General features: G+C 68.7%; 52 protein-coding genes (2 of these 52 cut by a window edge). 30 read left to right on the top strand and 22 right to left on the bottom strand.

Translation table 11 applies throughout. The features are described from left to right. Positions 1-1,428, top strand: partial view of an ABC transporter substrate-binding protein gene (locus U5798_RS16865; protein WP_322082693.1) — the 3' portion only. The gene continues 168 nt to the left of window position 1, outside the view; the window shows 1,428 of its 1,596 coding nt (coding positions 169-1,596); its start codon lies off the left edge, out of view; the stop codon is at positions 1,426-1,428. 192 nt (positions 1,429-1,620) lie between these two features. Further along, positions 1,621-3,267 (top strand): ABC-F family ATP-binding cassette domain-containing protein, encoded by a 1,647-nt coding sequence (locus tag U5798_RS16870; RefSeq protein ID WP_322082694.1) that lies wholly within the window; start codon positions 1,621-1,623, stop codon positions 3,265-3,267. Between the two features lie 13 nt (positions 3,268-3,280). Here U5798_RS16870 and U5798_RS16875 read toward each other — a convergent pair whose 3' ends face one another. After that, positions 3,281-4,360, bottom strand: coding sequence for an MBL fold metallo-hydrolase (locus tag U5798_RS16875; RefSeq protein ID WP_124452271.1), 1,080 nt, complete (start codon positions 4,358-4,360; stop codon positions 3,281-3,283). A 304-nt stretch (positions 4,361-4,664) separates the two neighbouring features. Here U5798_RS16875 and aceK point away from each other — a divergent pair, with 304 nt between their 5' ends. The 9 genes from aceK (at position 4,665) to bioB (ending at position 14,724) form a co-directional block, all read left to right on the top strand. Further along, positions 4,665-6,482, top strand: coding sequence for a bifunctional isocitrate dehydrogenase kinase/phosphatase (gene aceK / locus U5798_RS16880; protein WP_124452273.1), 1,818 nt, complete (start codon positions 4,665-4,667; stop codon positions 6,480-6,482). A gap of 56 nt (positions 6,483-6,538) precedes the next feature. Then, positions 6,539-7,312 carry a carbonate dehydratase gene (gene can, locus U5798_RS16885; RefSeq protein WP_124452275.1) on the top strand — a complete coding sequence of 258 codons (774 nt, stop codon included), beginning with the start codon at positions 6,539-6,541 and terminating at the stop codon, positions 7,310-7,312. A gap of 91 nt (positions 7,313-7,403) precedes the next feature. Next, entirely contained in the window at positions 7,404-8,081 is a 678-nt protein-coding gene (locus U5798_RS16890) for an SDR family oxidoreductase (RefSeq protein WP_322082695.1), read from the top strand. A 39-nt stretch (positions 8,082-8,120) separates the two neighbouring features. Beyond that, the gene (locus U5798_RS16895) at positions 8,121-8,558 is read left to right on the top strand and encodes a YchJ family protein (protein ID WP_322082696.1); all 438 of its coding nucleotides are present in this window, start codon (positions 8,121-8,123) and stop codon (positions 8,556-8,558) included. Positions 8,559-8,664: 106 nt separating this feature from the next. Further along, positions 8,665-9,930, top strand: a complete 1,266-nt coding sequence (locus U5798_RS16900; protein WP_322082697.1) for a dienelactone hydrolase family protein — start codon at positions 8,665-8,667, stop codon at positions 9,928-9,930. Between the two features lie 461 nt (positions 9,931-10,391). Beyond that, entirely contained in the window at positions 10,392-11,738 is a 1,347-nt protein-coding gene (bioA, locus tag U5798_RS16905; protein WP_322082698.1) for an adenosylmethionine--8-amino-7-oxononanoate transaminase, read from the top strand. Positions 11,739-11,740: 2 nt separating this feature from the next. Then, the gene (gene bioF / locus U5798_RS16910; protein WP_322082727.1) at positions 11,741-12,925 is read left to right on the top strand and encodes an 8-amino-7-oxononanoate synthase; all 1,185 of its coding nucleotides are present in this window, start codon (positions 11,741-11,743) and stop codon (positions 12,923-12,925) included. After that, on the top strand, positions 12,922-13,641 hold the full coding sequence (gene bioD, locus U5798_RS16915) for a dethiobiotin synthase (RefSeq protein ID WP_322082699.1): 720 nt from the start codon (positions 12,922-12,924) through the stop codon (positions 13,639-13,641). The genes bioF and bioD overlap by 4 nt, the downstream gene beginning before the upstream one ends. Positions 13,642-13,704: 63 nt before the next feature. Beyond that, complete coding sequence (bioB, locus tag U5798_RS16920) at positions 13,705-14,724, top strand: biotin synthase BioB (RefSeq protein ID WP_124452287.1); 1,020 nt, start codon at positions 13,705-13,707, stop codon at positions 14,722-14,724. 198 nt (positions 14,725-14,922) lie between these two features. Here the strand turns inward: bioB and U5798_RS16925 are convergent, their stop codons facing one another. The 4 genes from U5798_RS16925 to U5798_RS16940 all read right to left on the bottom strand — a co-directional run bounded on the left by U5798_RS16925 (position 14,923) and on the right by U5798_RS16940 (position 17,958). Next, positions 14,923-15,648, bottom strand: a complete 726-nt coding sequence (locus U5798_RS16925) for a copper homeostasis protein CutC (protein ID WP_124452289.1) — start codon at positions 15,646-15,648, stop codon at positions 14,923-14,925. 82 nt (positions 15,649-15,730) lie between these two features. After that, positions 15,731-16,132, bottom strand: coding sequence for a hypothetical protein (locus tag U5798_RS16930; protein WP_322082700.1), 402 nt, complete (start codon positions 16,130-16,132; stop codon positions 15,731-15,733). Then, the gene (locus U5798_RS16935) at positions 16,129-16,515 is read right to left on the bottom strand and encodes a hypothetical protein (RefSeq protein ID WP_322082701.1); all 387 of its coding nucleotides are present in this window, start codon (positions 16,513-16,515) and stop codon (positions 16,129-16,131) included. Before U5798_RS16935 ends, U5798_RS16930 begins: the two co-directional genes overlap by 4 nt. Positions 16,516-16,671: 156 nt before the next feature. Further along, positions 16,672-17,958: an EAL domain-containing protein gene (locus tag U5798_RS16940; protein WP_124452295.1), complete on the bottom strand. Its 1,287-nt coding sequence runs from the start codon at positions 17,956-17,958 to the stop codon at positions 16,672-16,674. A 296-nt stretch (positions 17,959-18,254) separates the two neighbouring features. On the opposite strand from U5798_RS16940, the gene U5798_RS16945 reads away from it, so the two are divergent. Next, the gene (locus tag U5798_RS16945; RefSeq protein ID WP_322082702.1) at positions 18,255-19,922 is read left to right on the top strand and encodes a Na+/H+ antiporter; all 1,668 of its coding nucleotides are present in this window, start codon (positions 18,255-18,257) and stop codon (positions 19,920-19,922) included. A 91-nt stretch (positions 19,923-20,013) separates the two neighbouring features. On the opposite strand, the gene U5798_RS16950 is transcribed toward U5798_RS16945, so the two are convergent. From U5798_RS16950 to U5798_RS16960, 3 genes are all read right to left on the bottom strand, one after another. Next, entirely contained in the window at positions 20,014-23,586 is a 3,573-nt protein-coding gene (locus U5798_RS16950; protein ID WP_322082703.1) for an indolepyruvate ferredoxin oxidoreductase family protein, read from the bottom strand. 1,042 nt (positions 23,587-24,628) lie between these two features. Then, positions 24,629-24,949: a hypothetical protein gene (locus U5798_RS16955; protein ID WP_124452301.1), complete on the bottom strand. Its 321-nt coding sequence runs from the start codon at positions 24,947-24,949 to the stop codon at positions 24,629-24,631. A gap of 339 nt (positions 24,950-25,288) precedes the next feature. Further along, positions 25,289-25,846, bottom strand: a complete 558-nt coding sequence (locus U5798_RS16960; protein ID WP_322082704.1) for a DapH/DapD/GlmU-related protein — start codon at positions 25,844-25,846, stop codon at positions 25,289-25,291. A gap of 372 nt (positions 25,847-26,218) precedes the next feature. Between U5798_RS16960 and U5798_RS16965 the strand changes: the two genes are divergently transcribed. Further along, the gene (locus U5798_RS16965; protein WP_322082705.1) at positions 26,219-26,833 is read left to right on the top strand and encodes a glutathione S-transferase family protein; all 615 of its coding nucleotides are present in this window, start codon (positions 26,219-26,221) and stop codon (positions 26,831-26,833) included. 23 nt (positions 26,834-26,856) lie between these two features. Here the strand turns inward: U5798_RS16965 and U5798_RS16970 are convergent, their stop codons facing one another. Continuing rightward, entirely contained in the window at positions 26,857-27,825 is a 969-nt protein-coding gene (locus tag U5798_RS16970; protein ID WP_124452307.1) for an ion channel, read from the bottom strand. Between the two features lie 167 nt (positions 27,826-27,992). Next, positions 27,993-29,012, bottom strand: coding sequence for a sulfate ABC transporter substrate-binding protein (locus U5798_RS16975; protein ID WP_124452309.1), 1,020 nt, complete (start codon positions 29,010-29,012; stop codon positions 27,993-27,995). A 451-nt stretch (positions 29,013-29,463) separates the two neighbouring features. Here U5798_RS16975 and dapA point away from each other — a divergent pair, with 451 nt between their 5' ends. Beyond that, entirely contained in the window at positions 29,464-30,357 is an 894-nt protein-coding gene (gene dapA / locus U5798_RS16980) for a 4-hydroxy-tetrahydrodipicolinate synthase (protein ID WP_124452311.1), read from the top strand. Between the two features lie 21 nt (positions 30,358-30,378). Here dapA and U5798_RS16985 read toward each other — a convergent pair whose 3' ends face one another. From U5798_RS16985 to U5798_RS16995, 3 genes are all read right to left on the bottom strand, one after another. Beyond that, on the bottom strand, positions 30,379-30,759 hold the full coding sequence (locus tag U5798_RS16985; RefSeq protein WP_322082706.1) for a type II toxin-antitoxin system VapC family toxin: 381 nt from the start codon (positions 30,757-30,759) through the stop codon (positions 30,379-30,381). Next, positions 30,759-30,986: a type II toxin-antitoxin system Phd/YefM family antitoxin gene (locus U5798_RS16990; RefSeq protein ID WP_226117021.1), complete on the bottom strand. Its 228-nt coding sequence runs from the start codon at positions 30,984-30,986 to the stop codon at positions 30,759-30,761. Before U5798_RS16990 ends, U5798_RS16985 begins: the two co-directional genes overlap by 1 nt. A gap of 96 nt (positions 30,987-31,082) precedes the next feature. Next, positions 31,083-32,123, bottom strand: a complete 1,041-nt coding sequence (locus tag U5798_RS16995; RefSeq protein ID WP_322082707.1) for a LysR substrate-binding domain-containing protein — start codon at positions 32,121-32,123, stop codon at positions 31,083-31,085. A 106-nt stretch (positions 32,124-32,229) separates the two neighbouring features. On the opposite strand from U5798_RS16995, the gene U5798_RS17000 reads away from it, so the two are divergent. Continuing rightward, positions 32,230-33,498: an MFS transporter gene (locus U5798_RS17000; RefSeq protein ID WP_322082708.1), complete on the top strand. Its 1,269-nt coding sequence runs from the start codon at positions 32,230-32,232 to the stop codon at positions 33,496-33,498. A gap of 55 nt (positions 33,499-33,553) precedes the next feature. Here the strand turns inward: U5798_RS17000 and U5798_RS17005 are convergent, their stop codons facing one another. Beyond that, a complete protein-coding gene (locus U5798_RS17005) occupies positions 33,554-34,192 on the bottom strand; it encodes a glutathione S-transferase family protein (RefSeq protein ID WP_322082709.1) in 639 nt (212 codons plus the stop codon). A 111-nt stretch (positions 34,193-34,303) separates the two neighbouring features. Between U5798_RS17005 and U5798_RS17010 the strand changes: the two genes are divergently transcribed. The 3 genes from U5798_RS17010 to U5798_RS17020 all read left to right on the top strand — a co-directional run bounded on the left by U5798_RS17010 (position 34,304) and on the right by U5798_RS17020 (position 37,855). After that, a complete protein-coding gene (locus U5798_RS17010) occupies positions 34,304-35,224 on the top strand; it encodes a LysR substrate-binding domain-containing protein (RefSeq protein WP_124452324.1) in 921 nt (306 codons plus the stop codon). A 171-nt stretch (positions 35,225-35,395) separates the two neighbouring features. Then, on the top strand, positions 35,396-35,689 hold the full coding sequence (locus U5798_RS17015) for a hypothetical protein (RefSeq protein ID WP_322082710.1): 294 nt from the start codon (positions 35,396-35,398) through the stop codon (positions 35,687-35,689). Positions 35,690-35,734: 45 nt separating this feature from the next. Next, positions 35,735-37,855, top strand: a complete 2,121-nt coding sequence (locus U5798_RS17020; protein ID WP_322082711.1) for a phosphocholine-specific phospholipase C — start codon at positions 35,735-35,737, stop codon at positions 37,853-37,855. A gap of 18 nt (positions 37,856-37,873) precedes the next feature. Here U5798_RS17020 and U5798_RS17025 read toward each other — a convergent pair whose 3' ends face one another. Beyond that, the gene (locus tag U5798_RS17025; RefSeq protein ID WP_124452330.1) at positions 37,874-38,497 is read right to left on the bottom strand and encodes an RBBP9/YdeN family alpha/beta hydrolase; all 624 of its coding nucleotides are present in this window, start codon (positions 38,495-38,497) and stop codon (positions 37,874-37,876) included. Positions 38,498-38,822: 325 nt separating this feature from the next. Here U5798_RS17025 and U5798_RS17030 point away from each other — a divergent pair, with 325 nt between their 5' ends. The 4 genes from U5798_RS17030 to U5798_RS17045 are packed head-to-tail and all read left to right on the top strand — an operon-like array spanning position 38,823 to position 41,471. Beyond that, positions 38,823-39,764 carry a glyoxylate/hydroxypyruvate reductase A gene (locus U5798_RS17030; RefSeq protein ID WP_322082712.1) on the top strand — a complete coding sequence of 314 codons (942 nt, stop codon included), beginning with the start codon at positions 38,823-38,825 and terminating at the stop codon, positions 39,762-39,764. Positions 39,765-39,796: 32 nt separating this feature from the next. After that, positions 39,797-40,729: a hydroxymethylglutaryl-CoA lyase gene (locus U5798_RS17035; RefSeq protein ID WP_124452334.1), complete on the top strand. Its 933-nt coding sequence runs from the start codon at positions 39,797-39,799 to the stop codon at positions 40,727-40,729. Between the two features lie 26 nt (positions 40,730-40,755). Next, the gene (locus U5798_RS17040; protein WP_124452336.1) at positions 40,756-41,262 is read left to right on the top strand and encodes a YbaK/EbsC family protein; all 507 of its coding nucleotides are present in this window, start codon (positions 40,756-40,758) and stop codon (positions 41,260-41,262) included. Next, positions 41,259-41,471: a DUF1289 domain-containing protein gene (locus U5798_RS17045; protein WP_124452338.1), complete on the top strand. Its 213-nt coding sequence runs from the start codon at positions 41,259-41,261 to the stop codon at positions 41,469-41,471. The genes U5798_RS17040 and U5798_RS17045 overlap by 4 nt, the downstream gene beginning before the upstream one ends. Positions 41,472-41,714: 243 nt before the next feature. Here the strand turns inward: U5798_RS17045 and U5798_RS17050 are convergent, their stop codons facing one another. Then, complete coding sequence (locus U5798_RS17050) at positions 41,715-42,617, bottom strand: DMT family transporter (protein WP_124452340.1); 903 nt, start codon at positions 42,615-42,617, stop codon at positions 41,715-41,717. A 112-nt stretch (positions 42,618-42,729) separates the two neighbouring features. Here U5798_RS17050 and U5798_RS17055 point away from each other — a divergent pair, with 112 nt between their 5' ends. Beyond that, a complete protein-coding gene (locus U5798_RS17055; RefSeq protein WP_322082713.1) occupies positions 42,730-43,221 on the top strand; it encodes an Lrp/AsnC family transcriptional regulator in 492 nt (163 codons plus the stop codon). 33 nt (positions 43,222-43,254) lie between these two features. On the opposite strand, the gene U5798_RS17060 is transcribed toward U5798_RS17055, so the two are convergent. Continuing rightward, the gene (locus U5798_RS17060) at positions 43,255-44,151 is read right to left on the bottom strand and encodes an alpha/beta fold hydrolase (protein WP_124452344.1); all 897 of its coding nucleotides are present in this window, start codon (positions 44,149-44,151) and stop codon (positions 43,255-43,257) included. Between the two features lie 289 nt (positions 44,152-44,440). On the opposite strand from U5798_RS17060, the gene U5798_RS17065 reads away from it, so the two are divergent. Next, positions 44,441-45,400 carry an NAD(P)H-dependent flavin oxidoreductase gene (locus tag U5798_RS17065; protein ID WP_124452346.1) on the top strand — a complete coding sequence of 320 codons (960 nt, stop codon included), beginning with the start codon at positions 44,441-44,443 and terminating at the stop codon, positions 45,398-45,400. A 114-nt stretch (positions 45,401-45,514) separates the two neighbouring features. Here U5798_RS17065 and U5798_RS17070 read toward each other — a convergent pair whose 3' ends face one another. The 3 genes from U5798_RS17070 to U5798_RS17080 form a co-directional block, all read right to left on the bottom strand. Further along, positions 45,515-46,477 carry a LysR family transcriptional regulator gene (locus tag U5798_RS17070; protein WP_124452348.1) on the bottom strand — a complete coding sequence of 321 codons (963 nt, stop codon included), beginning with the start codon at positions 46,475-46,477 and terminating at the stop codon, positions 45,515-45,517. A gap of 184 nt (positions 46,478-46,661) precedes the next feature. Further along, positions 46,662-47,738: a porin gene (locus U5798_RS17075; RefSeq protein WP_124452350.1), complete on the bottom strand. Its 1,077-nt coding sequence runs from the start codon at positions 47,736-47,738 to the stop codon at positions 46,662-46,664. A gap of 345 nt (positions 47,739-48,083) precedes the next feature. Next, positions 48,084-48,581: a peptide-binding protein gene (locus U5798_RS17080; RefSeq protein ID WP_124452352.1), complete on the bottom strand. Its 498-nt coding sequence runs from the start codon at positions 48,579-48,581 to the stop codon at positions 48,084-48,086. Between the two features lie 346 nt (positions 48,582-48,927). On the opposite strand from U5798_RS17080, the gene U5798_RS17085 reads away from it, so the two are divergent. The 6 genes from U5798_RS17085 (at position 48,928) to U5798_RS17110 (ending at position 55,879) form a co-directional block, all read left to right on the top strand. After that, the gene (locus U5798_RS17085; protein ID WP_322082714.1) at positions 48,928-49,959 is read left to right on the top strand and encodes a bile acid:sodium symporter family protein; all 1,032 of its coding nucleotides are present in this window, start codon (positions 48,928-48,930) and stop codon (positions 49,957-49,959) included. Positions 49,960-50,149: 190 nt separating this feature from the next. Beyond that, a complete protein-coding gene (locus U5798_RS17090) occupies positions 50,150-51,988 on the top strand; it encodes a phosphodiesterase (RefSeq protein WP_322082715.1) in 1,839 nt (612 codons plus the stop codon). A gap of 367 nt (positions 51,989-52,355) precedes the next feature. Next, positions 52,356-53,375: a LacI family DNA-binding transcriptional regulator gene (locus U5798_RS17095; RefSeq protein ID WP_124452358.1), complete on the top strand. Its 1,020-nt coding sequence runs from the start codon at positions 52,356-52,358 to the stop codon at positions 53,373-53,375. After that, complete coding sequence (locus U5798_RS17100) at positions 53,372-54,652, top strand: AGE family epimerase/isomerase (RefSeq protein WP_322082716.1); 1,281 nt, start codon at positions 53,372-53,374, stop codon at positions 54,650-54,652. Before U5798_RS17095 ends, U5798_RS17100 begins: the two co-directional genes overlap by 4 nt. Continuing rightward, positions 54,649-55,557, top strand: coding sequence for a carbohydrate kinase (locus U5798_RS17105; protein WP_322082717.1), 909 nt, complete (start codon positions 54,649-54,651; stop codon positions 55,555-55,557). The genes U5798_RS17100 and U5798_RS17105 overlap by 4 nt, the downstream gene beginning before the upstream one ends. Before the next feature lie 100 nt (positions 55,558-55,657). After that, a complete protein-coding gene (locus U5798_RS17110) occupies positions 55,658-55,879 on the top strand; it encodes a hypothetical protein (protein WP_011353424.1) in 222 nt (73 codons plus the stop codon). Between the two features lie 20 nt (positions 55,880-55,899). Here U5798_RS17110 and U5798_RS17115 read toward each other — a convergent pair whose 3' ends face one another. Both U5798_RS17115 and U5798_RS17120 read right to left on the bottom strand, forming a co-directional pair. Then, a complete protein-coding gene (locus tag U5798_RS17115) occupies positions 55,900-56,094 on the bottom strand; it encodes a DUF2905 domain-containing protein (RefSeq protein ID WP_006477606.1) in 195 nt (64 codons plus the stop codon). 11 nt (positions 56,095-56,105) lie between these two features. Further along, positions 56,106-56,970: the 3' portion of a class I SAM-dependent methyltransferase gene (locus tag U5798_RS17120; RefSeq protein ID WP_322082718.1), read on the bottom strand. It continues 326 nt past the right edge of the window; only the last 865 of its 1,191 coding nucleotides appear in the window; the start codon falls outside the window, past its right edge; its stop codon occupies positions 56,106-56,108.

Raw genomic sequence — 56,970 nt, forward strand, 5'->3', positions numbered from 1 at the left:
AACACGCTCGTGTCCTACGACGAAGCCGCGAAGAAAGTCGTACCCGCGCTCGCGGACAAATGGGAAGCGAGCGCCGACGGCCTCACGTACACGTTCCACCTGCGCCCGAACGTCGCGTTCCAGACCACCGATTATTTCAAGCCGGGCCGCACGCTGAACGCGGACGACGTCGTGTTCACGTTCGCGCGGATGCTCGACGATGCGAACCCGTGGCACAAGGTGGCCGGCGCGAGCGGCTTCCCGCACGCGCAGTCGATGGGCCTCGTGAAGCTCGTGAAGTCGGTCACGAAGGTCGACGACAGCACGGTGAAGTTCGTGCTGAACGAGCCGAACGCGACGTTCGTGCCGATCCTGACGATGGGCTTCGCATCGATCTACTCGGCCGAATACGCGGACCAGCTGCTGAAGGCCGGCAAGCAGGCCGACCTGAACGCGAAGCCGGTCGGCACGGGCCCGTTCGTGCTGAAGAGCTACACGAAGGACGCGCTGATCCGCTACGACGCGAACCCGACGTACTGGGGCACGAAGCCGAAGGTCGACCGGCTGATCTACGCGATCACGCCCGACCCGTCGGTGCGCCTGCAGAAGGTGAAGGCCGGCGAATGCCAGATCGCGCTGTCGCCGAAGCCGCAGGACGTGCTCGCCGCGAAGGGCGAAAGCGCGCTGAAGGTCGTGCAGACGCCTGCGTTCATGACCGCCTTCGTCGCGCTGAACACACAGAAGAAGCCGCTCGACAACGACAAGGTGCGCGAGGCGCTGAACCTCGCGTTCGACCGCACGACCTACCTGAAGGTCGTATTCGACAACACCGCGACGGCCGCGAACAACCCGTATCCGCCGAACACGTGGAGCTATGCGAAGGACGTCGCGCCGTATGCGTACGATCCCGCGAAGGCGAAGCAGCTGCTCGCGCAGGCCGGCTTCCCGAACGGCTTCTCGACGACGATCTGGACGCGCCCGACCGGCAGCGTGCTGAACCCGAACCCGAAGGTCGGCGCGGAACTGCTGCAGGCCGACCTCGCGAAGATCGGCGTGAAGGCCGAGGTGAAAGTGATCGAGTGGGGCGAACTCATCAAGCAGGCGAAGCTCGGCCAGCATGACATGCTGTTCATGGGCTGGGCCGGCGACAACGGCGATCCGGACAACTATCTGTCGCCGCTGTTCAGCTGCAACGCGGTGAAGTCGGGCATCAACTTCGCGCGTTTCTGCGACGCGCAGCTCGACAAGCTGATCGGCGACGGCAAGTCGACGGCCGACCAGGCGAAGCGCGCGAAGCTGTATGAATCGGCGCAGAAGATCATCCACGACCAGGCGCTGTGGATCCCGCTCGGCTACCCGACCGCGGCGGCACTGACGCGCACGACCGTGAACGGTTATCACGTGAGTCCGTTCGGACGCCAGAACTTCACGACGGTCGCCGTGCAATAACCGCGCGTGGCGTGCAAGCGACGGCGTTCGTGCCGCTCGCTTGCGGCCCGCGCGTGGCGCTTGCTACACTGCGCGCCTGTTCCTCATACCGGACGCCAGCCAAAGTGAACAACTAAGCCTTCCCGAAATGTTTTCGCCGCCCGTGCCACGCACGCCGCGCGCGAAGGTCTTCACGCATTTTTGGAGGTGCTCATGGCTGCAGCCACGCCCACCGGCGCGCTCGTCGCGCTTCATCACGTTTCCTTCCGCTTCGACGACGGCGTCACGCTGTTCGATTCGCTCGACCTGTCCATCGATCGCACGCCGACCGGCATCGTCGGCCGCAACGGCATCGGCAAGAGCCTGCTCGCGCAACTGATCGCGGGGCGCCGCGCACCGAGCGCGGGGACGATCGAGCGACATACGCCCGTCGTCTACGTCGCGCAGCAGCATGACGACGACGACGCAGCAGCCAGCCCGCGGACCGTCGCGCAGGTCGCCGCGCTCGACGCACCGCTCGGCGCGCTCGCGCGTCTCGCGCACGGCCGCGCGGAACCGCACGACTTCGACCTGATCGGCGAGCGCTGGGATCTCGCGGAACGGCTACGGACGGCGCTCGACGCGGCCGGGCTGCGCGACGTACAGCCCGACACGCCCGCGCACGCGCTGAGCGGCGGCCAGCTCGCACGTGTCGCGCTGATCGGCGCACTGTTGTCGAGCGCTGGCCTGCTCGTGCTCGACGAACCGACCAATCACCTCGACGCGCCGGGCCGCGCGTGGCTGCACGCGGCGCTCGACGGCTGGCGCGGCGGCGTCGTCATCGTGAGCCACGATCGTGCGCTGCTCGCCGGCGTGCAGCGCATCGTCGAGCTGACGCCGCACGGCGCGCACTCGTACGGCGGCAACTACGCGCTCTACCGCGCGCAGCGCGACGCGCAACGGGATGCCGCGCAAGCGGCGCTCGACCATGCGCGCACCGAGCGCGGACGCGTGCGGCGCAGGCTCGAACAGGAACACGACACGATCCAGCGCCATGCGGCCGCGTCGCTGCGCGACGCGAAGACGGCCAACCTGTCTTCGGGCGCAAAGCAAAGCCGCAAAGGTGCGGCGCGCAGCATCATGGGGGCGGTCCGGCGCCATCAGGGCGACTTCAAGGCGACGCTCGACGAGCGCGTGCAGGAAGCGGCCGCGCGCGTCGAAGCCGACGCACCCGTGCTCGTGTCGCTGCCGGGCACGGAGGTCAGCGCGCGCCGCCACCTGTTCACGCTCGAACGCGCGCAACTGCCGTGGCGCGTCGCAGGCAACGCCGACACGATCACGTGGTCGGCGAGCGGCGCCGTGCGTATCGCGCTGACGGGCCCGAACGGCTGCGGCAAATCGACGTTGCTGAGAATGCTCGCGGGCGAACTCGCGCCGCGCTCAGGTAGCTGCACGACGCACGTGAGCGCCGCGTATCTCGACCAGCGACTCGCGCTGCTCGACCCCGGGCGCTCGATCGTCGAGCAGTTGGACCTGCTCGATACGCCGCTTGCCGAAGGCGACCTGCGCAGCCGTCTCGCGCTGCTGCAGCTCGACGCGACGCGCGCGACGCAGCCGGCCCGGCAACTGAGCGGCGGCGAACGGCTGAAGGCCGCGCTCGCATGCGCATTGTGGCGCGGCACGCCCGCGCAGCTGTTGCTGCTCGACGAGCCGACCAATCACCTCGATCTCGAATCGGTGCGCGCGATCGAAGCCGCGCTGGGCGGCTTCCCGGGCGCGATCGTCGTCGCGTCGCACGACCCCGCGTTTCTCGCGGCGCTCGAACCGACGCACACGATGCAATGGCATCACGACGGGTGGCGCTACGAGCCCGTCGTGTAAGGACGACGCGCGCTCAGCCGGCCGTGCGGAATCGCAGCACGCCGTCGTCGCCCTGCTCGCGCACGAGTTCGCCCGCGAGCCACAGCAGGTTCAGGTGCGCAAGCGCCTCGCCGAGCGCGAACGTCATCTGGTGGATGTCGAGCTCGCGGCGGCGGAACATGATCGGCACGATGTCCGCTGCGCTCGTCGGCTTCTCCGCGCACGCGACGCGCACTTCGGCAAGCCGCGCATCGTGGTGTTCGCGCAGTTGCGCGATGCGCGTGCGCACACCGCGGAACGGCTTGCCGTGCGACGGCAGCACGAGCGTATCGGGCGCCATCGTCTCGTAGCGGCCGAGCGACTGCAGGTACAGCGCGAGCGGGTTGCCTTCCGGCTCCAGGTCGAACACCGACACGTTCGTCGAGATGCGCGGCAGCACCATGTCGCCGGAGATCAGCACGCCGTCCGCTTCGCTGTGCAGCGCGCAATGTTCAGGCGAATGACCGAAACCCGTGACGACGCGCCACGTGCGCGCACCGATCGTCACCGCATCGCCTTCGCGCAGGCGCCGGTAGCGCGGCGGCACGGCCGGCACGAGATCCGAGTAGTAGCTGCGGCGGTTGCGCAGCTTGTCGAGCGCGGCCGGATCGGTGAGCCCGTGGCGCGCGAAATGATCGGCAGCCGCGGCGCCACCAGCGTTCGAGCCGTTGCCGGCCGCCATCAGGCAGCCGAACATGTATTCGCCGAGCGTCATCCACAGCCGCACGTTCCAGCGGCCCCGGTCGCCGCCTTCGCACAGCCAGTTCGCGAGGCCGAAGTGATCGGGGTGGCAGTGCGTGACGAGCACGCGCAGCACCGGCAGGCCGTCGAGATGCGTGTCGAAGATCTGCTCCCAGTGCGTGCGGATCGCGTCCGACGCGATCCCGCAATCGACGATCGTCCAGCCGGCCTGCCCGTCGATCTCGTCGCGCAGCAGCCAGAGGTTGATGTGGTCGAGCGAGAACGGCAGCGGCATGCGCAGCCAGCGCACGCCGGGCGCGACCTCGAACGTGTCGCCCGCGGCGGGCAGCGTGTCGGCGAAGGGGTAGTCGAGTTGGTGTTCCAGTGCGTTCATCGGTGGGGCGTCTCGTCGTTATCGGTGCGAATGCGTGCCGGCGGCTGGGCGCGGCGGGCGGTGCGTCGATTCTATCGCCGTCGCGCGAAACAGGTGCCCGACGAGCGCCGGCCCGCCAGAAAAAAGTTCGTGTCAGAATCGGTTCCGTACCCGCATCTTTACGCGAAGATGTATCGAACGGCGCCCAACGGCGAACAACGCGCCGATTGACGGCCGTCGGCGCGTCACCGCGAAAGTCATTGAAACGCCGACTTGGGCGCTAAAATGGCGAGTGCTTACAGCCCCTTGAACGAGCCTGCACGCGATGAATCACTTCCCCAAACTGCTGTCGTCGCAGATCGGTTTCGACGTCGCGCAGACGATGCTCGAATACTTCGATCGCCATTACCGGATCTTCCGCGAAGCGGCGGTCGAGGCGAAGACGCTGTTCGAGCGCGGCGACTGGCACGGGCTGCAGCGGCTCGCGCGCGAGCGGATCACGTCGTACGACGATCGCGTGCAGGAATGCGTCGAGGTGCTCGAAGACGAATACGACGCGGAGAACATCGACGACGAAGTGTGGCAGCAGATCAAGCTGCACTACATCGGCCTGCTCACGTCGCACCGCCAGCCCGAGTGCGCGGAAACCTTCTTCAATTCGGTGTGCTGCAAGATCCTGCACCGTTCGTACTTCAGCAACGATTTCATCTTCGTGCGCCCGGCGATCTCGACCGAGTACCTGGAGAACGACGAACCGGCCGCGAAGCCGACCTACCGCGCGTACTATCCGGGCACCGACGGGCTCGCCGCCACGCTCGAGCGCGTCGTCACGAACTTCCAGCTCGAACCGGCATTCGAGGATCTGCCGCGCGACATCGGCTGCGTGATGCAGGCGATCGACGACGAATTCGGCCACTTCGACGCGGCGCCGAATTTCCAGATCCACGTGCTGTCGTCGCTGTTCTTTCGCAACAAGAGCGCGTACGTCATCGGCCGCATCATCAACGCCGACCGCGTGCTGCCGTTCGCGGTGCCGATCCGCCACGTACGTCCGGGCCTGCTCGCGCTCGACACGGTGCTGCTGCGCCGCGACCTGCTGCAGATCATCTTCAGCTTCTCGCACTCGTACTTCCTCGTCGACATGGGCGTGCCGTCCGCGTACGTCGACTTCCTGTGCACGATCATGCCGGGCAAGCCGAAGGCCGAGATCTACACGTCGGTCGGCCTGCAGAAGCAGGGCAAGAACCTGTTCTACCGCGACCTGCTGCACCATCTGTCGCATTCGAGCGACCGCTTCATCATCGCGCCCGGCATCAAGGGCCTCGTGATGCTCGTGTTCACGCTGCCGTCGTTCCCGTACGTGTTCAAGATCATCAAGGACCAGTTCCCGCCGCCGAAGGAAACGACGCGCGCGCAGATCATGGAGAAGTACCAGCTCGTGAAGCGCCACGACCGCCTGGGGCGGATGGCCGACACGCTCGAGTATTCGAGCGTCGCACTGCCGCTCGCGCGGCTCGACCACGCGCTCGTGCGCGAACTCGAGAAGGAAGTGCCGTCGCTGCTCGAATACGAGGACGACAACCTCGTGATCAAGCACCTGTACATCGAGCGCCGGATGACGCCGCTCAACCTGTACCTGCAGAACGGCAGCGACGCGGACGTCGAGCACGGCGTGAAGGAATACGGCAACGCGGTGAAGGAGCTGATGAAGGCGAACATCTTCCCCGGCGACATGCTGTACAAGAACTTCGGCGTCACGCGCCACGGCCGCGTCGTGTTCTACGACTACGACGAGATCGAGTACCTGACCGACTGCAACGTGCGCCGCGTGCCGCCGCCGCGCAACGAGGAAGACGAGCTGTCCGGCGAACCGTGGTATACCGTCGGCCCGCACGACATCTTTCCGGAGACCTACGGACCGTTCCTGCTCGGCGACCCGCGCGTGCGCAGCGTGTTCATGAAGCATCACGCGGACTTTTTCGATCCCGCGCTGTGGCAGGCGAGCAAGGACAAGCTGATGCAGGGCGAACTGCCCGACTTTTACCCGTACGACACGGCGCTGCGCTTCAGCGTGCGCTACCCCGCGCGCTTCGGTGCGGCGGACCAGAACGACGGCGAAGGCAACGCGCAGCGCGCGGCCTGACGCCGGTGACACCGAAACCGATATCGACCCGATTTCCGCCAACGGAATCCACACCGATGAACACCCAAGACAATCCGCTTTCACATCTGTTCGACAACAACGAAGCCTGGGTCAAGCGCAAGCTCGAGGACGATCCGGAATTCTTCGCGCGCCTCGCCGACCAGCAGGCGCCGGAATATCTGTGGATCGGCTGCTCGGATTCGCGCGTGCCCGCGAACCAGATCATCGGCCTGCCGCCGGGCGAAGTATTCGTGCACCGCAACATCGCGAACGTCGTCGTGCACAGCGACCTGAACTGCCTGTCGGTGATCCAGTTCGCGGTCGACATCCTGCGCGTGAAGCACATCATGGTCGTCGGCCACTACGGCTGCTCGGGCGTCAACGCGGCGCTGCTCAACCGCCGCGTCGGCCTCGCGGACAACTGGCTGCACCACGTGCAGGACGTGCGCGAGCGCCACGCGGCCCTGCTCGACGGCTGGCCGGTCGGCGAAGCGCGCTATCGCCGCCTGATCGAGCTGAACGCGATCGAGCAGGTCGTCAACGTGTGCCGCACGACGATCGTCAACGACGCGTGGGCGCGCGGCCAGTCGCTCACTGTGCACGGGCTCGTGTACGGCGTGCACGACGGCCGGATGCGCAACCTCGGGATGGCCGTGTCGAACTTCGACGCGCTCGACGAGACCTACAAGCGCTGCGTGGCCGCGCTGACCGCCGGCGGCCAGCATGCACCGGACAACGACATGATCGCGGCGGACGCCGCCGCGCGGCTCGAAGGCGTCGCGCAGGCGGTCGCCGCGACGCTGAAGCCGTGCGACGACGCGAAGCAGTAGTGCGCCAGCAGCCTGGCGGCGGCCGCGGCACGCATCGAACGGATCTGACACCGGCGCCGCCCAGGCGGCGCCCAGGAAAGGAGCGATGGGCATGAAAACCGTACTGATCGTCGGTGCATCGCGCGGCCTCGGCCGCGAATTCGTCCGGCAATACCGGCGCGACGGCTGGAACGTGATCGCGACCGCGCGCGACGAAGCGTCGCTCGACGCGCTGCGCGCGCTCGGCGCGCACGCGCATGCGCTCGACATCACGCAGCCCGAGCAGATCGCGGCGCTCGGCTGGAAGCTCGACGGCGAACGGCTCGATGCAGCCGTGCTCGTGTCGGGCGTGTACGGGCCGCGCACCGAAGGCGTCGAGACGATCACGGCCGAGGATTTCGACGCGGTGATGCATACGAACGTGCGCGGGCCGATGCAGCTGCTGCCGATCCTGCTGCCGCTCGTCGAAGACGCACGCGGCGTGCTGGCCGTCGTGTCGAGCCGGATGGGCAGCATCGCCGAGGCGACCGGCACGACCGGCTGGCTGTACCGCGCGAGCAAGGCGGCGCTGAACGACGCGCTGCGCATCGCGTCGCTGCAGACGCGCCATGCCGCGTGCATCTCGCTGCATCCCGGCTGGGTGCGCACCGACATGGGCGGCGCGCAGGCCGCGATCGATCCCGAAACGAGCGTGACCGGCATGCGCCGCGTGATCGCCGAATCCGGCTCGGACGTGTCGCAGGCCAACGGCCGCTTCTTCCAGTACGACGGCGTCGAGCTGAGCTGGTGAGCCGACTCGACAACCGATCGTCGTTAATTCCCGTTTCGCATGATTTTGAACCGACCTGACGCGTGCCCGTGCGGCGGCGCGTCCCCCGCACCCGCCGGCAAAGCGCCGGCGCCGCGCTACGCGGCCTGCTGCGGCCGCTTCATCGACGGCGGCGAAGCCGCGCCGACCGCGCTCGAGTTGATGCGTTCGCGGTACAGCGCGTACGTGCTCGGCGCGACCGGCTACCTGCGCGCGACGTGGGCCGCGCGCACCTGCCCGCCCGATCTCGATGCCGACCCCGACGCACCCGACGCGCCGCGCTGGCTCGGCCTCGCGGTCAAACGCCATGCGCCGCTCGACGAACGCCACGCGGAGGTCGAGTTCGTGGCCCGCTACAAGGTGGGCGGACGCGCGTACCGGCTCCACGAGACGAGCCGTTTCGAGCGCGACGAACACGGTTTCTGGCGCTATGTCGACGGCGAAGTAAGTGAACGCTGACAAATAGTTGCCATGTCAGACGCCGGGTAATTCCCGCATTGCACAACCCGATTTTGTCGGGCTACGATGACCTCGAATTGGTCATGTTGCATGGCAGGGCTTACGAATGGCGTTCAGCAAGGTATTGGTGGGATGGATGGCGGCCTGTGCGCTGTCGGCCGCTCAGGCCGGTACGCTGCCGAACGCAAATACGGGTGCGGGCGCCAGCGGGTCGCTCGCCCATGCCGAGCGCTTCGATTACGGCGACTCGAACCTGCCGCAGGTCGCGGCCGATCTCAACGAACAGGTTCTCCGCATCCCGGCCGATGCGTCGGGCGCCGTCACGCTCGAGGCGACGCTCTTCAAGCCGGACGGCCCCGGGCCGTTCCCGCTCGTCGTCTTCAATCACGGCAAGAACACCGGCGATCTCCATCTGCAGCCGCGCAGCCGGCCGCTCGCGTTCGCGCGCGAATTCGTGCGGCGCGGCTACGCGGTGATCGCGCCGAACCGCCAGGGCTTCGCCGGCTCGGGCGGCACGTACCAGCAGGAAGGCTGCAACGTCGGCAAGAACGGCCTCGCGCAGGCCGCCGACGTCGACGCGACGGTGCGCTACATGTCGCACCAGCCGTACGTCGATGCGTCGCGCATCGTCGTCGCCGGCACGTCGCACGGCGGCCTCGCCTCGGTCGCGTACGGCACCGAGGCCGCACCGGGCGTGCGCGGCATCATCAACTTCTCGGGCGGGCTGCGCCAGGACCTGTGCGACGGCTGGCAGCGCAACCTCGTCGATGCTTTCGACCAGTACGGGGCGCATACGGCTGTGCGCTCGCTGTGGCTGTACGGCGACAACGATTCGGTCTGGACGCCCGCGCTCGTCGCGCAGATGCACGACGCGTACGTGTCGCACGGCACGCAGGCGCAGTTCATCGATTTCGGCCGCTACAAGGACGACGCGCACCGGCTGATCGTCGATCGCGACGGCGTGCCCGTGTGGTGGCCGGCCGTCAATGCGTTCCTCGCGACCCTGAACCTGCCGACCTCGGTGCGCTATGCGGTCGCGAACCCGCACGAGCCGAAGGCCACCGGCTACGCGTCGATCGATGCGGTCAACGCGGTGCCGTATGTCGACGAAGCCGGTCGCGAAGGCTATCGCCGCTTCCTGAACCAGCATCCGAGCCGCGCGTTCGCGGTGTCGTCGGAAGGCGCCTGGTCGTGGGCGGAAGGCGGCGACGACCCGATGGCGCTCGCACTCGACAACTGCGCGAAACAAGGCGCGGGCGCATGCCGGCTGTACGCGGTCAACGACCATGTCGTGTGGAACACGACGCAGACGGCCGACAACGGCGACGCCAACGCGCGCGACTCCGATACGCACGCACTGGCTTCGCGCTGACGCGCGGCGGGTCCGCCGCCGCCGCACCGTTCCCGCCTGATCCGGTTCTGCCTCCCGCCCGTCCTCCCGTGCGGTTATGCCTGCGTGCCGTTCCTGCCGGCTGTTTCCTCCCCTGATTCCGTAGACGATTCGAGCGCCGCCTCGTAGGCGCGACGTCGCCGCGCTCCCCCGCACCCGCCTTCGATCCCCGTTTTTCTCGGGCCATGCCGGCGTGCGGCCCGCGATTTTTTTCTGTCAGGGGGGCTCACTCGAACGTCGTCATCTACGGTCATTTCCCCGCTTCCGCCGCGTTCCGTCCCGAGCACACCCGAACTGCGCCGAACTCCCGCCCGGCAAGGCTTTGCAGCGTTTGTAACCGCTAGTGCAACGTCCCGCGGAACACGCTAATCTCAGCGCGTTTCGTGTCCCGCCGCGCGGCATCCATTCGATGCCGCGCGGTCGTTTTACCCCCCGGAGTCGCCTTGAGTACGCCAGCCACCGACGACTGGGTCGCGCGCAGCCTGCGCGCGGTCTGGCATCCCTGCACCCAGATGAAGCATCACGAGCGCCTGCCGCTCGTCCCCGTCGCGCGTGGCGCGGGCGTGTGGCTGTACGACCACGACGGCCGCCGCTACTTCGACGCGATCAGCTCGTGGTGGGTCAACCTGTTCGGCCATGCGAACCCGGACATCAACGCGGCGCTGAAGGACCAGCTCGACACGCTCGAGCACGCGATGCTCGCCGGCTGCACGCACGAGCCCGCGATCGAGCTCGCCGAACGGCTGCACGCGCTCACCGCGCGCAACCTCGGCCATGCGTTCTTCGCGTCGGACGGTGCATCGGCCGTCGAGATCGCGCTGAAGATGAGCTTCCACGCGTGGCGCAACCGCGGCCGCGCGAACAAGCAGGAATTCGTCTGCGTCGCGAACAGCTATCACGGCGAGACGATCGGCGCGCTCGGCGTGACCGACGTCGCGCTGTTCAAGGATGCGTACGATCCGCTGATCCGCCACGCGCACGTCGTCGCGTCGCCCGATGCGCGCGGTGCGCTGCCGGGCGAGACGGCCGCCGACGTCGCGGGCCGCGCGCTGGCGGACGTGCGGCGCCTGTTCGCCGAACGCGGCGACCGGATCGCCGCGCTGATCGTCGAGCCGCTCGTGCAGTGCGCGGCCGGCATGGCGATGCACGATCCGTCGTACGTGCGCGGGCTGCGCGCGCTGTGCGACGAATTCGGCGTGCACCTGATCGCCGACGAGATCGCGGTCGGCTGCGGCCGCACGGGCACCTTCTTCGCGTGCGAGCAGGCCGGCGTCTGGCCCGATTTCATGTGCCTGTCGAAAGGCATCAGCGGCGGCTATCTGCCGCTGTCGCTCGTGCTCACGCGCGACGACGTGTACGCGGCGTTCTACGACGACGACACGACGCGCGGCTTCCTGCACTCGCACTCGTACACCGGCAACCCGCTCGCGTGCCGCGCGGCGGTCGCGACGCTCGACCTGTTCGCGCGCGACGACGTGCTCGCGGGCAATGCGCGCAAATCGGCGACGCTGCGCGCCGCGCTCGCGCCGCTCGACGCGCACCGCCAAGTTCGCCACCTGCGCGAGCGCGGCACGCTGTTCGCATTCGACGTCGCGCTCGACGGCGACGCGGCGCGCGGTTTCTCGCGGCGGTTCTTCGAACGCGCGCTGGAGCGCGAGCTGCTGCTGCGCCCGATCGGCACGACCGTCTACCTGATGCCGCCGTACGTGATGAGCGATGACGACATCGCGTGGCTCGCGCAGCGCACGCGCGACACGCTCGACGCGACGCTGGCGGAGGTCGCGCAATGACCGTGCCGCTGCTCGACACCCTGCAACGCAGCCTCGCCGATCTCGACGCACAAGGGCTGCGCCGCGTGCGCCGCATCGCCGACACCGCGTGCGACGCGCGCATGACCGTGAACGGCCGGGAAATCATCGGCTTCGCGAGCAACGACTACCTCGGCCTCGCCGCGCATCCGGCGCTCGTCGCCGCGTTCGCCGAAGGCGCGCAGCGCTACGGCTCCGGCAGCGGCGGCTCGCACCTGCTCGGCGGCCATTCGCGCGCGCACGCCAAACTGGAAGACGAACTCGCGGGCTTCGCAGGCGGCTTCTCCGATGCACCGCGCGCGCTGTACTTCAGCACCGGCTACATGGCGAACCTCGCGGCGATGACGGCGCTCGCCGGCAAGGGCGCGACGATCTTCTCCGACGCGCTGAACCACGCGTCGCTGATCGACGGCATGCGGCTGTCGCGCGCGAACGTGCAGGTCTATCCGCACGCGGACATGGCCGCGCTCGCCGCGCTGCTCGACGCATCGGATGCCGAAACGAAACTGATCGTCAGCGACACCGTGTTCAGCATGGATGGCGATATCGCGCCGCTCGCCGAACTCGTCGCGCTGGCCGAACGCCACGGTGCATGGCTCGTCGTCGACGATGCGCACGGCTTCGGCGTGCTCGGCCCGCAGGGCCGCGGCGCGCTCGCGGCCGCCACGCTGCGTTCGCCGCATCTCGTGTACGTCGGCACGCTCGGCAAGGCCGCCGGCGTCGCGGGCGCGTTCGTGATCGCGCATGAAACCGTGATCGAATGGCTGATCCAGCGCGCGCGCAGCTACATCTTCACGACGGCCGCGCCGCCGGCCGTCGCGCACGCGGTCTCGGCGAGCCTGAAGGTCATCGCCGGCGACGAAGGCGACGCGCGCCGCGCGCACCTCGCCGCGCTGATCGACCGCACGCGCGCGCTGCTGCGCAACACGCGCTGGCAGCCGGTCGATTCGCACACGGCCGTGCAGCCGCTCGTGATCGGCAGCAACGACGCGACGCTCGCGGCCATGCGCGCGCTCGACGCACACGGCCTGTGGGTGCCCGCGATCCGGCCGCCGACGGTGCCCGCCGGCACGTCGCGGCTGCGCGTGTCGCTGTCGGCCGCGCATTCGTTCGACGATCTCGCGCGGCTCGACGCGGCGCTGATCGAAGCCAGCGAGGCGGCAGCATGACGGCCCCGCTCTCGCTGTTCGTCACCGGCACCGACACCGAAATCGGCAAGACCTTCGTGTCGGCCGCGATGCTGCACGGCTTCGCGCGACACGGCCTGCGCGCGGCAGCGTTGAAACCCGTCGCGGCCGGCGCGTACGAACGCGACGGCGTCTGGCGCAACGAGGACGCCGACCAGCTCGATGCCGCCGCGAACGTCGTGCTGCCGCCCGAGTTGCGCACGCCGTTCCTGCTGAAGGCGCCGGCCGCGCCGCATATCGTCGCCGCGCAGGAAGGCGTGACGCTCGACATCGGCACGATCGCCGCGTGCCATCGCGAAGCGCTGACGCGCGCGGACGTCGTCGTCGTCGAAGGCGCCGGCGGCTTCCGCGTGCCGATGAACGACACGCAGGACATGGCCGATCTCGCCGTCGCGCTCGGCGTGCCGGTCGTGCTCGTGGTCGGCGTGCGGCTCGGCTGCATCAACCACGCGCTGCTCACCGCCGACGCGATTGCCGCACGCGGCCTCAAGCTCGCGGGCTGGGTCGCGAACCACGTCGACCCGGCGATGTCGTTCCCAGACGAGAACATCGCGACGATGCGCGACTGGCTCGCGCGCGAGCACGGCGCACCGCTCGTCGGCCGCATTCCGCACATGAGCCCGGCCGCCCCCGAATCCGCAGCGGCGATGCTCGACATCGCCGCGCTCGTCGAGACGCTGCGCACCGCGCAGCATTGACCCAACCGAAACAGATCCCACGATCCCCCGATCCCTCATCCCCGACCAGGACAGGAAACCGAAATGACCCAAGCCCAGACCGCCGCCGTGCAACCCGACGCGATTCCCGTGGCTGCGCCGGCCCCGCAGCGCTGGCGCGTCGCCGACGTCGTCGCGCTGTTCGAGCTGCCGTTCAACGACCTGCTGTTCCGCGCTCAGCAGGTGCACCGCGAGCACTTCGATGCGAACGCGGTGCAGCTGTCGACGCTGCTGTCGATCAAGACGGGCGGCTGCGAGGAAGATTGCGGCTACTGCTCGCAATCGTCGCATCACGATACGGGCCTGAAAGCCGAGAAGCTGATGGACGTCGACGCGGTGCTCGACGCCGCGCGCGCGGCGAAGGCGAACGGCGCGAGCCGTTTCTGCATGGGCGCCGCGTGGCGCAACCCGAAGGAGCGCCACATGCCGGCGCTGACCGAGATGGTGCGCGGCGTGAAGGAACTCGGCCTCGAGACCTGCATGACGCTCGGCATGCTCGAGGACGAACAGGCGCAGGAACTCGCGAACGCCGGCCTCGACTACTACAACCACAACCTCGACACGTCGCCGGAGTTCTACGGCCAGGTGATCTCGACGCGCACGTACCAGGACCGCCTCGACACGCTCGACCGCGTGCGCGACGCCGGCATCAACGTGTGCTGCGGCGGCATCATCGGGATGGGCGAATCGCGCCGCGAACGCGCGGGCCTGATCTCGCAGCTCGCTAACCTGAACCCGTATCCGGATTCGGTGCCGATCAACAACCTCGTCGCGATCGAAGGCACGCCGCTCGAAGGCACCGCACCGCTCGACCCGTTCGAGTTCGTGCGCACGATCGCGGTCGCGCGCATCACGATGCCGAAGGCCGTCGTGCGCCTGTCGGCCGGCCGCGAGCAGCTCGACGACGGGCTGCAGGCGATGTGCTTCCTCGCCGGCGCGAACTCGATGTTCTACGGCGACCAGCTGCTGACGACCAGCAACCCGCAATCGCAGAAGGACCGCGCGCTGTTCGAGCGCCTCGGCATCCGTGCGAGCGACGCGGACGCGATGTCGGCCCGCGCGTAAGCGGCATCAGCCGGCGGGCCGGGCCCGCCAACGAGAAAGCCGGGGCATGCCCCGGCTTTTTTTCATCCGATCGTCTGCACCGGGTTGCCCTGCGCGTCGCGGATCACCGGCGCGCGGCGTCAGCGTGCGCGCTGCCCTGCTCGTCGGGTGTTGCGCCGGCCATGCGGCCCGCTCCGTCGATTCGTGTTCCGGTGCACGTCACACGTGCGCCGCCGCGCCGTCGAGCGCCGCGCGCACGCGCTCGACGCGCTGCTCGTCGACGGGCGCCAGCACCTCGCCGCGCGGTCGCACGCCCGAGCCGAAATGCACCGCGCGCACGCCGGTCGCGCGGACGAAATCGCCGACGGCGTCGATCGTCAGCCCCGAGCCGGCCAGCACCGTGCAGGTCGAGCCGGCCGCCTGCCGCACCAGCCGCGTGATCGTCGCGACCGCGTCGAGCACCGACGGATGGCCGCCCGACGTCAGCACGGACGTGACGGCCGGCACGCGCAGCAGCGCGTCGAATGCGGCGTTGAGATCGCGCGCGACGTCGAACGCACGGTGGAACGTGAGCGCGCGCCCGTCGGCGGCGGCCGCGATGCGGGCCAGCGCATCGAGATCGACGTCGCCGCGCGCATCGAGCGCGCCGAACACGACACCGTTCGCACCGGCCGCGACGGCCGCGCGCACGTCGCGTTCGATCACGCGCAGGTCGTCGGCGTCATAGACGAACGACCGGCTGTGCGGGCGCACGATCACGTTGACGGGAATCGGCACGGCAGCCACGACGGCTTCGATCAGGCCGACGCTCGGCGTCAGCCCGCCTTCCGTGATCGCGGTCACGAGCTCGAGGCGGTCGGCGCCCGCGCGGGCGGCGGCCTTCGCGTCGCCGACGGTCGTGGCGATCACTTCGAGGAGGATGGAAGAAGCGGCGTTTCGGTTCATGGGCGGCCCGCGAATCGTCAGGACAATTCGCGCATCCTAGTCAGTATGACTCCGCGGGGCAAGGGCTGGCGTGCCGTGCGCGTCAGGCGCGCCGCACGAGCCCGATGCCGGCCAGCGCGGACAAGGCCGTCAATGCGGTGCCGGGCACGAACCTGAACATCCGCGCGTCGAAGTACGCACTCTGCTGCATCATGTCGATGATCTTCGGTGTGAGCACGAGCATCGCCCAGCCGAGCGCGCCGAACGCGGTGATCGCGGTCGCGACGAGCAGCGCGATGCCCGCGCCGCGCGTACGCGGCCGGAATGTGCCGGCAAACGCGCCTGCGGCGAGGAGCACGGCCGACACCGCGAACAGCACGGCGACGAATACGGCCGTCGCGCCCGCATGGCCGACTTTCATGAACGTGACCGTCTGCGCGGCGCTCACGCAGAAGCCCGCGATCGCGAACAGCACGATCGCGATCGCATTGCGCACGATGCTCATGCGGGCGTCTGGCGGAAATACGCGGTCGCGGGGCGCCGGAACAGCAGGTAGACGAACAGCGCGAACAGCAGGACGCCGGGCATCAGCACCGCGAGCATCGACGCCGGCATATTGACCAGCGAGAACGCGATGCCGAACACGAACGTCGCGACGTACGCCGTGCGCGACCATTCGCGCCCCTTCAGGATCGCGATGCCGATCACGACGTTCGCGACTTCGATGATCATGCTGATGCCGAACGTCGCCCAGACCGGCAGCAGGTAGTGCGACATCAGCGCCTGGGTGGTCGGCATGCCGATCGAGAACGGCGTATAGACGCACGTGATCGCGTTGGTCACGATGACGACCCACGCGAGGATGGTCAGCGAAATCGGTCTTTTCATGATGTTGTCCTTTTATTCGCCGCCATGGTGGCCCCCGGGGCGGCGCGATCGCGGACACGACGGCCGCGATCGCGCCATTGTCGGGGAAGCATGCAGCGAACGCAACGGCCGCCCCGCGCCGCCGCGCCCCGATCGCCGCATGCGATCCGTGCGGCGCTAGCCGCCGTCCGCCTCCTCGTCGACCCAGTCGATATCGCCGCACAGCACGCGCTGCGCATCGCCGACGCGCACGGCCACCGACAGCGTCACGCACGGCTGCGCCTCGTTGATCGACAGGTACGGCCGCGTGACCTGCACGCGTCCCGGCTCGGCGATCGCCGAACGGAAATACGGCCGGCGCAGCCAGTTCGCGCCCTGCGCGTCCGCCAGCGGCGAGAAGCGCGCCTCGGCGAGCGCGCGATCGGCGCGCAGCACGACGTTGCGGCCCGACTGGCGGCCGTGTGCGTCGAGCAGGAAGCAGCGCGCGGCCGCGTCGAGCGCGAGGAAGTTCCAGCACACCTCGTCGAGCGGTTCGCCGGCCGCGAGACGCTCGGACGCCCGCTCGAACGCACGCAGGTACGGCGCGAGCCGCTGCGCGTCGCGCCGTTCGCGCGCTTCGGTCTGCTGACGAAAGCGCTCGGTCAGCTCGCCGATGCAGCCGGTCGCGGTCGCGCTGTCGGGCAGCCCCGGCGCCGGTCGCCCGAAGTAGTAGCCCTGCACGAAATCGGCCTCGCACGACAGCGCGATCTGCGCCTCGTGCTCGGTCTCGATCCCTTCGACGAGCACGAGCTTGCCGGCCTCGTGCAGCAGCGTGACGAGCCCGTGCAGGATCGCGGTGAGCCCGGTGCGGTGCGCCGCGTGCGACAGCATGATCCGGTCGAGCTTCACGATGTCCGGGTTCAGTTGCCAGATCCGTTCGAGGTTCGAATGACCGGCGCCGAAATCGTCGAGCGCGATCAGGAAGCCGTGCGTGCGAAATTCGCGCACGGCCTCCGCGAGCCGCTCGACGTCTTCCGCGCGCTGTTCGAGCACTTCGAGCACGATACGACGCGGCGGCATGCCGAGCCGCTTCAGGTTCGCCAGCAGCGCGGCGGCCTGGAACGGGTCGGTCAGCACGCCCGGATGGACGTTGAGAAACAGCCACTCGCGCTCGGCGCCGAGCAGCGCGAAGTTCTCCAGATGCAGCGCCTGCGCGAGCCGGTCGAGCTGCAGCAGCTCGCCATGGCGCGCGGCGGCGCCGAACACGTCGAGCGGCGACACCGCGCGGTCGAGCGCATCGTGCGCGCGCAACAGCGCCTCGTAGCCGACCGCACGCTGGTGCGACAGGCTGAATATCGGCTGGAACACGGTCGTCAGCGTCAGGTCGCGATGCTGCGTGGCCAGACGTTCGAAGCCGGAACTCATCTCCCGCTCGAACCGGTACGGCGACGCGGCGGACGGACGCTCCTGTTGAACGATCGTCATGCCTTCCTCCTGGTGATGCCTTCGAACGCGCCGCCTGGCGAAACGGACGGCGCACTCAATGTCATGGTTGGACCCTCGATTGCCCGATCGATGCCGGGCGGCTGCCCACTTCAAGCAAGCTCCGTGCAAGGCGCCGACAATCCATATGCCATGCGGTTCGGCCGGGCCATCGCACCACCGCGGCGCACGCCGGGCGCACCATTTTCGTGCGCACGCACCGGCCGCTTGAGCGCAGCCGTCACGTCGGCACGCTACACTCCGTACGATCGTTTCATTCCGCGTTATTCGCCGTATCGATGGAAATCGTTTTCACAGTCCTGATTCTGCTGCTGACCGTCGCACTGTCCGGCGCCGTCACGCGCCTCCTGCCGTTGCAATTGCCGCTGCCGTTGATGCAGATCGCGTTCGGCGCGATGCTCGCATGGCCGAAGCTGAACCTGCACGTCACGTTCGACCCCGAAATCTTCATGCTGCTGTTCATTCCGCCGCTGCTGTTCGCGGACGGCTGGCGGATCCCGAAACGCGAGCTGTACCTGCAGCGCCGCGCGATCCTGATGCTCGCGTTCGGGCTCGTGTTCATGACGGTACTCGCAGTGGGCTACTTCGCGCATTGGCTGATTCCCGAGTTGCCGCTGCCGATCGCGTTCGCGCTCGCGGCCGTGCTGTCGCCGACCGACGCGGTCGCGCTGTCCGGCATCGCCGGCAAGGGCCGGATTCCGCCGCAACTGATGCACATCCTCGAAGGCGAGGCGCTGATGAACGACGCGTCGGGCCTCGTCGCGCTGAAATTCGCGATCGCGGCCGCGCTGACGGGCGTGTTCTCGCTGCGCGCCGCGTCGGTCACGTTCGTGATCGTCGCGGCCGGCGGCCTCGCGACGGGCGCGATCGTGTCGTGGTTGTTCAGCGCGCTGTCGACGCGCTTCCTGAACGCCGAGCAGGAAGGCGATCCGGCCCCCGGCATCGTGATGACGCTGCTCGTGCCGTTCGCGGCCTACCTGTTCGCCGAGCACCTCGACCTGTCGGGCGTGCTCGCGGCCGTATCGGCCGGGATGATGATGAATTACACGAGCTTCTCGCGCAAAAGCACGGTCGCGTCGCGCGTGCGCGCCGAAAGCACGTGGGCGATGATCGAGTTCGTCTTCAACGGCATGGTGTTCATCATGCTCGGGCTGCAGTTGCCGCACATCATCGGCCGCGCGCTCGTCGACGCGCACCACACGAGCGATGCGCTGGTCGGCCGCATGATCTTCAACGTGGGCGCGATGATGCTCGCGCTGTATGCGATCCGCTTCACGTGGGTGTGGCTGCTGCGCTGGTTCGCGAGCCGCCGCGCCGCGCGCCAGGGCCTCGCGGGCACGATGGCCGGCGTGCGCACGATCGCGGTGATGACGGTCGGCGGCGTGCGCGGCGCGGTCACGCTCGCCGGCGTGCTGTCGATTCCCGTCGCGTTGTCGGACGGCGCACCGCTGCCGGGGCGCGACACCGCGATCTTCGTCGCGTCGGCCGTGATCCTCGGCTCGCTGATCGTCGCGGTGATCGGGCTGCCGCTGCTGCTGCGCGGCGTGCGCTCGACGCGCAACCCGCTCGGCGACGAAGAGCGCATCGCACGCTCGGCCGCCGCGCAGGCCGCGATCCGTGCGATCGACTCGTCGCACGATGCGATCTCGGCCGAGCTCGACGAATCGGGTGCGGCGCGCTGCGCGGACATCTCCGCGCGCGTGATGGACCAGTATCGCCGCCGGCTCTCCGCACTCGCCGAGGACGGCCCCACGCCGCGCGCGGAAGCGAAGCAGGCCGAAACGATGGAGCTGCAGATGCGGATCGCGGCCGTGCGCGCGGAACGCTCCGCGCTGTACCGGCTGCGCAGCGACAGCAAGATTTCCGACGAGACGCTGACGAAGCTGATCCGCGAGATCGACCTGTCGGAAACCGCGCTGTCGACGCGCAAGAAAGGCATTCTCTGACGGTCCTGCAACTGCCCGCGTACGGGTACTGAGACGCAAAAAAAACGGCGACGCTCAAGCGTCGCCGTTTTCACATCCACCCGCGTTCGCGTTACTTCGCGACGACGACCGGAATCCCCTTCAGCATCCCCGCGCCCTTCATCTCGTCAAGCGCGTGCTGCACGGCCGCGCTCGTCGCCGCGTCGATGCCGAGCTGCAGCGCGAGCTCGCGCTCCGCGCGCTTCACGCCGGCCAGGTTGCGCACCTTCACGTGGCCGAAGCCGCGCACGCGGGCGTGCAGGTCGGCCAGTTGCACGACCTGCGCCGCATTGCCGGCCGTCATCGCGGCGAATGCGCGCGTGAGCGTCGTCTCGTAGTCGTCGGCGAGTGCGCGCTCCATCTTGCGCTCGACGGTGCGGCCGAACGGATCGAGCCCCGTGCCGCGCAGGCTGCGCACGCGCGCCAGCACGCCGAACACCGGCCACATCCACTGGCCGAACACACGCTTCTTCGGCGTGCTGCCGTCGCGGCCGGCCTTCGCGACCGTCGGCGGCGCAAGGTTGAACTTCACGCGATACGCCTGCCCCGGCACGCCTTCGAACTGCGCTTCGAGCGCCGTGCGGAATGCGTCGTCCGTGTACAGCCGCGCGACCTCGTATTCGTCCTTCACCGCGAGCAGCCGGTAGAACGTCGTCGCGACCGCGCGCGTCAGCGCGTCGTCGCCCTTCGCGCGTGCGGCGTTCACGAGCGCCCGGTAGCGCTCGACGTAACGCGCGCCGCCGTAGCCGTCGAGTCGCGCTTCGCGATCGGCGATCAGCTCGGCGAGCGTCTCCGGCGCGGCACGTGCGGCCACCGTGTGACGCGCATTCCACAACGCATCGAGGCCCGCCGCGTCGCCGGCCGCCATCCGGCCGATCGAGAACGCGAGCTTGTTCATCGGCACCGCGACGTTGTTCAGCTCGATCGCGCGCATCATCGCGGCGAGCGACACCGGCACGAGGCCGAGCTGCCACGCATAGCCGAGCATCAGGATATTCGCGCCGATCGAATCGCCGAGGAATTTCGCGGCGAGCGCCTGCGCGTCGCAGCTCGACAGGTAGCCGTCGCCGGCCGCATGGTGCATCTTCTCGAGCAGCGCGTCCGCATGCAGGTTCGCGTCGGGGTTCTGCACGAACGACGCGTTCGGGATCCGGTGCGTGTTGACGACGATCCGCGTGCGCTCGTGGCGCACCGTCTGCAGCGCTTCGGCGCTCGCGCCGACGACCATGTCGCACGCGAGCAGCACGTCGGCCTGCTGCGTGTCGATACGCACCTGGTTCAGCCACCGGTCGCTCGACGCGATCCGCACGAACGACAGCACCGAGCCGCCTTTCTGCGCAAAGCCCATGAAGTCGAGGACCGACGCGCTCTTGCCTTCGAGGTGCGCGGCCATGCTGATCAGCGCGCCGACCGTCACGACACCCGTACCGCCGACACCCGTCACGAGCATGTCGAACGGCGCCGCGTCGAGATGGGTCGCCGGCACCGGCAGCCCGTCGACGCGCGCGGCGAGCGCCGCTTCGTCGAACGCGGCGCCGGCCGCCTTCTTCAGCGCCGCGCCTTCGACCGTCACGAAGCTCGGGCAGAAGCCGTTCACGCACGAATAGTCCTTGTTGCACGACGACTGGTCGATGCGGCGCTTGCGGCCGAGCGGCGTCTCGAGCGGCTCGACCGACAGGCAGTTCGACTGCACGCCGCAGTCGCCGCAGCCTTCGCACACGGCGTCGTTGATGAACAGGCGCTTGTCCGGGTCGGGGAATTCGCCTTTCTTGCGGCGGCGGCGCTTCTCGGCCGCGCAGGTCTGGTCGTAGATCAGCACGGTGACGCCCGGCGTCTCGCGCAGCTCGCGCTGCACCGTGTCGAGCTCGCTGCGGTGATGGAACGTCGTGCCCGTCGGAAACTGCCCGTGATGGCCGTCGTACTTCTCCGGCTCGTCGGACACGACGACGAAGCGCGACACGCCCTCCGCCTCGACCTGCCGTGCGATCTGCGGCACCGAGATGCTGCCGTCGACCGGCTGGCCGCCCGTCATCGCGACCGCGTCGTTGTAGAGGATCTTGTACGTGATGTTCGCTTTCGCGGCGACCGCCTGGCGGATCGCGAGGATGCCCGAGTGGAAGTAGGTGCCGTCGCCGAGGTTCTGGAACACGTGCTTCGTGTTGGTGAACATCGCGTGCGCGGCCCAGTCGACGCCCTCGCCGCCCATCTGGATCAGCCCCGTCGTGTCGCGCTCCATCCACGACGCCATGAAGTGGCAGCCGATCCCGGCCTGCGCGATCGAGCCTTCCGGCACCTTCGTCGACGTGTTGTGCGGGCAGCCCGAGCAGAAGTACGGCGTGCGCTTCACCGCGTCGGCTTCGTTCGACAGGATCTGCGGCGCGACCAGATCGACGACGCGTTCGCGGCGGTCGAGCGCGGGCTTGTGCCGCGCGAGCCATTCCGCGAACACCGGCAGGATGCGCGACGGGCGCAGTTCGCCGAGCTCGGACAGCAGGCAGGCGCCGGCGGCGTCGTGCTTGCCGAGCACGCGCGGGCGCGCGCCTTCGCTGCGGTTGTACAGGTAGTCCTTGAGCTGCTGCTCGATGACCGGGCCCTTCTCCTCGATCACGAGCACTTCGTCGAGCCCGTCGACGAAGGTCTCGACGCGCGTCATCTCGAGCGGATACGACAGGCCGACCTTGTAGATCCGCACGCCGGCGGCGTCGAGATCGGCAACCGTCAGGTCGAGGCGGCGCAGCGCTTCCATCAGGTCGAGGTGCGCCTTGCCGCAGGTGACGATGCCGACGTTCGCGTGCGTGCTCGGCGCGATCCACTTGTCGATGCTGTTGGTGCGCGCGAAATGGCGCACCGCGTCGAGCTTCGCGGCGAGGCGCGCCTCGATCGTCAGGCTCGGCAGATCGGGCCAGCGGTTGTGCAGGCCGCCCGACGGCGGCGTGAAGCCTTCCGGTGCCGGCCACTGCGTCTGCAGCGCGTCGAGGTCGACGGTCGAGCCCGACTCGACCGTTTCCGAGATCGCCTTGAAGCCGACCCATGCGCCCGAGTAGCGCGACAGCGCCCAGCCGTACAGGCCGAATTCGAGCATGTCGGCGATGTTCGCCGGGTTCACGACCGGCATGTGCCACGCGATCATCGCGAAGTCGCTCTGGTGCGGCATCGACGACGACACGCAGCCATGGTCGTCGCCCGCGACGACCAGCACGCCGCCGTGCGGCGACGAACCGTACGCGTTGCCGTGCTTCAGCGCGTCGCCGGCGCGATCGACGCCCGGACCCTTGCCGTACCACATCGCATACACGCCCTCGACCGTGCGCTCGGGATCGGCTTCGACGCGCTGCGTGCCGAGCACGGCCGTGCCGCCGAGTTCCTCGTTGATCGCCGGCAGGAAGCGCACGCCGCTGGTATCGAGCAGTTTCTTCGCCTTCCACAGCTGCTGGTCGACCATGCCGAGCGGCGAGCCGCGATAGCCGCTGACGAAGCCGGCCGTGTTGAGTCCCTGCTCGATGTCGACCGTGCGCTGCATCAGCAGCAGGCGGACCAGCGCCTGCGTGCCGGTCAGGAAGATCCGGCCGCGCGTCGCGGTCAGGTTGTCGGTCAGGCGGTAGTCGGACAGGGCAGGCGAGCCGTCGACGGGCAGGCGGGCGGTCATGGGGGATGTCTCCGGATTGTGCTGTTCTGGGCTGCGCGGCGGGGCGTCGGGCGACGCGTGACCGGCGGCAGCGAATGGCTCTATTTTTTCGTGCGCAGCCGAGAATGTTTTTTCTCATCTTGCTCGGGCGGGGCTGTAGCGAGAAAAACTGCGCAGGTTTTCGCGTGGATTTGAGAGAGTTTTCGCGCGCGGTGGTGGGGGCGCGGTTGGCGGGTGTCGACGCGGCCGGCCGTCTTGCCGGGAAAACCGATGCGCGCTTGAGGGCATCGCCATGGCCACGCGATGGGTGCTCGAACCCCGTCTGCCAAGGGTTTCGAGGGCTTTTGGCAGTCACCCTCACCGTTGAATTGCACAGGGTTCCGATTGGTCGAGGGCGCCGGATGTCCACAACGCCGCGCCCTTCGCGCCGATCGGGTTCGCGCGCTCACCGTTCGATTGCACAGCATTTCGAGTGGCGTCGGGGCCGGGATGTCCACATCCGGAATCGGCATGCCGTTCGCCCGGGTGTCGACGCTCACCGTTGGAATTCACAGCGCGACGAGTGGGTCCTGACGGTGGATATCCACATCCTGGCCGGCTCGTTTCGACGATCCGCTGTTCACCCTCACCGTTCGAATACACAGGGTCGTGAGTGGGTTCGTCGGGCGGATATCCACGCCGGAATACGCATGCTGCGCGACTACCGCTTCGCACTCACCGTTGAAATGCACAGGGCTTCGACTGGCTGCGGCGGCTGTTTTCCACGGCCGGACCTGCATTGCCAGCGGGCCGTGCGCGTATGCTCACCGGTGAAAATCACAGCGCTTCGAGTGGCTTGGGGGGCCGGATATCCACATCGGGGAAAATCGGCCGATCGCTCGCGGAGGCGCGTTTCATCGAGCGCCGGCGACGCGGCAATCCATGCCGGAGGCGGCTGGTCACCCGATCGGACGCTGACACTCACCGTCGAAAAACACAGTGCCGCGAGTCGTTTCGGCGGGCGGATATCCACACTGAAATGCGCACGGTGCGCCTGACACGGCACGTGCTCCAGGCGACGTCATCAGCCGGACGGCCGCGCCCGGACGGGCTGCCGGCCAATGATGCGCGGATACTCACCGTTGAATTCCACAGCGCGTCGAGTCGCTTGGGAGATCGCGAATGCGCGACGAAATTCGCACGTTCCGGACCACGTGCCCGCGCTTGCCGTTAGAATGCACGCCCGCTCGATCGCGATCCGGACCCGGATATCGGCGTCGCGACGCACATCGGGCTCGGTCGCGCATTCTTGCATTCCGTCAGAATGCGCGGCGCGCCGAATCACGGCAAAGGCCGGCGAGCCTTGCTGGAACTGGCGCGTCGCGCGATCGGCTTCGACACTCACCGTTGGATTTCACAGCATTTCGCTTGGTCTCGGAGCGAGTTGTCCACACCCTTCTTCACGTATTGCGCGACATCAGGCGATCCTCACCGGTGAAATCCACAGCGCGCCGAGTCGTTTCGGAGCGAGGATATCCACAACCGGTTGCGCGACGGGATCGCCATGCGCACATCGGCGAACGCCTCGGTGCACCGCAACCGGGGACACCCGCAAAGGCTTGTCCGGACTGCCTCGGCGGCACCCTCACCGTTCAAATGCACAGCGTTTCGAGTCGTCGTCTAGCGGGTTGTCCACATCCGCACATCGATGCGCGATCGCGCCGGCACGCGCGCCCGGGCAATGTCATTCGGCAATCGACCGGATGACCGCTGCCGGATTGCCGCCGACCAGCGTATTCGGCGGAACGTCGCGCGTGACGACCGCCGCGGCCGCGACGACCGAATTCTCGCCGACCGTCACGCCACCGATGATCGTCGCGCCGGCGCCGATCCACACGTTCCGTCCGATCACGATCGGCTTCGCGACGACGCCGTCGCGCCGCCGCGAAGGCTCGATCGGATGACCGGACGTGATCAGGCTGACGTTCGGGCCGATCATCACGTCGTCGCCGATCTCGAGTCCGCCCAGGTCGTAGAACGTGCAGTTCTGGTTGACGAACACGTTGCGCCCGAGCTTCATGCCGGTGCCACCCGTCGCGTGAAACGGCGGGATCAGCACGAAGCCGTCGTCGACCTGCGTGCCGATCAGTTCTCCGAACAATGCACGAACCTCGCCTGCATCGTCGAACGTCAGACGGTTGAGCCGCGCGGTGATCGCCATCGCGCGCTTGACCTCGGCCACCATGGCCGCCGATTCCGGTGTTCTCCGCGAAATGATCGTGGTGCGATCGTCGTTTGCCATGCGTGACTTGTCTCCAGTGATGTCCGTGTTTCGCGATGCTTTGGCGGTCGTGGCCGAATGCCTGCGAGGTCATGTGTCAGGAGGCTGCGGGGGGCGCGGCGTCCATGGGGGGCGATGTCATTTTCCACCATGATTTTTGTCGATCTTCATAACTAGTCTTCATATAACTAGTTATTCCAAAACCTCCTTATCCCACCGGGCTTTGCCGGATTTTCCGCCCGATTCACGCTCGACACACAACGCCGCCAACAGACTCGCTCAGCCGTACCGCCCTTGGCCGGGCACCCCTCGCCGCCCCTGTCCGAACCTCCTGCGCTCGGGTACGCTTGAGCATCGACCTGACCGACACCGGCACCCAAACGCGGAGGCGCGATGAAGCTCTACTACTGGCCGAAGACCCGGGCATTCCGGGCGTTGTGGATGCTCGAGGAAACCGGCGTGGTGTACGAACTCGTGCCGATCGACCTGCGCTCGCACGAACAGGGCAGCGACGCATTCGTGCAGGTCAACCCGATGGCCAAGCTGCCCGCGCTCGACGACGGCAGCGCGCCGTTCGCCGAATCGGGTGCCGTGCTGCTCTACCTCGCCGACCGCTGCCCGGGCGCCGGGCTCGGCATCGCGCCCGACGATCCGCTGCGCGGCCGTTTCCTCCAATGGATGTTCTTCACGCCGACCTGCCTCGAACCGGCGATGGCCGAGAAATTCACCGGCGCGTCGGGCAATCCGGTCGCGTTCGGCTGGGGCAACATCACGCGTGTGCAACGCGCACTCGCGCAAGCGCTCGCCCATCACCCGTGGCTCGTCGGCGATCGCTTCACCGCGGCCGACCTGCTGCTCGCCAGCACGCTGAAGATCGCGTTCGACGCGCATCTGCTGCCGCACGAAGGCGTGCTCGGCGACTACGTCGCACGCGCCGAGGATCGCGACGCGTTTCGTCGCGCCGTTGCGATCGAACAACGCGAAGCGGCGCGATTGCTGCACGCGTGACGCGCGAGAGGCCGGCCCCTCGCTCACGCCTGCGCGCCCGGACCCTGCGCCGACGCGCCCGCTTCGACCACCACGCCGGGCGACCCACGCTCGTCGGTGTCGACGTCGATCGGCACGACTTCATGAAAATACGTGTAGTCGATGTGCGTGATGCCGTCCTCGTCGTGCATCAGGTCGACATAGCGGTGACGCCAGCGGATCTCGTCATGCGCCCACGAATGACGCGCCTGCATGACCTGCGCGGTCGTTTCGTCCGAGCCCTCGATCGTGATCAGCAACGACGCGTCGCGCGCGGCAAGCGATTCGGGCGTCTCGCCGAACAGCGCGCTCGACTCGTCGATCACGTGCATCAGGTTCCAGCCGAGCAGGAAGATCGGGTGCTCGCTGCGCACGAGCGGCAGGTCGTGGATCTTGCGCAGCGAGTAGCCCTCGTGCGTGCCTTCGATGCGCATCAGCCGCAACTTCGCCTGCGCCTCGGCAATCACGTTCTGGCGCGCATTCGCGGCGCGCACCATCAGCGTCATCCTGCCGTTCAGCGGCCGCACGATCGCGTTGCGCGCGAACAGGATCTTCGCCTGCGGCCGCGAGAAGCGCGCGAACACGAGCCCCGTGGCCAATGCGATGCTCGACATCCCGACGAAGATCTCGAACGTCGCGACGAGGTGCGCATAGACGGTCTGCGGATGCATGTCGCCGTAGCCGACGGTCGCGAGCGTCTCGACGCTGAAGAAGAACGCACCGCCGAAGCCGGCCGGCGACTGGTTCGCGATCGGCGCATGGCCGAGCAGGTAGAGCGTCGCGAAGCCGCCGTTGAGCAGCAGGAACAGCACCGCGAGCGACAGGAAGAACACGGGCCAGCTCACCGTCAGCGCGCGATGGTAGAAATCGCGCCAGCCGAGCGGCGGCATCCCGTATGCGATCACCGGGCGGGTGCCCGACCAGATCTTGCGGCCACGGCCGCGGGGGGCTGGGGAGGACGAATCGACGGTCATCGCGCGGCGCCGGTTGCAGGGAGGCGATGAGCGTAGCATGCGCGGCGGCGGTCGGGAATGCGTGCCGTCGCGAAACGGAAGTCCGCCGCGCGATGCCGAAAAAAACCGGCTGCGTGTGCAGCCGGCTGCGATGTCGTCGTGTGGGCCGCGCGCGATGCGCGCCGTGCTTACTTCCGGTCGACGATCACCTGGTCGAACGTGCCGCCGTCGGCGAAATGCGTCTTTTGCGCGTTCGCCCAGCTGCCGAAAACCTGCTCGACGCTGAACGTCTTCAGCGCCTTGAACTCGGCCGCATGCTTCTTCAGCACGTTCGCGTCGCGCGGGCGCAGATGGTGCTGCGCGATGATCTCCTGCGCTTCCGGCGTGTACAGGTAGTCGAGATAGGCCTGCGCGACCTTGCGCGTGCCTTTCTTGTCGACGACCTTGTCGACGACGGCGACGGGCGGCTCCGCGAGGATGCTCGCCGACGGATACACGGCGTCGAACTGCGCGCCCGATGCGCCGGTGTCCATCAGCGCGACTTCGTTCTCGAACGTGACGAGCACGTCGCCGATGCCGCGCTGCGTGAACGTCGTCGTCGCGCCGCGGCCGCCCGAGTCGAGCACCGGCACGTTGCGGAAGATCGCCTTCTCGAAGTCGAGCGCCTGCTGGTCGGTCGCGCCCTTCTGCTTCTGGAAGCCCCACGCGGCAAGATACGCGTAGCGGCCGTTGCCCGACGTCTTCGGGTTCGCGATGATCACCTGGACGCCCGGCTTGGCGAGATCGCTCCAATCCTTGATCGCCTTCGGATTGCCCTTGCGCACGAGGAACACCATCGTCGTGGAATACGGCGAGCTGTTGTCCGGGAAGCGCGCGCGCCAGTCCTTCGGCAGCAGTTGCCCGCGCTCGGCGAGCAGGTCGATGTCGTTCGGCTGGTTCATCGTCACGACGTCGGCCTGCAGCCCCTGCAGCACCGACAGCGCCTGCGCGCTCGACGCGCCGTGCGACTGCTTGATCGTGACGGTCTCGCCGGCCTTCTGCTTGTACGCGGCGGCAAAGCTCGTGTTGATGTCCTTGTACAGCTCGCGCGTCACGTCGTACGACACGTTCAGGATCGACGTGTCCGCGTGCGCGGCCGTCGCCGCCACGACCAGCGCCGCCGCCGCGCCCGTGTGCAGCCAGCGGCCGATCCCCTTGATGCTTGCCATCGTGATGTGCCCCGTTTCCAGTGGTGGTGAATGTGCGTGACGGCACGCGTACGCGCTGTCATCGAAACGTAAGCGGGCATTCTAGCGGCCGGGCGCGGCGGTCTTTCCAATCAGTCGTGGAAAGCAAATCTCGAATCCTGCTAAACGCCGGCCGACGCTCGCGCGCGCCGCCGATCCGGTGTTAAGATCGCCGCTCAGCCCACTCACGGTTCGTCCATGTCCGCTACCCTGCGCTCGCTTTCGATCCTTGCCGCCGTCGCGGCAGGTACGCGCGCGGCCGGGCTGAAACTGAAAAAACGACTCCTCGACTGACGGGGACGTCGCGTCCCGTCAGGCGAATGCCGGACGGGATGCCCGCAGGTCGTTTCTTTCTCCTTGCATGCACGCCTCGCTCCGGCACCCCGCCGGCGGAACGGTTCCTTCCCACTCCGTTTCCACCATGAGGCTTTGCATGAACACACGTTTCGAAGGTATCTGGCTGCCGATCATCACGCCGTTTCACCACGGCGAAGTCGACCATGCAGCGCTCGCTCGGCTCGCGCGTCACTACGCGGGCGCAGGCATCGCGGGCTTCGTCGCGGGCGCGACGACCGGCGAAGGCGTGCTGCTCGACTCCCGCGAACAGGATGCGGTGTTCGCGACGCTGCGCGACGCGGCGCCCGGACTGCCGATCGTCGTCGGGCTGACCGCGAGCGCGACGCACTTCGCGGCCGCGCGCGCACGCGAACTTGCCGCGCTGCGACCCGACGGGCTGCTCGTCACGCCGCCCGTCTACGTGCGGCCGACGCAGGACGGCATCCGCCGCCATGTCGAGGCGATCGTCGACGCGGCCGACTTGCCGGTGCTCGTCTACAACATCCCGTACCGCACCGGCGTGAACGTCGAACTGGACACGCTGCAGGCGCTCGCGCGCGACCCGCGCGTCGCCGGCATCAAGGAATGCGGCGGCACGCTCGACCGGATGAGCCGGCTCGTGCACGACACGCCCCTCACGATCCTGTCCGGCGACGACAACCAGAACTTCGCGGCGATGTGCGCGGGGGCGCACGGCGCGATCGCGAGCAGCGCGCACGTGCTGCCCGAATGGCATGTGCGGATCCATGCGCTGTTGCGCGACGGGCGGCTCGCCGACGCGCGACGCCTGTCGGTCGCGCTGCAGCCGCTCGTCGCGGCGCTGTTCGCGGAGCCGAACCCGGCACCGGTGAAGGCCGTGCTCGCCGCGCAAGGGTGGTGCGAGGACGGGTTGCGGCTGCCGTTCGTGCCGGCGAGCGAAGGGTTGCGGGAACGGTTGGATAAGCTCTGTGCGGAGCTCGATGCGTCCGCGTCGGCTGGTGCGGCGGCGTAGAGATTCGATCCCGAAACTGTTTCAGACCGTCAAGATTCTTGACGCGCCATACCGCGCAAGATGGCCGTCGGCGGTGATGAGCACCATCGGCTCGTACGAGGCCTGCGCGACCAGCAATCGGTCGAACGGGTCGCCATGGTGGAGGGGAAGATGACGAACGGCCGCACCGTGCGCCGCCCGAACGGCCAGTTCGCGGTATTGACTCGTCTTGAGCTTGTCGACCAGCCGATCCACATCGACATCCAGCTTCCCCTTGCCGGCTTTGATGGCCACTTCCCAGATGCTCGCACTGCTGATGAACACTTCGTCCGCGGAATCAATCAACCTGCGCGCGCGAACACTCAGCCTCGGATTATTCGCAACCATCCAGAGAAAGATATGCGCATCGAACAGCAGTCGCATTACTTGCCTTCGAACGCGTCCAATAAATCATCGGGGAGCGGCGCATCGAAGTCGTCGGCGATCCAGATCTCCCCCTCAAGCGCTCCGTACGGATGAATCGGCCTGAGCGGTACGAGCCGGACCGACTGCTTGCCGTTCTGCGTGATCACGACACGTTCGCCGGCGATCGCGGCATCGAGCAGCCTTTGCAGGTCGAGCGTGGCTTCGGGGACAGTGGCAACTTGCATGATGGGCTCCATTGGGTGACCCACCATTGTTACGGCATTCACCCTGTTGCACCAATGGGCCGAACGTCCAGCCGAATGCACGCTTGCCGATCGATATCATGCCGCCAGCGCCGCCGCCCCCTCCGTCGCCTCCCGCACCGCCTGCGTCACGATCCGCGCGAGCCGGTCGACCGTCGGTGTCGCCGACGACGTGCGCCGCAGCAGGATCAACGGCAGGCTCGGCAGTGCCGGCAGCCCGCACGACGCCGCGTCGAGCACGCGCACCGACGCCGGCAGCCCGTAGTGCGAGCGCACCGTCAGCCCGAGGCCAGCCGCCGCCGCGGCCCATAACCCGGCGAGGCTGGGCGTCGTGAACGCGATGCGCCACGCCATGCCCGCGCGATCGAGCGCATCGGTCGCCGTGCCGAAGAACCGGCACGGCCGGTCGAACACGACGAGCGGCAGCGGCTCGCCGCGTGCTCGCTCGACACGGCCGTTCGTTTCATCCGCATCACCTTCGGCCCCGTCGTCGCCCTCCGGTACCCCGAATCCACCGGCGCCCACCGCACCGATCCATTGCATCGGCACCTGCGCGATCGTTTCGCTGCCGATCCCCGCCCGCGACACGAACTCGGCCAACGAAGGATCACCCCATACCAGCGCCAGATCGAGCTGGTTCGCATCGAGCCGCTCGAACAGGTCGGCATTGCACGCCACGCGCGCCTCGATCTTCACCTTCGGATGCGCACGCGCGAATCGCCCGAGCACGTCCGGCAGGATCGCCTCGCCGAAATCTTCCTGCAGCCCGACACGCACCCAGCCGTCGAGATTCACGCCGCGCACGGCCGCCGCAGCTTCGTCGTTCAGCGCGATCATCCGCCGCGCATAACGCAGCATCGCGTCGCCGGCGTCGGTCAGCGCGAGCCCGCGCCCGGCCTTCACGAACAGCGGCGTGCCGGCCTGCTCCTCGAGCTTGCGGATCTGCGCGCTCACCGCCGACGACGAGCGCGCGACGCGGTCGGCCGCCTTCGCGAAGCTGCCGAGATCCACGCCCGCGACGAGGCTGCGCAGCGCGGCCACGTCGAAGTTGGGCCGCGCCAGCGCGGCATCGGCCCAGGCGAGCGGCTCGCCGCCGCGCGGAATGTCTTGTCCGGGCATCTCAATCATCCTGTTTTATCGAACGATTCATCAAATACTTTCCGATTTTCAGGATGAATGTAGGCCGCCAGACTAGGGATGTCAATTTCCAACCGGGCCTGCCGCCATGGATACCTCGTGCATCGTTTCCTCCTCGCCCGCCCGCGCCGCGCGCGGCGCGGCCCATCGCTGGCGCGTGCTGGCAGCCGGCGTCGCCGCGAACATGAGCTTTTCGGCGGCCGCGGCCGGCATTCCGACCACGGCCGTCTGGATGCGTTCGGCCTATCACCTCGACAACGGCGCGCTCGGCCTCGTGCTCGGCGCGCTCGGCTTCGGCGTCGCGCTGTCCGAGCTGCCGTGGGGGATCGCGGCCGACCGCTTCGGCGATCGCCGCGTGCTGCTGACCGGGCTCGTCGCGACGGCCGCGATGCTCGCGCTGATGGTGTGCACGATCGTCCCGACCGCGCACGCGGTACCGCCGCTGATGCGCGTCGTCGCGGCGATGTGCTGCGTCGGCCTGCTCGGCGGCAGCGTGAACGGGTCGAGCGGACGCGCGGTGATGCGCTGGTTCGGCGAGCGCGAACGCGGGCTCGCGATGAGCATCCGCCAGACGGCCGTGCCGCTCGGCGGCGGCGTCGGCGCGGCGCTGCTGCCGTCGCTCGCGTCGCATCTCGGCTTCGCCGCGGTGTTCGGCGCGCTGATGCTGCTGTGCGCGGGATCGGCCGCGCTGACCTGGCGCTGGCTGCACGAGCCGCCCGCCGAGCCGGCCGCGCCGCACCTCGCCACGCATCGCCCCGCCGAGCGGCAGCCGTCCGCGCAGCATGCGCGCAATCCGCTCGCGAGCGGCCCCGTGTGGCGCATCGTGGTCGGCATCGGCCTGCTGTGCACGCCGCAGTTCGCGGTGCTCACGTTCGCGACGGTGTTCCTGCACGACTTCGGCCGGCTCGGCCTCGCCGGCATCAGCGCCGCGATGGTCGTGCTGCAGATCGGCGCGATGGCGATGCGCGTGTGGAGCGGCCGTCATACCGACCGGCACGGCAACCGGCGCGCGTATCTGCGCGGATCGGTATTCGTCGCGGCCGGGTCGTTCGCGCTGCTCGCAGCCGCAACGGCCGGCAGTGCGCACGTGCCGCTCGCCGCGATCGTCGCGATTCTCGTGCTTGCCGGCATCTGCGTGTCGGCGTGGCACGGCGTCGCGTACACGGAGCTCGCGACGCTCGCGGGCGCCAACCACGCGGGCACCGCGCTCGGGATGGCGAACACGGTCGTCTACCTCGGGCTGTTCGCGACGCCGCTCGCGATTCCGCCGCTGCTCGCGGTCAGTTCGTGGAGCGTGGTGTGGCTCGCGACCGCGCTGATCGCCTGCGCGACCTATCCGCTGTTCTCCGCGAAATAGCAGCGCCCCGCCTCATGCGGGTGTCGCGGCACACACCGCGACACCCGCACATCCGTCAGGCCGCCTCGCGCGCCAGCGCGCGTCGCACCGCCGGCCGCTCGGCCTCGCGCTGCGCATGGGCCGTCCACGCCGCATGCCGCGTCATGTCGAGTCCGGTCGCTGCGCCCCAGCGATACAGCACGAACAGGAACGGATCGACGATCGAATGCGCGCCCGGCTCGGCCCACGTGCGGCCGTCGGCGAGCGCGGCTTCGATCGACGCATTCGCCGCTTCGATCGTGCCGCGCCCGTGCGTGCTGACCGCACCGTGCAGCGCCGGATCGTCGATGAAGCGGCCCGGCCGCCACAACGCACCGTAACCGACGCCGTGCACCCAGCCGACCAGCCAGGCAAGCCATTCGTGACACCGCGCCTCGCGCAGCGGATCGCCGGGCGGCAGCAGTTGCGCATCCGGATGGCGGCGAGCGAGATACGTGAGGATCGCCGGTGTTTCGGTCAGCACGCGCGACTCGCCCGGAATCGCGAGCACGGGCACGCGCGCCTTCGCGTTGATCGCGAGATAGGGCGCCGCGAGGTTCTGCCGCTTCTGCACCGAGACGATCTCGACGTCGAACGGCGCGCCGGTTTCCTCCAGCGCGATGTGGGCGGCAAGCGAGCAGGCGCCCGGCGAAAGATAGAGACGATATGCGTTCATGGTGTGTGGCCCGACGGGACTGTGGAAGACGGAACCGAGTGTAGGAACGGGTACCGGTGCGCGACAAACGATGAATTGTCGTGCTCGGACATTAGTGTTACTAATACCCGCATGCGACGCATCCACCTCCCTCCGCTGCAGACGCTGCGCGCGTTCGAGACCGCCGTGCGGCTGCAGAGCTTCACGCGCGCGGCCGACGCGCTCGCGCTCACGCAAGGCGCGGTGAGCCAGCACATCCGCGCGCTCGAGGCGCAGCTCGGCTATCCGCTCTTCACGCGCGAACGCAACGGCGCGACACCGACGCATGCCGCGCACGCGCTCGCGCTGCAGGTGCGCCAGGGCCTGAGCGTGCTCGAACGCGCGTTCGAGCCGGCACTCGCGGTACGCAGCCGCCCGCGTACCTGCGACGTGACGCTGAACGTCAGCGTGCTGCCGAGTGTCGCCGAGCGCTGGCTCGCGCCGCGCCTGCCGCGCTTCACGGCCGCGCATCCGCACATCGCGATCGCGCTGCACCCGGACGTGGCGCTCGCGCCGCTGCGCAAGCGCGATCGCATCGACGTCGCGCTGCGCTACGGGCCCGGCACCTGGCCAGGCGTCGTCGCCGAAAAGCTGATGAACGAGACGATCTTCCCGGTCGCGAGCCCCGCGTACCGCAACCGCGACGGCATCGCGCCACGCGTGCCGGCCGATCTCGTGCGCGCCACGCTGCTGCGCCATCCCGCGCAGCCCTGGGAGCCGTGGTTCCAGGCCGCGCGGCTCGACCTCACCGAATCCGCGCGCGCACCGCGCTTCACCGATGCGAACGCATTGATCGACGCGACACTGCAAGGCCGCGGCGTCGCACTCGCGCGCCGCTCGCTGATCGAACCCGAGCTCGCGGACGGCACGCTCGTGCGCGTGTCGACGGTGCGCGTGACCGACGTGTATGCGCACTACGTCGTGTGGCGCCCCGGCCATCCGCACGAAGCGGCGATCCGCACGTGGCTCGACTGGCTGCGCAGCGAGGTGCGGCGCAGGACGCCGAGGCGCTGACCGGCAGCGATCGACGGCAGCCGGCTGCCGGTCCGCCGCACGCGAAAGCCGTTGGTCAGCCTGACGAAAGCCTTTCGCGATCACATGCCGGACGCAAACGATTCACCGAAACGTCGCATCGCACCGGCATACTCGAAAACGTTTCCCGATCAGCCTGCCAGGAGAGAAGTCATGCGTCGCGTTTCCGTCGTCGTCGTTCTTTGTGCCGCCGTTCTCGTCGCCGCCTGCAGCGACGACGGGCAGCACGACGCCCACGCGACCGACGCCTCGCAGCAAGCCGGCGCATCGGCCGGCGCCGCCAGCGCGTTCAACAACGGTGCCGCCGCGAACACCGCCGCGTCCGATGCCGCACCGCTCGCGCCGCCCGTCGTGCACTACCCGCCCGATGACGACGACGACGCGAAGCCTGCGACGAACGCAACGAACGCGGCCGCGTCGAGCGCCGCGGCATCGTCGCCGGGCTGATCCCGCCGCTTCCGCCCCCCCGACCGCAGAACCGAGGTGAACAACATGACGTCATCGAGCCGCCGCCGTTTCCTGCATACCGTCGCACAATCCGCGGGCGCCGCCGTTGCGCTCAACGCTTTTCCCGAATCGATCCGCCGCGCGCTCGCGATTCCCGCCGCGCGCGGCACCGGCACGATCCGCGATGTCGAGCACATCGTCGTGTTCATGCAGGAAAACCGCTCGTTCGATCATTACTTCGGACACCTGCGCGGCGTGCGCGGCTACAACGACCGCTTCCCGATCCCGCTGCCGAACGGCAAGCCGGTGTGGTACCAGCCGTCGAAGGCCGATCCGGGCAAGCCCGTGCTGCCGTTCCGGCTGAACACGCTGACGACGAGCGCGCAGTGCGTGGGCGATCTCGACCACTCGTGGTACAAGACGCACGCGGCGATCGACGGCGGCCGCTACGACCAGTGGCCCGCGAACAAGACCGACATGACGATGGGCTATCACGTGCGCGAGGACATCCCGTTCCACTACGCGCTCGCCGATGCGTTCACCGTGTGCGACAACTACTTCTGCTCGCTGCCGGGGCCGACGCACCCGAACCGCTCGTACCTGATGACGGGCACGGTCGACCCGACCGGCAAGTTCGGCGGCCCGCTGCTCGACAACAGCGACTACGTCGACGGCGACGGGCCGCCGGCGTACCAGCTGCTGTCGTGGACGACCTTTCCCGAACGCCTCGAGGCGCACGGCGTGTCGTGGCAGATCTACCAGCAGGGCACGACCGGCAACGATCCGTACAACGGCAACTACGGCACCAACGTGCTGCAGAACTTCGCGAACTTCATCAACGCGAAGCCCGGTTCGTCGCTGTACCAGCGCGCGCAGACGGTGCGCACGCTCGACAACCTGAAGGACGACGTGATCAACGACCGGCTGCCGCAGGTATCGTGGCTGTGCCCGCCGGCCGCGTTCTCCGAGCATCCGAAATACACGCCCGCGTACGGCGCGAACTACACGTCGCAGATCCTCGATGCGCTCACGTCGAACCCGGACGTGTGGCGCAAGACCGTGCTGTTCATCATGTACGACGAGAACGACGGCTTCTTCGACCACATCGTGCCGCCGCAGCCGCCGACGTCGACCGCGCAGGGCGCGTCGACCGTGACGACCGACGGCGAGCTGCATACGGTCGTGAACCCGGGCCGCGGCGGCAGCTATACGGCCGACGGCCTGCCGTACGGCCTCGGGCCGCGCGTGCCGATGACGGTCGTGTCGCCGTGGACCAAGGGCGGCTACGTGTGCTCGCAGGTGTTCGACCACACGTCGGTGATCCGCTTCATCGGCGAACGCTTCGGCATCGACGAACCGAACATCACGCCGTGGCGCCGCACCGTGTGCGGCGACCTCACCGCCGCGTTCGACTTCCGCTCGTCGGATGCATCGTTCCCGCCGCTGCCCGACACGAGCCAGTACCGCTCGATCGCGGACCAGCAGTGCACGTCGCAGCCCGCGCCGACCGTGCCCGCAACGCCGTCGCCGGTCGATCCGCAGGAGCCCGGCGTGCGGCCCGCGCGCGCGCTGCCGTACGAGCTGCACGTGAACGCGAGCCTCTATGGCGGGACGAAGCTGCGCATCGAGTTCGCGAACCGCGGCAACCAGGGCGCGCACTTCCACGTGTACGCGACGAACCGCACCGACGGGCCGTGGCGCTATACGGTCGGCGCGCGCCGCGTGCTGCACGCGGACTTCGACCTGACGGAGACGAACGGCGTGTATGCGTTCTCGGTATACGGGCCGAACGGCTTCGTGCGCGTGTTCTCCGGCAACGTGTCGGCCGCGACCGCGCGTCACCGCAACCCGGCGCAGCCGGAGGTGAAGGCCGGCTACGACATCGCGAACGGGAACCTGTACCTGAAGCTGCGCAACCACGGCGGCGCCCACGTCACGCTGACGCTGACCGACAACGCGTACGGTGCGCCGTCGCGGCAGGTGACGCTGCACGGCGACGACGAGCAGGTCGAGCAGTGGGCGCTCGCGTCGAGCCACCACTGGTACGACGTGACGGTCAGCGACGGCGCGAACGGCACGTTCTCGCGCCGCTACGCAGGCCACGTGGAAAACGGCCGGCCGAGCTATTCGGATCCGGCCGCCGTCAAGCCGGTCGCCGCGTCGTAAGCGCGACGGCCTGCGCCGTCAGACCGCGTGCGCCAGCGCGCGGTCGACGAGCGCGGTTTCGAAGCCGTCGTCCGCGTCGCGAAAGCGCAGCGGCGCCGCGCAATGCACCAGCGTATCGATGAAGTATTTCGCGCGCGGCCACGGTCCGAAGCCGGCTGCCGTGTTGATGTGCCCGGCGTCGCCGAGGTTCACGAACGCGCTGCCCAGGCGTTGTGCGAGCGCGCGCGCATCGGCGAGCGGCATCCACGGATCGGTCTCGCTGCCGATCACGATCGACGGCACCGCGAGCCGGCGCGCGTCGAACGGCCCGGCGAACGTGAATTTCTTCGGGCTGGCGGGCGCGACGAACAGGACGCCCGCGACATCGCCCGCATGCGGCCCCTGCGTGAGCGCATGCGCGGCCGCGAGGCAGCCGAAGCTGTGCGCGGCGAGCACGAACGGGCCGCGCTCGCGATCGAGCAGCGTGCGCACCGAGTGCGCCCAGCCTGCGAGATCGGGCGCGTCCCAGTCGTCCTGCTCGACGCGCAGCGAACGCGGAAACTGCCGCTCCAGCCAGGTTTGCCAGTGAGCGCCTTCGCTGCCGTGCAGGCCCGGAACGGTGACGAGCCGCGGCGGCCACGCCGATTTGCTGCATGCGCTCATGATTGCCCTCGCTTGCTTGAAGACGAGGTTCGATTGTGGCGCGGCGGCCGCGGCCGCCGAACCAATATTTTGTGCTTTGCTTTTGCGCGGCCGGCGCCCCGGCGGCCGCGCGCGCCGGGCGGACAGCCCGCGCGACGGCGCAATGCGCCGCGAAACCGTAGAATGTGGGCTTCCCGCCAGCTTCACACCGAGCCGGGCCGGGCGCCGATGCGCCGGGCCCGGTCGTCAGGAGACGCACGATGTCCGCTACGCCCGCCGGCGCGCTGCGCCCGGCCCCGCTCGCCCTGCCCGTGACGCGCCCCGCCGGCGCGCACGCCATCACGCAATGAAGATCCTGTTCTACTCCCCGCACCAGGAAGCCGCCGCATGGCGCGACGAGATCGCGCACGCGCTGCCGGAAGCCGAGCTGCGCGCGTGGCAGCCGGGCGACACGGCCGCCGCCGACTACGCGCTCGTGTGGCGCGCGCCGCGCGAATTCTTCGCACCGCGCGACGGCCTGCGCGCGATCTTCAACCTCGGCGCGGGCGTCGACGCGTTGCTCGCGCTCGAGCGCGCGCATCCGGGCACGCTGCCCGCGCACGTGCCGCTCTTGCGGCTGGAAGATTCGGGCATGGCGCAGCAGATGGTCGAATACGTGACGCACGCGGTGCTGCGCTACCTGCGCCGCTTCGACGAATACGATGCGCTGCAGCGCGAGTGCCGCTGGCAGCCGCTCGAACCGCATCCGCGCGCGAGCTTTACCGTCGCCGTGCTCGGCCTCGGCGTGCTCGGCGCGCAGGTCGCGCGCGCACTCGCCGCGCTCGGCCTGCCCGTGCGCGGCTACAGCCGCAGCGCGAAGCAGCTCGACGGCGTCACGACCTTCGCCGGCGAAGGCGCGTTCGACGCGTGCATCGACGGCGCGAAGGTGCTCGTCAACCTGCTGCCGAGCACGCCCGACACCGACGGCATCCTGTCGTCGCGCGCATTCGCTCGGCTCGCGCCCGGCGCGTACGTCATCAACGTCGCGCGCGGCGCGCATCTCGTCGAGGCCGACCTGCTCGACGCGCTCGCGAGCGGCCGGATCGCCGCGGCCACGCTCGACGTGTTCCAGCATGAACCGCTGCCGGCAGACCATCCGTTCTGGCACGCGCCGCGCATCACGATCACGCCGCACAGCTCGGCCGAGACGCTGCGCGCGGAAGCCGTCGAGCAGATCGCCGGCAAGATCCGCGCGTTCGAGCGCGGCGAGCGTGTCGGCGGCGTCGTCGACTACGCGCGCGGCTACTGAATTCTGCCCTACCGAAAAATCAGGAGACAACCATGACGTTCCCCACCGCCGTCAAGATCGTCGAAGTCGGCCCGCGCGACGGCCTGCAGAACGAGAAGACGTTCGTGCCGACCGACGTGAAGATCGCGCTCGTCGACCGGCTGTCGCGCGCCGGCTTCCGCAATGTCGAGGCCGCGTCGTTCGTGTCGCCGAAATGGGTGCCGCAGATGGCCGACGGCGCCGACGTGATGGCCGGCATCGAGCGCCGCGCGGGCACCGTGTACTCGGTGCTCACGCCGAACCTCAAGGGCTTCGAGAACGCGGTCGCCGCACGCGCTGACGAAGTCGTGATCTTCGGCGCGGCGAGCGAGGCGTTCTCGCAGCGGAACATCAACTGCAGCATCGCCGAGAGCATCGCGCGCTTCGAGCCCGTCGCGAAGGCCGCGAAGGACGCGGGCCTGCGGCTGCGCGGCAGCGTGTCGTGCACGCTCGGCTGCCCGTACCAGGGCGAGGTGCCGGTCGCGTCGGTCGTCGACGTCGTCGAGCGCTTCGCGGCGCTCGGCTGCGACGAGATCGACATCGCCGACACGATCGGCGTCGGCACGCCGAAGCGTACGCGCGAAGTGCTCGCGGCCGTCACGCGCGTGTTCCCGCGCGAACGCCTGTCGGGCCACTTCCACGACACCTACGGCCAGGCGCTCGCGAACATCTACGCGGCGCTGTTCGAAGGGATCGAGATCTTCCACGCGTCGGTCGCGGGCCTGGGCGGCTGCCCGTACGCGAAGGGCGCGACCGGCAACGTCGCGACCGAGGACGTGCTGTACCTGATGCAGGGCCTCGGCATCGACACCGGCATCGATCTCGCACAAGTCGTCGCCGCCGGCGACTTCATCTCGAACGCGATCGGCCGCGCGAACGTGTCGCGCGCCGGTCGTGCACTGCTCGCCAAGGCACAAAGCGCGGCCGACGACGCGACCTGCGTGTGACCACGGCACTTCACGGATTCCTCAACATGACGACACCTGCTTCCTTCGATTCCCTCCCCGATTCCGCGCGACGCGTCGCGCTCCTGCTGCGCGAGCGCGGCCATGCGAACGGCATCGTGATGCTCGCCGAAACCGGCAAGACGTCGGCCGAAGCCGCGGCCGGGCTCGGCTGTTCGGTCGCGCAGATCGCGAAGTCGATCCTGTTTCGCCGGCAGTCGGACGGCGCGCCCGTGCTGGTGATCGCGAGCGGCGTCAATCGCGTCGACGAGAAGAAGGTGGCCGCGCAGGTCGGCGCGGTCGGCCGCGCGGACGCGAAGTTCGTGCGCGACAACACCGGCTACGCGATCGGCGGCGTCTGCCCGATCGGCCATCTCGTCGAACCCGTCACGCTGATCGACGCCGACTTGCTCACGCTCGACAGCCTGTGGGCCGCGGCCGGCCATCCGCACGCGGTGTTCAACCTGTCGCCGGACGAACTCGTGTCGCTGACGGGCGCGCCGGTTGCGGACGTCGCGTTGCGGGAGCCCGCATGAGCGACGTGACGGTAGCGGTGCCGGTCGCGACGGTCGCGTCGCCGTGCACCGACGTATGCCGGATCGATCCGCGCACCGACTGGTGTGCGGGTTGCCTGCGCACGCGTGACGAGATCAAGGGATGGCGGGCGTCGGACGACGACGCGAGGCGCGCGCTGCTCGCGCGGCTCGACGCCCGGCGGCGCCTGCTCGCCGGAAGCGAAGCATAAAAAAAAGCCGTTCAGCCTCACGGGCGAACGGCGTCGAGATCGGAATCCTGTGAACGTGATCAACGTCACAGCACGCATCATACGAGCGACGCGGCCGCATCGCATCGGGTGTTTCCCTACAACTTCTTACAGCGCCTTTTCCGCCTGCGCGCGAGCCGCTTTCGCGCGCAATCGTCGTTCCCGGCATTCACGTTCGGCGGACCGCAACGGCATCGCACCGCGGCGCCGAATCGTACGACCGTTTCAGTTGCCGACGGCCGCCCGACGCGCGGGCACGATGCGCCAGCCGAGGTTCACGCCGGCCGCCGCGAGCAGGATCAGCAGCGCGCCGAACACCTGCGTCCACGCGAGCGTCTGCCCGAACGCGACGTGATCGACGACGATCGCGACGACCGGATAGACGAATGACAGCGCGCCCGTCATCGCAGTCGGCAGCTTCTGGATCGCGCCGTACAGCAGCACGTACATCAGGCCCGTGTTGACGACCCCGAGCACGATCAGGTCGAGCCATTGCGCGGCCGTCGCGGGCAGCGTGCCGAAGTGCGCGAACGGCGCGAGCAGCACGACGCCGAGGCCGGCCTGCAGCAGCGCGAGCAGATGCGGCGGCGTCCCCTTCAGGTGCTTCGTGACGATCGACGAGATCGCGTACAGGAACGCCGCGCCGAGCGACAGCGCCACGCCTTCGAGATATTCGCCGGGCACCGCGAGCACGGACGGCTCGACGCGCACCACGAACACGAGCCCGGCGAACGCGAGCGCGAGCCACGCCACCGTCGACGCGGTGATCCGTTCGCGGAACACGATCGCGCCGAGCGCGACGAGCATGAACGGCTGCGTGTTGTAGACGGCGGTGGCCATCGAGATCGACGCGCGCGAATACGCGGCGAACAGCAGCAGCCAGTTCGCGACGATCGCGACGCTGCCGAGCGTCGCGAGCGCGAGCATCCGCGGCGAGAACAACGCGCGGCGCAGGAAGCCGAACGCCGCGCAGACGATCGCGAGCGTCGCGGCGCCGAACAGGCAGCGGAAGAACACGACATTCGTCAGCGGCTGCTGCGACGACATCACGAGCCAGCCGATCGTGCCGGACATCAGCATCGCGACGACCATCTCGGCGGCACCGCGGCGCATTTCATTCGAGGCCATCATGAACTCCGTTGCAGAGGGTGGATGACTTCGATTCTAGAAACTTGCTTTCGCCGCAACCATGGCTAAACTGAAGTGAATCAGCCGAATCACCTTCGAAAGCAAAGCGATCATGCCGAAACGCCTTTCCCCGCCTGCCGTCGCGTCGCTCGACGCGACCGACCGCGCGATTCTCGCGGCGCTCGCCGACGACGCGCGCATCGCCACCAGCGAACTTGCGCGGCAGATCGGGCTGTCGGCGCCCGCGACCGCCGACCGCGTGCGGCGGCTCGAAGCGCAGGGCGTGATCGTCGCGTTCACCGTCGAGCTCGACCCGCGCGCGCTCGGCTACACGCTGCAGGCGATCGTCCGCGTGAAGCCGCTGCCGGGCCAGTTGCACCTGGTCGAGGAGTTGCTGCGGCGCATTCCGGAATTCGTCGAATGCGACAAGGTGACCGGCGAAGACTGCTTCATCTGCCGGCTCTACCTGCGCACGATCGAGCACCTCGACGACATCCTGTCGAAGGTGACCGAGCGCGCGGAGACGAGCACCGCGATCGTGAAGTCGACGCCGGTGCCGCGCCGCCTGCCGCCGCTCGTCGAGGACGACCACACGCACCGCTGAGCAGCGGGCGGCGCGTGCCGCCTGCCCGCCCCCTCATGCGGCCGGGTCGCGCGCCTCGAAGAACGCGAGCAGTTCGTCGATCAGCGCGACGGGTGCCTCTTCCGGAATGTAGTGCCCGCAGTCGAGCGCGCGGCCGCTGACGTCGCGTGCGACGCGCCGCCATTCGTCGAGCGGATCGAAGCAGCGGCCGACGATCCCGTGCTCGCCCCACAGCACGCGCAGCGGGCACGCGACCTTGTTGCCGCGCTCGAGATCCGCACGGTCGTGCTCGAGGTCGATCGTCGCCGATGCGCGGTAGTCCTCGCACATCGCATGCACGGCGCCCGGCTGCGCGAGCGCGGCACGGTACGCGTCGAGCGCTTCGGGCGCGAACGGCGCGAGCCCGGCCGACCGGTTGCCCATCACGCGCTCGATGTACGCATCGGTATGCGCGCCGACCAGCGTCTCGGGCAGCGGCGCCGGCTGGATCAGGAAGAACCAGTGGAAGTACGCGGTCGCGAATGCGCGGTCGGTTTTCTCGTACATCGCGAGCGTCGGCGCGATGTCGAGCAGCATCATCCGCTCGACGGCGTCCGCGTGATCGAGCGCGAGCCGGTGCGCGACGCGCGCGCCGCGGTCGTGCGCGCACACATGGAAGTGCTCGAAGCCGAAATGCCGCATCACCGCGACCTGATCGGCCGCCATCGCCCGCTTCGAATACGGCAGGTGCTGCGCGTCGCTCGGCGGCCGGCCCGACGCGCCGTAGCCGCGCAGGTCGGTGGCGATCACCGTGAAATGATTCGCGAGCGTCGCGGCAACGCGATGCCAGATCATGTGGGTCTGCGGATGGCCGTGCAGCAACAGCAGCGGCGGCCCCGCGCCTCCTTTGACACCGAAGATGTCGGTGTCCTGCACCGTCACGCGAAACGGTGCAAACGCCTCAAACGACATGGTTTGTTTCTCGTTGGTTTGTTATGGCGACTATTTTATGAGTGCCCATGCATCTACACAGCGGGACAACCGCCCGAAACCGTAGAAAGAGAACACTCACTCGATTGCCGCCACACCGCGCATTTTGTTAAGCTCGCGTAGAATCGCACGACCGTTCGTATTAATATGAACGTCCTCGAACGCGCCCGGTTCGCCGCTACACTCGAATCACCGTTCGAATGCAAAGCATGGTGTCGGCATCCGCGCGACCGCGCGGACGCCGACGGCCCCTGGAGACTGGAGACATCACATGGCATTGCCCGCTGTCCTGCAGAACCTGACGCTGCCCGTCATCGCGTCGCCGATGTTCATCGTCAGCTACCCCGAACTCGTGCTCGCGCAATGCAAGGCGGGCATCGTCGGTTCGTTTCCCGCGCTCAATGCGCGTCCGGCCGAACTGCTCGACGAGTGGCTCACGCAGATCCAGTCGGAGCTGGCCGACCACAAGGCGAAGCACCCCGACGCGGTGATCGGCCCGATCGCGGTCAACCAGATCGTCCACCAGTCGAATGCGCGGCTCGAGCACGACGTGCGCGTGTGCGTCGAGCACAAGGTGCCGATCTTCATCACGAGCCTGCGCGCGCCGGCGCGCGAGATCGTCGACGCGGTGCACAGCTACGGCGGCATCGTGCTGCATGACGTGATCAACCTGCGCCACGCGCAGAAGGCGCTCGAAGCCGGCGTCGACGGGCTGATCCTCGTCGCGGCCGGCGCCGGCGGCCACGCAGGCACGACGTCGCCGTTCGCGCTGGTCGGCGAAGTGCGCAAGATCTTCGACGGCCCGATCGTGCTGTCCGGCTCGATCGCGAACGGCGGCTCGATTCTCGCCGCGCAGGCGATGGGCGCCGACTTCGCGTACATGGGCACGCGCTTCATCGCGACGCAGGAAGCGCACGCGATCGACGACTACAAGCACGCGATCGTGAACGCGAAATCGTCGGACATCATCTACACGAACCTCTTCACCGGCGTGCACGGCAACTACATTCGCGAGAGCATCGAGAAGGCCGGCCTCGATCCCGACGCGCTGCCGGAATCGGACAAGACGAAGATGAATTTCGGCAGCGACAAGACCAAGGCGTGGAAGGACATCTGGGGTGCCGGCCAGGGCGTCGGCCTGATGGACGACCTGCCGAGCGTGGCCGCGCTCGTCGAGCGGCTGAAGCGCGAATACGACGACGCGAAGGCGCGGCTCGGCATCCCGCGCTGACGGAAGCGGTGGCCGTGGCGGCCGCCGTCGGCGCTCGAATCGTCGCACCAAACAAAAAGCGCGAACCGCAGCGGTTCGCGCTTTTTGTTGCCCCGCCGCAGCGGAATCCGCAGTTCAGACCGCGCGCTTCATCCGCGTGATCGGCAGCACGCGCAGGCGCGATTCGATCGACGGGCACAGCGACTGCCCTTCGAAACGCGCCGCGAGGAAGTCGACGAACGAACGCACTTTCGCGGACACGTGACGGCGGCTCGCGTACACCGCATAGATCGGCGCTTCGTGCGGCGGCACCGAATCGAGCAGCACCGGCACGAGCCGGCCCGACTCGATGTCGTCGCCGACCACCTCGGTGCCGAGCAGCGCGATGCCCGCGCCGGCGAGCACGGCCGCACGCAGCCCTTCGAGATGGTTCACGATCAGGTTGCCGTTCAGGTTCACGCGCGACGCAGCGGCCGCGTCGATCATCAGCGAATCGAGCATCGTCGAGTTCGAATCGCGCCGCAGGTAGTTGTGGTGCGCGAGATCGGCGATCGTCTGCGGCGTGCCGCGTTTCTCGAGATACTCGGGCGACGCGACCAGCAGGATGTGCGCGGTCGCGATCTGCCGCGCGACCAGCGACGACGATTTCAATCCGTTCGGCGCCGCGCGTACCGCGACGTCGTAGCCTTCCTCGATCAGGTCGACCACGCGATCGGACAGCGTCATGTCGACGGTCACGTCCGGGAAGCGGCCCGCGTAATCGGTGACGGCCTGCATCACGTGCCGCAGCCCGAACGCGGACAGCGACGTCACGCGCAGCCTGCCCTGCGGCACCACGCTCGCGGCGCCGACGGCCTGCCCGGCTTCGTCGAGTTCGGACAGCGCCTGCACGAGGCGCTCATAGTATTCGCGTCCCGCCTCGGTAGGCGCAACGCGTCGTGTCGTGCGATGCAGCAGCCGCGCGCCGAGCTGCTGCTCGAGATGCATCACGTGCTTGCTCGCCATCGCAGCCGACATCTGCATGCGTTCGGCCGCGCCGACGAAGCTGCCCACTTCGACGACGTAGCGAAACACATTCATGCTGACGAGGGTATCCATCGAACTAGCTCGTAATGACGGGGGAATGGTCCAATTACGAGATAGGGTAACAAAGGCGAGGAAACAGAAAGGTCAAGAAAGGCAAAACGGCGCCGCGAGTGGCGGCGCCGTTTCTGGCGAGAAAACATGCAGCCGGGACGCGCGTTTTTACGCGCGCGGCCGGCGCACCGATCGCGCGTGCGCGTCAGAACTTCGCGCGAATGCCTGCGCCGAACGTGTTGCCCGACGACAGGCCGCTGATCTTGTCGTTCATGTAGGCCGCGTAGACGTCCGTGCGCTTGGACAGCGGATAGTCATAGCCGACGGCCCAGGTCTGGCGCGTCTGGTCGAGGCCGCCCGCATCGCGCGAGTACGCGTACGACGCCATCGCGTTGCCCACGCCGAGCGGCACCGACACGCCGCCTTGAGCCGTGTTCACGTGCCAGCTTCCCGCGACCTGGTCGTTCTTCGTGTACATGTACTGGCCGAACAGCTTCACGACCTTCAGGTCGTAGGTGGCGCCGACCAGCGCGATGCCCTGGCTCTTCATGCCGGCGACGAGCGCGCTCAGATCCTGCGGGCCGTTGTTGAAGTTCACGTACTGATACGTGGCAGTCGCCGCGAACGGGCCGTTCGCGTAGTTGAACTGCGCACTCCACTTCTTCGAACGGTTGTCGCCGGCCTGGTTGCCGAGCGCGTACATCGCACCGAAGTTCAGGCCACCGAACGAAGGCGACGTGTACGACAGCGCGTTGTTCCAGCCCGAATCGCCGACCGCGCCCTGGTCGCTCGGATAGGTCGGGAACGTGCCGAGGCCGAGGAACACGTGGTACACCATCGGCGAGAAGGTGTACGAGTCGTAGAACGGGTTGAACAGGATCGTCGACAGGAACAGGTGCGTCGTCAGGCGGCCTGCCGTCACCGTGCCGTACGGCGAGCTGACGCCGACGTACGCATTGCGCGCGAAGAACGTGTCGCCCTGGAAGCGGCCGTACTGGCCGTTCTGCGCGCGGAAGAAGCTTTCCAGCGTGAAGATCGCCTTGTAGCCGTTGCCGAGATCCTCGGCGCCGTGCAGGCCCCAGTACGACGTCGACATGCCGCCGCCCGACACGTTCCATGCGCGATTGCCGCCCGGGAACTTGGTGGCGCCGACCCATTCGTCGACCTGACCATAGAGCGACACGCTCGACTGTGCATGGACGGGCGCAGTGGCCGCCACGCAGGCGGCCGCGGCGATCAGCTTGACGGACGTGCGCGACGCACGGCGAGCAAATGCTTTCATGGGATCTCCAGGTTTTGTCGGATAGTCGATAAGTGGCGCGAGCGTTGTTTTATGGAGCCGAGTGCTTGCGTCTTGTGGGGCGCAGCCATCTTTACGGATCATTCGTCCGGTCAAAATTGCGCACACTTATTGCGGGTATAGCGGCAGCATTAACTTCGCGGGGTCGATACATGGCCGGATGCGCGGCGGCGGCCCGGCACAAACGCGATCGCGCGGCGGGGCGGCGGCGTGGCGTGCACGTACCGGGCGCGAAAGATAGCGCAATGCGGCGGGAAAATCAGCGGAAATCTACGCGCGACTGTGGCGAATTCGCATCAGCCGGCAGGGGGACGAGCGCCGGGGCGCTCAGTTTCGGTAGAACGGGGAGAAAAACGGCGAGTGCGCAGGCTCTTCCTGCGAGCGGGGCGGCGGCATCGGACGGCCGCCGCGCTCCTCGTTGTAGCGCGCGACGTCGGCGCGGATCGAGCCCGCACGCAGCGGCACGTTGCCGCCGCCCGGCGGGCGCGGCATCTGGCGCACCTCGGCGCTGATCGGACGATACGGGCTTTGCGCGGCGTAATGGCCGTACGACGGCGTCGGCCGCAGCCCCCAGCGGGAGCCGTAGCTGCTCACGCCGCCGGGCCGCATGCCGCCGGGAGGCGGAACGCGGCGCCAGACCGGCACACCGCCGGGCCCGCCGCCATTCGGCTGACCGTACGCGCGCATGTCGCCGCCACCGAAGCCGTGGCCGCCGAACCCATGACCACCGCCGTGGGGCGGCTGGGCGAGCGCGAGCGGCACCAGCAACGCGCCGAGCACGCCTGCCGCCCATCGTCCGATCTTCCGTTTCACCCGTTCCGTCATCGTTCAGTGCCTGTCCACGCCCGCCGCCGGCTCCTTTCGGCCGACCCAAGGCTTTCAGCAGTAATTTATGAGCGGTCCGAAACGGTGTCGAGCCAAAAAGTGTTATGTCGCGGGCATCGGTGTAACACCATGTTACTGCTAGGTTTTTTCACTTCCGGGCGCGATCGCGACAGAACATTCTTCTGCCGCATTGCGCGTCGCCGGGCCGGTGCGACGACCACCGTTTCATGCAATCGATTCATCAATCGATTCGCACAATGAATTTGTGTGGTGAATCGTCAACCGGGACAATGGCGCCATCCGCGCGCGCGACGCGCGCCTCCGTCGTTTCCGAATCGAGTTCCCGATGGCCCGTCCCCGTTTTCTTCCCGACAACTTCACGCTCGCGCTCGTCGGCACCGTCGTGCTCGCGAGCCTCCTGCCCTGCCGCGGCCCGGCCGCCCACGCGTTCAACTGGGCGACCAACATCGCCGTCGGCTTGCTGTTCTTCCTGCACGGCGCGAAGCTGTCGCGCGAAGCCGTCGTCGCGGGCGCGACCCACTGGCGACTGCACGCGGTCGTGCTGCTGAGCACGTTCGCGCTGTTCCCGCTGCTCGGCCTCGCGCTGAAACCCGTGCTGCAGCCGCTCGTCACGCCGACGCTGTATGCGGGCGTGCTGTTCCTGTGCACGCTGCCGTCGACGGTCCAGTCGTCGATCGCGTTCACGTCGATCGCGAAGGGCAACGTGCCGGCCGCCGTGTGCGCGGCATCCGCGTCGAGCCTGCTCGGGATCTTCGTCACGCCGGCGCTCGTGGGGCTGATGATCACGTCGCAGTCGGCCGGCGCCGCGTCGCCGTGGAGCACGGTCGGCAGCATCGTGATGCAGCTGCTCGTGCCGTTCATCGCCGGCCAGTTGCTGCGCCCCGTGATCGGCGGCTGGATCGACCGCAACCGCGGCGTGCTGCGCTTCGTCGACCAGGGCTCCATCCTGCTGGTCGTCTACGTCGCGTTCAGCGAAGCCGTCAACGAAGGCCTGTGGCACCAGATCCCGCCGCGCGCGCTCGGCGGCCTGCTCGTCGTCAACCTCGTACTGCTCGCGATCGCGCTGCTGCTGACCGCGTTCGTCAGCAAGCGGCTCGGCTTCAACCGCGCCGACCAGATCACGATCATCTTCTGCGGATCGAAGAAGAGCCTCGCGGCCGGCGTCCCGATGGCGAAGGTGATCTTCTCGGCGAACGCGGTCGGCGCGGTCGTGCTGCCGCTGATGCTGTTCCACCAGATCCAGCTGATGGCGTGCGCGGCGCTCGCGCAGCGATGGGGCGCGCGCGACACGAGCGGCGAGCACGACGAGGGCGACGCGACGTCCGCGCCCGGCGCGCTGAGCGCGGGCAAGCGCTGACGCGCCGAGGGGATGACGGCCCCCGGAAGGCGGCCTTCCGCCGCGCCCTCCCATCCACCTTCCGGACGCACGTCGATGCACGTCCGGCGCGACGCACCAGTCGCGTGCATCGTGTCACGAAATCTTCATTCAATTCCCTGCGCGCGGCGCCGTTAAGCCGGACGTCCCGTCGATTCGGCTGCCCTCGCCCATGCCCGCGCTCCACACCGACTCCGCTGCCGCCAGCACCACGCGCCTGATCGCGGAGCGCGCGCTCGCGGCCGTTTTCCAGCCGATCGTCGACCTCGCGTCGGGCACGGTCGTCGGTTACGAAGGGCTGATCCGCGGCCCGCGCGGCACGGACCTCGAACCGCCGGCCGCGCTGTTCGCGCAGGCCGCGCGCGAAGGCAAGACCATCGCGCTCGAGCAAGCCGCCGCGCTCACCTGCCTCGACGCATTCGCGGCGCTCGGCTGCGACGGCAAGCTGTTCCTCAATTTCAGCGCGGGGACGATCCTCACGCTCGCCGGCGAACGCGAGCGCGCACGCCAGTTCCTCGGCCGCGCCCGGATCGGCGCCGAGCGCATCGTGATCGAGCTCACCGAGCAGAACGCGATTCCCGATGTCGCACACATCGGGCCGGCGGTCGCGTCGCTGCGCGACGCTGGCATCCAGTTCGCGCTCGACGACTACGGCACCGCGAACGCGAGCATGAACCTGTGGCTGCGCCTGCATCCGGACGTCGTGAAGATCGACCGCTTCTTCATCCACGACATCGCGCGCGACCCGCTCAAGTTCGAGGCCGTGAAGGCGATGCAGCACTTCGCGCAAGCGAGCGGCGCGCAGCTGATCGCGGAAGGCATCGAGAACGAATGCGACCTGATCGTCGTGCGCGACATGGGCATCTGCTGCGTGCAGGGCTTCCTGCTCGGCCGGCCGAACGCGCAGCCGTCGCGCGTCGTCGCGCCGGCCGCGCGCGACGCGATCCGCGCGCCGCACATCGCGGTGTTTCCGGGCGCGACGCGCTCGGTGCGGCCGGCCGGCACGATCGCCGGGAAGATGCTGGTTCCCGCGCCGGCCCTGCCGCGCGACGCGACCAGCAACGACGTGCTCGACCTGTTCAACCGGATGCCCGACCTGCACGCGGTCGCGCTGGTCGAACGCGGACGGCCCGTCGCGCTCGTGAATCGCCGCGGCTTCATCGACCGCTTCGCGCTGCCGTATCACCGCGAAGTGTTCGGGAAGAAGCCGTGCCTGCAGTTCGCGAACGACGCGCCGCTGATGATCGACAACGCGACGACGTTCGAGCAGCTCGCGACGCTGCTCGCGAGCCACGACCAGCGCTATCTCGCGGACGGCTTCGTGATTACCGAGCACGGCCGCTACGTCGGGCTCGGCACCGGCGAGAGCCTGGTGCGCACGGTGACCGAGATGCGCATCGAGGCCGCGCGCTACGCGAATCCGCTGACCTTCCTGCCCGGCAACATCCCGATCAGCGCGCACATCGACCGCCTGCTCCAGCGCGACGCCGGCTTTCATGCGTGCTACGTCGACCTGAACCAGTTCAAGCCGTTCAACGACCAGTACGGCTACTGGCAGGGCGACGAGGTGCTGAAGTTCGCCGCGACGGTGCTGGCCGGCGTGTGCGACCCGCAGCGCGACTTTCTCGGCCACGTCGGCGGCGACGATTTCCTCGTGCTGTTCCAGCGCGACGACTGGCGCGAGCGCGCCGCCGACGCGATCGCGCGCTTCAACGACGGCGCGCGGCTCTTCTACACGCAGGCCGACCGGCAGGCGGGCGGGTTGCGCGGCGAAGACCGCCACGGCAACCCGGCGTTCTTCGGCTTCGTGACGATGGCGATCGGCGCGGTCGGCGTGCCGGCCGGCGCGCACGGCGCGAAACGGTACGGCAGCGACGAGATCGCGTCGGTCGCGGCACTCGCGAAGCGGCGCGCGAAACAGCAGCCGGACGGGCTGGCGGTCGTCGATCTCGACGCGGGGCGCGCCGCGCTGCGCCATCGCGGCGAGCCGCCGGCCGTGGCGGCGGGCTGAACCGCACGCGGCCGGCGTTCGCATGGACACGGCCGCGCGCCATGCCATGGCGACGGATGCCCGCTCGCCGCGCGCCGCCAGGATCGTTGCGCACCGCACCGGCTTCAGGCCTGCCCGCGCACGCCCGGACGAGCGATGCACGCTCGCATCCAGTCCACCTGCCGCCCGCGACGCGCGCCGCCCGGCCCCACACGTCCACCTTGCCTTTTTCGTGTTTTGTTTAGTATTTTTAGTAACGGCGTTTTCGCAGATTAGCGCGTAAAAAGCCACTATTCGCGGGTATTCCCCGGTTATCCGGCCCGAATTCCGCGATTCGTTTTACTATACAATCGCTTTCACCCTAAACAAACCGGACCCCGAACCAACGATGGGTACGACCATTCGCGATGTGGCGCGGGCGGCAGAGGTCTCGATCGGCACCGTCTCCCGCGCGCTGAAGAACCAGCCCGGCCTGTCCGAAGCCACGCGTGCGCGCATCGTCGGGATCGCGCAGCAGCTCGGCTACGATCCCGCCCAGTTGCGGCCGCGCATCCGCCGGCTCACCTTCCTGCTGCACCGCCAGCACAACCGCTTTCCCGCCAGCCCGTTCTTCTCGCACGTGCTGCACGGCGTCGAGGACGCGTGCCGCGAGCGCGGCATCGTGCCGACGCTGCTGACGGTCGGCCCGAACGACGACGTGCTGCGCCAGATGCGCCCGCACGCGCCCGACGCGATCGCGGTCGCCGGCTTCATCGAGCCCGAGACGATCGAGGCGCTCGCCGCGACCGGCCGGCCGCTCGTGCTGATCGACCTGTGGGCGCCCGGATTGCGCTCGGTCAACATCGACAACGCGACGGGCGCCGCGCTCGCGATGCGCCACCTGCTCGCCACCGGCCGTTCGCGGATCGCGTTCATCGGCGGCTCGCCCGCGCACTACAGCATCGCGCAGCGTGCGATCGGCTACCGGCGCGCGTTCTTCGAAGCCGGGCGGCTGTTCGATCCCGCGTACGAGGTGACGATCGATGCGGGGCTCGACCCCGACACGGGCGCCGCGCGAGCGATGGAGCAACTGCTCGACGCACCGGGCCCGCGCCCCGACGCCGTGTTCGCCTACAACGATGCGGCCGCGCTCGCCGCACAGCGCGTGTGCATCGCGCGCGGCCTGCGGATTCCGGACGACATCGCGATCGTCGGCTTCGACAACATCCCGGCCGCCGCGCACGCGAGCCCGCCGCTTACGACGCTGTCGGTCGACAAGGAAGCGCTCGGCCGCCGCGGCGTCGAGCTGCTGCTCGCCGACTCGCCCGAGCGCACCGAAATCTCCCTGCCCGTCGAGCTGATCGTGCGGGCCAGCAGCCAGCCCGCCGCCTCGCCGGCACTCGACACTGCCACCGTCACCGAATCATGAACATGCCCCCGGTCCAACCCCACCCGGCCGCGCCGGCCGCCCACACGCCAGCCGCACCGTTCGTCGCGAGCTTCCGCGATCCGGCGTTCCTGCTGTCGCACATCGAGGACACGCTGCGCTTCTACGCGACCAACGCGTTCGACCCGACGGGCGGCTTCTATCATTACTTTCGCGACGACGGCAGCATCTACAACCGCACGTCGCGCCACCTCGTCAGCAGCTGCCGGTTCGTCTTCAACTACGCGATGGCGTACCGGCATTTCGGCGACCCGCGCCACCTGGAATACGCGCGCCACGGGCTGCGCTTCCTGCGCGATGCGCACTGGGACGACGCACTGCAGGGCTACGACTGGGAGCTCGACTGGCGCGACGGCGCGAAGCGCGAGACGCTCGACGGCACGCGCCACTGCTACGGCCTCGCGTTCGTGCTGCTCGCGGCCGCGCACGCGACGATGGCCGGCATCGACGAGGCACGCCCGCTGATCGCCGCGACCTACGAACTGGCCGAGCACCGCTTCTGGGATGCGGCCGCGGGCCTGTACGCGGACGATTCGACGCCGAACTGGATCGTGTCGTCGTACCGCGGCCAGAACGCGAACATGCACATGACGGAGGCGCTGCTCGCCGCGTACGAGGCGACCGGCCACCTCACGTACCTCGATCGCGCGGAGAAGGTCGCGTCCCACATCACGCAGCGCCAGGCCGCGCTGTCGGGCGGGCTCGTGTGGGAGCACTACCATGCAGACTGGTCGGTCGACTGGGACTACAACAAGGAAGACAGCTCGAACATCTTCCGTCCGTGGGGCTTCCAGCCCGGCCACCAGACCGAATGGGCGAAGCTGCTGCTGATCCTCGAACGGCACCGCCCGCTCGACTGGCTCGTGCCGCGCGCGGCCGAGCTGTTCGATGCAGCGCTCACGCACGCGTGGGACGCCGATCACGGCGGCCTGTGCTACGGCTTCGGCCCCGACTTCACGATCTGCGACCACAACAAGTACTTCTGGGTGCAGGCCGAAACCTTCGCGGCGGCCGCGATGCTCGGCGCGCGCACGGGCAGCGAACGCTTCTGGGACTGGTACGACGAGATCTGGCGCTACAGCTGGGCCCATTTCGTCGATCACCGCTACGGCGCGTGGTATCGGATCCTCACCTGCGACAACCGCAAGTACAGCGACGAGAAGAGCCCGGCCGGCAAGACCGACTATCACACGATGGGCGCCTGCTACGACGTGCTCGCGACCCTCGCGCGCATGCAACGCAGCGAGCCGACGCAATGAGCGGCGGCACGTTTCCGGCTTTCGTGTCGGCGGGCGACATCCTGACCGACATGGTGCGGGCGGGCGATGCGCAGTGGACCTCGGTGCCGGGCGGCGCCGGCTGGAACGTCGCGCGCGCGGTGGCGCGGCTCGGCGTGCCGAGCGCGCTCGCCGGTTCGATCGGCGAAGACTGCTTCTCCGACGAACTGTGGCACACGAGCGAAGCGGCCGGGCTCGACCTGCGCTTCCTGCAGCGCGTCGCGCGGCCGCCGCTGCTCGCGATCGTCCACGAGACGCGCCCGCCCGCGTACTTCTTCATCGGCGATGCGAGTGCCGATCTCGCGTTCGATCCCGCGCTACTGCCGGCCGGCTGGACCGAGCACGTGCAATGGGCGCATTTCGGCTGCATCAGCCTCGTGCGCGAACCGCTCGCGGGCACGCTGGCCGCGCTCGCGGCCGAGCTGCACGCGCGCGGCGTGAAGATCAGCTTCGACCCGAACGTGCGGAACCTGATGACAGCCGCGTACCGGCCGACGCTGGAGAAGATGGCCGCGCTCGCCGACCTGATCAAGGTGTCCGACGAAGACCTGCGGCACCTGTTCGGCGGCGACGGCCCCGACGCGATCGCGGCGGTGCGCGCGCTGAACCCGCAGGCGGCCGTGCTCGTCACGCGCGGCGCGCAGGCGGCGACGCTCTACGCGGACGGCGACGTGCACGAGGCCAGCCCGCCGCGCGTCGAGGTGGCCGACACCGTCGGCGCGGGCGACGCGTCGATCGGCGGCATGCTGTTCAGCCTGATGGCCGCGCCGCAGCGCGCCTGGCGCGAGCATCTCGTATTCGCGCTGGCGGCCGGCGCCGCCGCGTGCCGGCATACGGGCGCGCACGCGCCGACGCTCGACGAGGTCGTCGCGCTGATCGAACGCTGATGGAAAGACGGTGGCCGGGCACTGTTCGGTCACCGATAAGCGACGCTGTACATGTTGCGCCGCAGTGCTACGATGAAGTGTCCTTTTGCGGGAGAGCACGATGGACACCAACACGTTCACGAAAGGCATCTACACGGCCAAGGCGCATACCCAGCATGCGGGCAACGGGCAGTTCCAGGGTTACGTGATCCTCGCGCGCGACGACGGCGACGACACCGAGAACACGCGTTACGACGTCCACTCGACGAGCCCCAGCGAGGAAGAAGCGTTCGACGAGGCAAAGGCGCTCGCGCACCGGATCCTCGGCGAGATCGAGCTGTAACCCCCTCCTTCCGGCGCGGCTCAGAGCAGCCGCGCCACCATCGACAGCAGCATCGTCAGCACCAGCGTCGACATGAACGGGAACGGGTAGCGCCGCCCGCCGAGTGTCAGCGTGACGTCGCCCGGCATCCGCCCGATGCCGAGCTTGCCGAGCCACGGCCAGCAGCGCGTCAGGATCATCACCGCGATGAACGTCGTCAATAGCCAGCGCAGCATGCTAGGGCCTGTCAGAGTGCGTGCGAGCGGTCGCCGCGCGCGAACGCCTCGAGCGTGCCGTCGATGCCGCGCGAGAACGCGATCACCTTGAACAGCTCGCCCATCTCGGCTTCCGAGATCAGCTTCTGCACCGCGTTCGCGGCCGGCAGGAACGCGTGGATGTCGGACGGGTCGATCGCGGCCAGCGCGTCGGTGATGCCCGCGTTCAGCAGGAAGCGCGCCTGCGACGTGTAGCCGAGCAGGTCCGTGCCGGTGGCGACGGCCGCATCGTAGATGCCGGTGAATTCGACGTGCGCGGTGATGTCCTGCAGCCCCGGGTACAGGAACGGGTCATCGTGCGCGTGGTGGCGGTAGTGGCACATCAGCGTGCCGCGGTCGCGCTGCGGATGGTAGTACTCGTGCGCCGGAAAGCCGTAGTCGACCAGCAGCACCGCGCCGCGCGCGAGCATCGTGCAGACGGTGCGCGTGAACGCCAGCGCGGCCTCGTGCGTCTCGGTCACGTAGCCGTCGCCGACGTCGAGCCCCGCGAGCACCGGCGGCAGGCCGGCTGCATCGGCGGGCCGGTCGTCGAACACGAACGCCTGCTGCGCGTCGAGCGCGACGCCGCGCTCGTGCCACGCGCCACCCGCTTTCGCGAACAGCCGCACCGGCATCGCGTCGAGCACCTCGTTGCCGACCACGACGCCTTCGAACCGCTCGGGCAGCGCGTCGAGCCAGCGCACCTTCGCGGCGAGCGCCGGCGCGGCGGCCGCGATCGTGTCGCGCTGCCGCTCGCGCAGCTCGCCGGACAGGTCGACGATCAGGTATTCGTCGAGTTCGACGCCCTGCGCGTCGAGCGCGGCGAGCAACCCGGCCGCGAGCTTGCCCGTGCCGGCG

It is taken from the genome of Burkholderia sp. BCC1972, from assembly GCF_905339605.1.
Taxonomy (GTDB): domain Bacteria; phylum Pseudomonadota; class Gammaproteobacteria; order Burkholderiales; family Burkholderiaceae; genus Burkholderia.

Coding starts and splice junctions, on each gene's coding strand:
- U5798_RS16965 (WP_322082705.1), top strand. CDS start 26,219: ATGAAGCTCTACTACTGGCCGAAGACCCGGGCATTCCGGGCGTTGTGG.
- U5798_RS16950 (WP_322082703.1), bottom strand. CDS start 23,586: ATGACCGCCCGCCTGCCCGTCGACGGCTCGCCTGCCCTGTCCGACTAC.
- U5798_RS17075 (WP_124452350.1), bottom strand. CDS start 47,738: ATGAAAGCATTTGCTCGCCGTGCGTCGCGCACGTCCGTCAAGCTGATC.
- U5798_RS17050 (WP_124452340.1), bottom strand. CDS start 42,617: ATGGCCTCGAATGAAATGCGCCGCGGTGCCGCCGAGATGGTCGTCGCG.
- U5798_RS17060 (WP_124452344.1), bottom strand. CDS start 44,151: ATGTCGTTTGAGGCGTTTGCACCGTTTCGCGTGACGGTGCAGGACACC.
- U5798_RS17010 (WP_124452324.1), top strand. CDS start 34,304: ATGCGACGCATCCACCTCCCTCCGCTGCAGACGCTGCGCGCGTTCGAG.
- U5798_RS16895 (WP_322082696.1), top strand. CDS start 8,121: ATGATTTTGAACCGACCTGACGCGTGCCCGTGCGGCGGCGCGTCCCCC.
- dapA (WP_124452311.1), top strand. CDS start 29,464: ATGAACACACGTTTCGAAGGTATCTGGCTGCCGATCATCACGCCGTTT.
- U5798_RS16945 (WP_322082702.1), top strand. CDS start 18,255: ATGGAAATCGTTTTCACAGTCCTGATTCTGCTGCTGACCGTCGCACTG.
- U5798_RS17005 (WP_322082709.1), bottom strand. CDS start 34,192: ATGAACGCATATCGTCTCTATCTTTCGCCGGGCGCCTGCTCGCTTGCC.
- U5798_RS16900 (WP_322082697.1), top strand. CDS start 8,665: ATGGCGTTCAGCAAGGTATTGGTGGGATGGATGGCGGCCTGTGCGCTG.
- U5798_RS17055 (WP_322082713.1), top strand. CDS start 42,730: ATGCCGAAACGCCTTTCCCCGCCTGCCGTCGCGTCGCTCGACGCGACC.
- U5798_RS16940 (WP_124452295.1), bottom strand. CDS start 17,958: ATGACGATCGTTCAACAGGAGCGTCCGTCCGCCGCGTCGCCGTACCGG.
- U5798_RS17025 (WP_124452330.1), bottom strand. CDS start 38,497: ATGAGCGCATGCAGCAAATCGGCGTGGCCGCCGCGGCTCGTCACCGTT.
- bioD (WP_322082699.1), top strand. CDS start 12,922: ATGACGGCCCCGCTCTCGCTGTTCGTCACCGGCACCGACACCGAAATC.
- U5798_RS16930 (WP_322082700.1), bottom strand. CDS start 16,132: ATGAGCATCGTGCGCAATGCGATCGCGATCGTGCTGTTCGCGATCGCG.
- U5798_RS16935 (WP_322082701.1), bottom strand. CDS start 16,515: ATGAAAAGACCGATTTCGCTGACCATCCTCGCGTGGGTCGTCATCGTG.
- U5798_RS17080 (WP_124452352.1), bottom strand. CDS start 48,581: ATGACGGAACGGGTGAAACGGAAGATCGGACGATGGGCGGCAGGCGTG.
- can (WP_124452275.1), top strand. CDS start 6,539: ATGAACACCCAAGACAATCCGCTTTCACATCTGTTCGACAACAACGAA.
- bioB (WP_124452287.1), top strand. CDS start 13,705: ATGACCCAAGCCCAGACCGCCGCCGTGCAACCCGACGCGATTCCCGTG.
- U5798_RS16995 (WP_322082707.1), bottom strand. CDS start 32,123: ATGCCCGGACAAGACATTCCGCGCGGCGGCGAGCCGCTCGCCTGGGCC.
- U5798_RS16875 (WP_124452271.1), bottom strand. CDS start 4,360: ATGAACGCACTGGAACACCAACTCGACTACCCCTTCGCCGACACGCTG.
- U5798_RS16925 (WP_124452289.1), bottom strand. CDS start 15,648: ATGAACCGAAACGCCGCTTCTTCCATCCTCCTCGAAGTGATCGCCACG.
- U5798_RS17095 (WP_124452358.1), top strand. CDS start 52,356: ATGGGTACGACCATTCGCGATGTGGCGCGGGCGGCAGAGGTCTCGATC.
- U5798_RS17065 (WP_124452346.1), top strand. CDS start 44,441: ATGGCATTGCCCGCTGTCCTGCAGAACCTGACGCTGCCCGTCATCGCG.
- aceK (WP_124452273.1), top strand. CDS start 4,665: ATGAATCACTTCCCCAAACTGCTGTCGTCGCAGATCGGTTTCGACGTC.
- U5798_RS17100 (WP_322082716.1), top strand. CDS start 53,372: ATGAACATGCCCCCGGTCCAACCCCACCCGGCCGCGCCGGCCGCCCAC.
- U5798_RS17040 (WP_124452336.1), top strand. CDS start 40,756: ATGACGACACCTGCTTCCTTCGATTCCCTCCCCGATTCCGCGCGACGC.
- U5798_RS17035 (WP_124452334.1), top strand. CDS start 39,797: ATGACGTTCCCCACCGCCGTCAAGATCGTCGAAGTCGGCCCGCGCGAC.
- U5798_RS16960 (WP_322082704.1), bottom strand. CDS start 25,846: ATGGCAAACGACGATCGCACCACGATCATTTCGCGGAGAACACCGGAA.
- U5798_RS17045 (WP_124452338.1), top strand. CDS start 41,259: ATGAGCGACGTGACGGTAGCGGTGCCGGTCGCGACGGTCGCGTCGCCG.
- U5798_RS17000 (WP_322082708.1), top strand. CDS start 32,230: ATGGATACCTCGTGCATCGTTTCCTCCTCGCCCGCCCGCGCCGCGCGC.
- U5798_RS17015 (WP_322082710.1), top strand. CDS start 35,396: ATGCGTCGCGTTTCCGTCGTCGTCGTTCTTTGTGCCGCCGTTCTCGTC.
- U5798_RS16870 (WP_322082694.1), top strand. CDS start 1,621: ATGGCTGCAGCCACGCCCACCGGCGCGCTCGTCGCGCTTCATCACGTT.
- U5798_RS17030 (WP_322082712.1), top strand. CDS start 38,823: ATGAAGATCCTGTTCTACTCCCCGCACCAGGAAGCCGCCGCATGGCGC.
- U5798_RS17085 (WP_322082714.1), top strand. CDS start 48,928: ATGGCCCGTCCCCGTTTTCTTCCCGACAACTTCACGCTCGCGCTCGTC.
- U5798_RS17115 (WP_006477606.1), bottom strand. CDS start 56,094: ATGCTGCGCTGGCTATTGACGACGTTCATCGCGGTGATGATCCTGACG.
- U5798_RS16985 (WP_322082706.1), bottom strand. CDS start 30,759: ATGCGACTGCTGTTCGATGCGCATATCTTTCTCTGGATGGTTGCGAAT.
- U5798_RS17070 (WP_124452348.1), bottom strand. CDS start 46,477: ATGGATACCCTCGTCAGCATGAATGTGTTTCGCTACGTCGTCGAAGTG.
- U5798_RS17110 (WP_011353424.1), top strand. CDS start 55,658: ATGGACACCAACACGTTCACGAAAGGCATCTACACGGCCAAGGCGCAT.
- U5798_RS16890 (WP_322082695.1), top strand. CDS start 7,404: ATGAAAACCGTACTGATCGTCGGTGCATCGCGCGGCCTCGGCCGCGAA.
- U5798_RS16975 (WP_124452309.1), bottom strand. CDS start 29,012: ATGGCAAGCATCAAGGGGATCGGCCGCTGGCTGCACACGGGCGCGGCG.
- U5798_RS16990 (WP_226117021.1), bottom strand. CDS start 30,986: ATGCAAGTTGCCACTGTCCCCGAAGCCACGCTCGACCTGCAAAGGCTG.
- U5798_RS17105 (WP_322082717.1), top strand. CDS start 54,649: ATGAGCGGCGGCACGTTTCCGGCTTTCGTGTCGGCGGGCGACATCCTG.
- U5798_RS17020 (WP_322082711.1), top strand. CDS start 35,735: ATGACGTCATCGAGCCGCCGCCGTTTCCTGCATACCGTCGCACAATCC.
- U5798_RS16970 (WP_124452307.1), bottom strand. CDS start 27,825: ATGACCGTCGATTCGTCCTCCCCAGCCCCCCGCGGCCGTGGCCGCAAG.
- U5798_RS17090 (WP_322082715.1), top strand. CDS start 50,150: ATGCCCGCGCTCCACACCGACTCCGCTGCCGCCAGCACCACGCGCCTG.